The 54,454-nt window shown below is 47.9% G+C and carries 65 protein-coding genes, 1 tRNA gene and 1 pseudogene (1 of these 67 cut by a window edge); 46 read left to right on the plus strand and 21 right to left on the minus strand.

All coding sequences use genetic code 11. The annotated features are described in order from the left end of the window. From tuf to rplQ, 29 genes and pseudogenes are all read left to right on the plus strand, one after another. A pseudogene (gene tuf / locus ASG24_RS14500) lies at positions 1–171 on the plus strand (elongation factor Tu); the annotation flags it as partial. A gap of 57 nt (positions 172–228) precedes the next feature. Beyond that, positions 229–537: a 30S ribosomal protein S10 gene (rpsJ, locus tag ASG24_RS13445; RefSeq protein WP_011478646.1), complete on the plus strand. Its 309-nt coding sequence runs from the start codon at positions 229–231 to the stop codon at positions 535–537. Positions 538–675: 138 nt separating this feature from the next. Further along, on the plus strand, positions 676–1,326 hold the full coding sequence (rplC, locus tag ASG24_RS13450) for a 50S ribosomal protein L3 (protein WP_055827147.1): 651 nt from the start codon (positions 676–678) through the stop codon (positions 1,324–1,326). Then, entirely contained in the window at positions 1,326–1,952 is a 627-nt protein-coding gene (gene rplD / locus ASG24_RS13455) for a 50S ribosomal protein L4 (RefSeq protein ID WP_055827144.1), read from the plus strand. Before rplC ends, rplD begins: the two co-directional genes overlap by 1 nt. Continuing rightward, a complete protein-coding gene (gene rplW / locus ASG24_RS13460) occupies positions 1,949–2,263 on the plus strand; it encodes a 50S ribosomal protein L23 (protein WP_055827143.1) in 315 nt (104 codons plus the stop codon). The genes rplD and rplW overlap by 4 nt, the downstream gene beginning before the upstream one ends. An 11-nt stretch (positions 2,264–2,274) precedes the next feature. Further along, a complete protein-coding gene (gene rplB / locus ASG24_RS13465; protein WP_055827140.1) occupies positions 2,275–3,108 on the plus strand; it encodes a 50S ribosomal protein L2 in 834 nt (277 codons plus the stop codon). A gap of 5 nt (positions 3,109–3,113) precedes the next feature. Next, the gene (rpsS, locus tag ASG24_RS13470) at positions 3,114–3,389 is read left to right on the plus strand and encodes a 30S ribosomal protein S19 (RefSeq protein ID WP_055827137.1); all 276 of its coding nucleotides are present in this window, start codon (positions 3,114–3,116) and stop codon (positions 3,387–3,389) included. A gap of 9 nt (positions 3,390–3,398) precedes the next feature. After that, positions 3,399–3,737, plus strand: coding sequence for a 50S ribosomal protein L22 (rplV, locus tag ASG24_RS13475; protein ID WP_055827133.1), 339 nt, complete (start codon positions 3,399–3,401; stop codon positions 3,735–3,737). A gap of 1 nt (position 3,738) precedes the next feature. Continuing rightward, entirely contained in the window at positions 3,739–4,452 is a 714-nt protein-coding gene (gene rpsC, locus ASG24_RS13480; RefSeq protein ID WP_055827131.1) for a 30S ribosomal protein S3, read from the plus strand. Then, on the plus strand, positions 4,436–4,852 hold the full coding sequence (rplP, locus tag ASG24_RS13485) for a 50S ribosomal protein L16 (RefSeq protein ID WP_055827127.1): 417 nt from the start codon (positions 4,436–4,438) through the stop codon (positions 4,850–4,852). Before rpsC ends, rplP begins: the two co-directional genes overlap by 17 nt. Before the next feature lie 11 nt (positions 4,853–4,863). Further along, on the plus strand, positions 4,864–5,058 hold the full coding sequence (gene rpmC, locus ASG24_RS13490; RefSeq protein WP_055827124.1) for a 50S ribosomal protein L29: 195 nt from the start codon (positions 4,864–4,866) through the stop codon (positions 5,056–5,058). Further along, on the plus strand, positions 5,055–5,312 hold the full coding sequence (rpsQ, locus tag ASG24_RS13495; RefSeq protein ID WP_082488120.1) for a 30S ribosomal protein S17: 258 nt from the start codon (positions 5,055–5,057) through the stop codon (positions 5,310–5,312). The genes rpmC and rpsQ overlap by 4 nt, the downstream gene beginning before the upstream one ends. Before the next feature lie 204 nt (positions 5,313–5,516). After that, positions 5,517–5,885 carry a 50S ribosomal protein L14 gene (rplN, locus tag ASG24_RS13500; protein WP_019881229.1) on the plus strand — a complete coding sequence of 123 codons (369 nt, stop codon included), beginning with the start codon at positions 5,517–5,519 and terminating at the stop codon, positions 5,883–5,885. Positions 5,886–5,902: 17 nt separating this feature from the next. Beyond that, positions 5,903–6,220 (plus strand): 50S ribosomal protein L24, encoded by a 318-nt coding sequence (gene rplX / locus ASG24_RS13505; protein ID WP_055827121.1) that lies wholly within the window; start codon positions 5,903–5,905, stop codon positions 6,218–6,220. Positions 6,221–6,228: 8 nt separating this feature from the next. Beyond that, positions 6,229–6,768, plus strand: a complete 540-nt coding sequence (rplE, locus tag ASG24_RS13510; protein WP_055827118.1) for a 50S ribosomal protein L5 — start codon at positions 6,229–6,231, stop codon at positions 6,766–6,768. A 3-nt stretch (positions 6,769–6,771) separates the two neighbouring features. After that, positions 6,772–7,077: a 30S ribosomal protein S14 gene (gene rpsN, locus ASG24_RS13515; protein ID WP_055827115.1), complete on the plus strand. Its 306-nt coding sequence runs from the start codon at positions 6,772–6,774 to the stop codon at positions 7,075–7,077. 14 nt (positions 7,078–7,091) lie between these two features. Next, on the plus strand, positions 7,092–7,487 hold the full coding sequence (gene rpsH, locus ASG24_RS13520) for a 30S ribosomal protein S8 (protein ID WP_055827112.1): 396 nt from the start codon (positions 7,092–7,094) through the stop codon (positions 7,485–7,487). Positions 7,488–7,499: 12 nt separating this feature from the next. Then, positions 7,500–8,033, plus strand: coding sequence for a 50S ribosomal protein L6 (rplF, locus tag ASG24_RS13525; RefSeq protein ID WP_055827109.1), 534 nt, complete (start codon positions 7,500–7,502; stop codon positions 8,031–8,033). A gap of 61 nt (positions 8,034–8,094) precedes the next feature. Next, positions 8,095–8,448: a 50S ribosomal protein L18 gene (gene rplR, locus ASG24_RS13530; protein ID WP_055827104.1), complete on the plus strand. Its 354-nt coding sequence runs from the start codon at positions 8,095–8,097 to the stop codon at positions 8,446–8,448. A 14-nt stretch (positions 8,449–8,462) separates the two neighbouring features. Next, positions 8,463–8,969 carry a 30S ribosomal protein S5 gene (rpsE, locus tag ASG24_RS13535; RefSeq protein ID WP_055827101.1) on the plus strand — a complete coding sequence of 169 codons (507 nt, stop codon included), beginning with the start codon at positions 8,463–8,465 and terminating at the stop codon, positions 8,967–8,969. Positions 8,970–8,971: 2 nt separating this feature from the next. Beyond that, entirely contained in the window at positions 8,972–9,169 is a 198-nt protein-coding gene (gene rpmD, locus ASG24_RS13540) for a 50S ribosomal protein L30 (protein ID WP_055827098.1), read from the plus strand. Continuing rightward, positions 9,169–9,606: a 50S ribosomal protein L15 gene (gene rplO / locus ASG24_RS13545; RefSeq protein WP_055827096.1), complete on the plus strand. Its 438-nt coding sequence runs from the start codon at positions 9,169–9,171 to the stop codon at positions 9,604–9,606. Before rpmD ends, rplO begins: the two co-directional genes overlap by 1 nt. 24 nt (positions 9,607–9,630) lie before the next feature. Further along, complete coding sequence (gene secY, locus ASG24_RS13550) at positions 9,631–10,944, plus strand: preprotein translocase subunit SecY (RefSeq protein WP_055827094.1); 1,314 nt, start codon at positions 9,631–9,633, stop codon at positions 10,942–10,944. 107 nt (positions 10,945–11,051) lie between these two features. Continuing rightward, on the plus strand, positions 11,052–11,165 hold the full coding sequence (gene rpmJ, locus ASG24_RS14505; RefSeq protein ID WP_081620790.1) for a 50S ribosomal protein L36: 114 nt from the start codon (positions 11,052–11,054) through the stop codon (positions 11,163–11,165). Between the two features lie 110 nt (positions 11,166–11,275). Next, positions 11,276–11,638 (plus strand): 30S ribosomal protein S13, encoded by a 363-nt coding sequence (rpsM, locus tag ASG24_RS13555; RefSeq protein WP_055872193.1) that lies wholly within the window; start codon positions 11,276–11,278, stop codon positions 11,636–11,638. 39 nt (positions 11,639–11,677) lie between these two features. Next, a complete protein-coding gene (rpsK, locus tag ASG24_RS13560; protein WP_018986256.1) occupies positions 11,678–12,067 on the plus strand; it encodes a 30S ribosomal protein S11 in 390 nt (129 codons plus the stop codon). A gap of 48 nt (positions 12,068–12,115) precedes the next feature. Further along, positions 12,116–12,745 (plus strand): 30S ribosomal protein S4, encoded by a 630-nt coding sequence (gene rpsD, locus ASG24_RS13565; protein ID WP_055827088.1) that lies wholly within the window; start codon positions 12,116–12,118, stop codon positions 12,743–12,745. A gap of 56 nt (positions 12,746–12,801) precedes the next feature. After that, the gene (gene rpoA, locus ASG24_RS13570) at positions 12,802–13,788 is read left to right on the plus strand and encodes a DNA-directed RNA polymerase subunit alpha (RefSeq protein WP_055827085.1); all 987 of its coding nucleotides are present in this window, start codon (positions 12,802–12,804) and stop codon (positions 13,786–13,788) included. A gap of 32 nt (positions 13,789–13,820) precedes the next feature. Beyond that, entirely contained in the window at positions 13,821–14,210 is a 390-nt protein-coding gene (gene rplQ, locus ASG24_RS13575) for a 50S ribosomal protein L17 (protein ID WP_055872194.1), read from the plus strand. A gap of 118 nt (positions 14,211–14,328) precedes the next feature. Here rplQ and ASG24_RS13580 read toward each other — a convergent pair whose 3' ends face one another. Further along, positions 14,329–14,556, minus strand: a complete 228-nt coding sequence (locus ASG24_RS13580; RefSeq protein WP_055872195.1) for a glutaredoxin family protein — start codon at positions 14,554–14,556, stop codon at positions 14,329–14,331. 78 nt (positions 14,557–14,634) lie between these two features. On the opposite strand from ASG24_RS13580, the gene mgtE reads away from it, so the two are divergent. Both mgtE and ASG24_RS13590 read left to right on the plus strand, forming a co-directional pair. Continuing rightward, on the plus strand, positions 14,635–16,092 hold the full coding sequence (gene mgtE / locus ASG24_RS13585; RefSeq protein WP_055872196.1) for a magnesium transporter: 1,458 nt from the start codon (positions 14,635–14,637) through the stop codon (positions 16,090–16,092). 10 nt (positions 16,093–16,102) lie between these two features. Further along, on the plus strand, positions 16,103–17,404 hold the full coding sequence (locus tag ASG24_RS13590) for a mechanosensitive ion channel family protein (protein ID WP_055827068.1): 1,302 nt from the start codon (positions 16,103–16,105) through the stop codon (positions 17,402–17,404). An 80-nt stretch (positions 17,405–17,484) separates the two neighbouring features. On the opposite strand, the gene rpmG is transcribed toward ASG24_RS13590, so the two are convergent. From rpmG to coaBC, 5 genes are all read right to left on the minus strand, one after another. Continuing rightward, on the minus strand, positions 17,485–17,640 hold the full coding sequence (gene rpmG, locus ASG24_RS13595; RefSeq protein WP_011478679.1) for a 50S ribosomal protein L33: 156 nt from the start codon (positions 17,638–17,640) through the stop codon (positions 17,485–17,487). 32 nt (positions 17,641–17,672) lie between these two features. Beyond that, positions 17,673–17,909: a 50S ribosomal protein L28 gene (gene rpmB / locus ASG24_RS13600; protein WP_055827066.1), complete on the minus strand. Its 237-nt coding sequence runs from the start codon at positions 17,907–17,909 to the stop codon at positions 17,673–17,675. A gap of 95 nt (positions 17,910–18,004) precedes the next feature. Next, positions 18,005–18,457, minus strand: coding sequence for a dUTP diphosphatase (gene dut / locus ASG24_RS13605; RefSeq protein WP_055872197.1), 453 nt, complete (start codon positions 18,455–18,457; stop codon positions 18,005–18,007). Between the two features lie 118 nt (positions 18,458–18,575). Next, the gene (locus ASG24_RS13610; protein WP_055872198.1) at positions 18,576–20,723 is read right to left on the minus strand and encodes a TonB-dependent receptor; all 2,148 of its coding nucleotides are present in this window, start codon (positions 20,721–20,723) and stop codon (positions 18,576–18,578) included. Positions 20,724–20,831: 108 nt separating this feature from the next. Then, positions 20,832–22,037 (minus strand): bifunctional phosphopantothenoylcysteine decarboxylase/phosphopantothenate--cysteine ligase CoaBC, encoded by a 1,206-nt coding sequence (gene coaBC / locus ASG24_RS13615; protein ID WP_055872199.1) that lies wholly within the window; start codon positions 22,035–22,037, stop codon positions 20,832–20,834. Positions 22,038–22,134: 97 nt separating this feature from the next. On the opposite strand from coaBC, the gene ASG24_RS13620 reads away from it, so the two are divergent. Next, positions 22,135–22,902: a hypothetical protein gene (locus tag ASG24_RS13620; RefSeq protein WP_055827052.1), complete on the plus strand. Its 768-nt coding sequence runs from the start codon at positions 22,135–22,137 to the stop codon at positions 22,900–22,902. A 19-nt stretch (positions 22,903–22,921) separates the two neighbouring features. Then, positions 22,922–23,596: a DNA repair protein RadC gene (gene radC, locus ASG24_RS13625; protein ID WP_055827049.1), complete on the plus strand. Its 675-nt coding sequence runs from the start codon at positions 22,922–22,924 to the stop codon at positions 23,594–23,596. 27 nt (positions 23,597–23,623) lie between these two features. Here radC and ASG24_RS13630 read toward each other — a convergent pair. Together ASG24_RS13630 and ASG24_RS13635 are read right to left on the minus strand one after the other, a co-directional pair. Next, a tRNA-Val gene (locus ASG24_RS13630) sits at positions 23,624–23,699 on the minus strand. Between the two features lie 163 nt (positions 23,700–23,862). Continuing rightward, positions 23,863–24,096 carry an ANTAR domain-containing protein gene (locus ASG24_RS13635; RefSeq protein WP_055827046.1) on the minus strand — a complete coding sequence of 78 codons (234 nt, stop codon included), beginning with the start codon at positions 24,094–24,096 and terminating at the stop codon, positions 23,863–23,865. Between the two features lie 252 nt (positions 24,097–24,348). On the opposite strand from ASG24_RS13635, the gene ASG24_RS13640 reads away from it, so the two are divergent. The 5 genes from ASG24_RS13640 to ASG24_RS13660 all read left to right on the plus strand — a co-directional run bounded on the left by ASG24_RS13640 (position 24,349) and on the right by ASG24_RS13660 (position 30,201). Next, complete coding sequence (locus ASG24_RS13640; protein ID WP_055872200.1) at positions 24,349–26,412, plus strand: carbon starvation CstA family protein; 2,064 nt, start codon at positions 24,349–24,351, stop codon at positions 26,410–26,412. 27 nt (positions 26,413–26,439) lie between these two features. Then, on the plus strand, positions 26,440–26,619 hold the full coding sequence (locus ASG24_RS13645) for a YbdD/YjiX family protein (RefSeq protein WP_055872201.1): 180 nt from the start codon (positions 26,440–26,442) through the stop codon (positions 26,617–26,619). Positions 26,620–26,879: 260 nt separating this feature from the next. After that, complete coding sequence (gene ilvD / locus ASG24_RS13650; RefSeq protein ID WP_055872202.1) at positions 26,880–28,739, plus strand: dihydroxy-acid dehydratase; 1,860 nt, start codon at positions 26,880–26,882, stop codon at positions 28,737–28,739. Then, positions 28,736–29,671 carry a D-hexose-6-phosphate mutarotase gene (locus ASG24_RS13655; protein WP_055827035.1) on the plus strand — a complete coding sequence of 312 codons (936 nt, stop codon included), beginning with the start codon at positions 28,736–28,738 and terminating at the stop codon, positions 29,669–29,671. Before ilvD ends, ASG24_RS13655 begins: the two co-directional genes overlap by 4 nt. A gap of 206 nt (positions 29,672–29,877) precedes the next feature. Beyond that, positions 29,878–30,201 carry a c-type cytochrome gene (locus ASG24_RS13660; RefSeq protein WP_055827416.1) on the plus strand — a complete coding sequence of 108 codons (324 nt, stop codon included), beginning with the start codon at positions 29,878–29,880 and terminating at the stop codon, positions 30,199–30,201. 78 nt (positions 30,202–30,279) lie between these two features. On the opposite strand, the gene ASG24_RS13665 is transcribed toward ASG24_RS13660, so the two are convergent. From ASG24_RS13665 to ASG24_RS13700, 8 genes are all read right to left on the minus strand, one after another. Next, complete coding sequence (locus tag ASG24_RS13665) at positions 30,280–31,677, minus strand: amino acid permease (protein WP_055872203.1); 1,398 nt, start codon at positions 31,675–31,677, stop codon at positions 30,280–30,282. Positions 31,678–31,839: 162 nt separating this feature from the next. Further along, entirely contained in the window at positions 31,840–33,144 is a 1,305-nt protein-coding gene (locus ASG24_RS13670) for a M18 family aminopeptidase (RefSeq protein ID WP_055872204.1), read from the minus strand. A 2-nt stretch (positions 33,145–33,146) separates the two neighbouring features. After that, positions 33,147–34,061, minus strand: a complete 915-nt coding sequence (gene hemF, locus ASG24_RS13675) for an oxygen-dependent coproporphyrinogen oxidase (RefSeq protein WP_055872205.1) — start codon at positions 34,059–34,061, stop codon at positions 33,147–33,149. Between the two features lie 3 nt (positions 34,062–34,064). Further along, positions 34,065–35,336, minus strand: coding sequence for a phosphoribosylamine--glycine ligase (gene purD, locus ASG24_RS13680; RefSeq protein ID WP_055872206.1), 1,272 nt, complete (start codon positions 35,334–35,336; stop codon positions 34,065–34,067). A 117-nt stretch (positions 35,337–35,453) separates the two neighbouring features. Next, positions 35,454–37,058, minus strand: coding sequence for a bifunctional phosphoribosylaminoimidazolecarboxamide formyltransferase/IMP cyclohydrolase (purH, locus tag ASG24_RS13685; protein WP_055872207.1), 1,605 nt, complete (start codon positions 37,056–37,058; stop codon positions 35,454–35,456). Between the two features lie 71 nt (positions 37,059–37,129). Next, positions 37,130–37,366 carry a helix-turn-helix domain-containing protein gene (locus ASG24_RS13690; protein ID WP_055827018.1) on the minus strand — a complete coding sequence of 79 codons (237 nt, stop codon included), beginning with the start codon at positions 37,364–37,366 and terminating at the stop codon, positions 37,130–37,132. Beyond that, a complete protein-coding gene (dusB, locus tag ASG24_RS13695) occupies positions 37,366–38,397 on the minus strand; it encodes a tRNA dihydrouridine synthase DusB (RefSeq protein ID WP_055872208.1) in 1,032 nt (343 codons plus the stop codon). The genes ASG24_RS13690 and dusB overlap by 1 nt, the downstream gene beginning before the upstream one ends. 90 nt (positions 38,398–38,487) lie before the next feature. Next, positions 38,488–39,114, minus strand: a complete 627-nt coding sequence (locus tag ASG24_RS13700; protein ID WP_055827013.1) for a TetR family transcriptional regulator — start codon at positions 39,112–39,114, stop codon at positions 38,488–38,490. A 187-nt stretch (positions 39,115–39,301) separates the two neighbouring features. Here ASG24_RS13700 and ASG24_RS13705 point away from each other — a divergent pair, with 187 nt between their 5' ends. The 5 genes from ASG24_RS13705 to lgt all read left to right on the plus strand — a co-directional run bounded on the left by ASG24_RS13705 (position 39,302) and on the right by lgt (position 47,421). Beyond that, the gene (locus ASG24_RS13705; RefSeq protein WP_055872209.1) at positions 39,302–40,489 is read left to right on the plus strand and encodes an efflux RND transporter periplasmic adaptor subunit; all 1,188 of its coding nucleotides are present in this window, start codon (positions 39,302–39,304) and stop codon (positions 40,487–40,489) included. Between the two features lie 93 nt (positions 40,490–40,582). Then, the gene (locus ASG24_RS13710) at positions 40,583–43,717 is read left to right on the plus strand and encodes an efflux RND transporter permease subunit (RefSeq protein ID WP_055827008.1); all 3,135 of its coding nucleotides are present in this window, start codon (positions 40,583–40,585) and stop codon (positions 43,715–43,717) included. Positions 43,718–43,725: 8 nt separating this feature from the next. After that, positions 43,726–45,177 (plus strand): efflux transporter outer membrane subunit, encoded by a 1,452-nt coding sequence (locus ASG24_RS13715; RefSeq protein ID WP_055872210.1) that lies wholly within the window; start codon positions 43,726–43,728, stop codon positions 45,175–45,177. 103 nt (positions 45,178–45,280) lie between these two features. Further along, complete coding sequence (locus ASG24_RS13720) at positions 45,281–46,579, plus strand: MFS transporter (RefSeq protein ID WP_055872211.1); 1,299 nt, start codon at positions 45,281–45,283, stop codon at positions 46,577–46,579. Between the two features lie 50 nt (positions 46,580–46,629). Next, entirely contained in the window at positions 46,630–47,421 is a 792-nt protein-coding gene (gene lgt, locus ASG24_RS13725; protein ID WP_055827001.1) for a prolipoprotein diacylglyceryl transferase, read from the plus strand. On the opposite strand, the gene ASG24_RS13730 is transcribed toward lgt, so the two are convergent. The 5 genes from ASG24_RS13730 to polA all read right to left on the minus strand — a co-directional run bounded on the left by ASG24_RS13730 (position 47,406) and on the right by polA (position 52,067). Continuing rightward, a complete protein-coding gene (locus ASG24_RS13730; RefSeq protein WP_082488124.1) occupies positions 47,406–47,693 on the minus strand; it encodes a YkgJ family cysteine cluster protein in 288 nt (95 codons plus the stop codon). The genes lgt and ASG24_RS13730 overlap by 16 nt on opposite strands. A gap of 4 nt (positions 47,694–47,697) precedes the next feature. Next, positions 47,698–48,438 (minus strand): molybdopterin-binding protein, encoded by a 741-nt coding sequence (locus ASG24_RS13735; protein WP_082488122.1) that lies wholly within the window; start codon positions 48,436–48,438, stop codon positions 47,698–47,700. A 165-nt stretch (positions 48,439–48,603) separates the two neighbouring features. Further along, positions 48,604–48,843, minus strand: coding sequence for a GlsB/YeaQ/YmgE family stress response membrane protein (locus ASG24_RS13740; RefSeq protein WP_055826995.1), 240 nt, complete (start codon positions 48,841–48,843; stop codon positions 48,604–48,606). Positions 48,844–49,032: 189 nt separating this feature from the next. After that, complete coding sequence (locus ASG24_RS13745) at positions 49,033–49,251, minus strand: hypothetical protein (RefSeq protein WP_055872214.1); 219 nt, start codon at positions 49,249–49,251, stop codon at positions 49,033–49,035. A 56-nt stretch (positions 49,252–49,307) separates the two neighbouring features. Further along, positions 49,308–52,067, minus strand: coding sequence for a DNA polymerase I (polA, locus tag ASG24_RS13750; RefSeq protein ID WP_055872215.1), 2,760 nt, complete (start codon positions 52,065–52,067; stop codon positions 49,308–49,310). Positions 52,068–52,343: 276 nt separating this feature from the next. Here polA and ASG24_RS13755 point away from each other — a divergent pair, with 276 nt between their 5' ends. From ASG24_RS13755 to ASG24_RS13765, 3 genes are all read left to right on the plus strand, one after another. After that, a complete protein-coding gene (locus tag ASG24_RS13755) occupies positions 52,344–53,069 on the plus strand; it encodes a TIGR00730 family Rossman fold protein (RefSeq protein ID WP_055826985.1) in 726 nt (241 codons plus the stop codon). Between the two features lie 157 nt (positions 53,070–53,226). After that, positions 53,227–53,568 (plus strand): DUF2782 domain-containing protein, encoded by a 342-nt coding sequence (locus ASG24_RS13760; protein WP_055826982.1) that lies wholly within the window; start codon positions 53,227–53,229, stop codon positions 53,566–53,568. 46 nt (positions 53,569–53,614) lie between these two features. After that, positions 53,615–54,454, plus strand: partial view of a homoserine kinase gene (locus ASG24_RS13765; protein ID WP_055872216.1) — the 5' portion only. The gene runs 87 nt beyond the window's last position; only the first 840 of its 927 coding nucleotides appear in the window; its start codon is at positions 53,615–53,617; its stop codon lies beyond the right edge, outside the window.

Raw genomic sequence — 54,454 nt, forward strand, 5'->3', positions numbered from 1 at the left:
ACTGGTGCAGTTGAATTGCCAGCAGGTACCGAAATGGTGATGCCAGGTGATAACGTTTCTATCTCGGTAGCGCTGATTGCGCCAATCGCGATGGAAGATGGCTTACGCTTCGCTATCCGTGAAGGTGGCCGTACCGTTGGTGCTGGCGTCGTCGCTAAAATCATCGAGTAATTAATTTATACAGGCGGCAGGAATTTCCTGCCGCTTTTGCTCTTTAAAGGAAAAAACATGGCAGCTCAAAAAATTCGTATCCGTCTTAAAGCTTTTGATTATCGTCTGATCGATCAATCTGCTCTGGAAATCGTTGAAACTGCGAAACGTACGGGTGCTGTAGTAAAAGGTCCGGTACCATTGCCGACGCGTATTGAGCGCTTTGATATTCTGCGTTCCCCACACGTGAACAAAACTTCACGTGACCAATTCGAAATCCGTACCCATCAACGTTTGATGGACATCGTTGACCCTACTGATAAAACAGTGGATGCATTGATGAAGCTGGATCTGCCAGCTGGTGTGGATGTAGAAATCAAGCTTTAATTCTAAAGTTGTTATTCTGGGAATGGCCTTTTAAAACAAAAGGCTGTTGTCAAACCAAGAATAGTTCGGTATAATCCGCGCTCTTCGGTGGACGGTCAATTGTAATCGTCCGCTTTAAACTATTATAAGGAACTGATCATGAGCTTAGGGCTTATTGGTCGCAAGGTGGGCATGACCCGCATTTTTACAGATGAAGGCGCAAGCGTTCCTGTAACAGTGCTGGAAGTGATCCCTAACCGCGTGACACAAGTAAAGACAGTTGCAACTGATGGCTATACAGGCCTGCAAGTTGCATACGGCGAGCGTCGTGCTAGTCGTATCAACAAGGCGTTGACTGGGCACTTTGCCAAAGCTGGCGTAACTGCCGGTGCTGGTATCAAAGAATTCAATGTGGCTGAAGATGTTCTGGCCAATTTCCAAGTAGGCGGAAATGTCACTGTTGATATTTTCTCTGTTGGTCAATTGGTAGACGTGACAGGTACATCCATCGGTAAAGGTTTTGCCGGTGCGATTAAACGTCATAACTTCTCCTCTAACCGTGCTTCTCACGGTAACTCACGTTCACATAACGTACCTGGTTCTATCGGTATGGCGCAGGATCCGGGTCGAGTATTCCCTGGTAAGCGCATGCCTGGTCATTTGGGTGACATTAAAGTTACTACCCAAAACCTGGAAATCGTTCGTGTAGACGTTGAGCGTAATCTGTTATTGATTAAAGGTTCCGTACCTGGCTCCAAAGGTGGCAATGTTGTTGTACGTCCAGCCATCAAAGCGAAAGGGGCTGCATAATGGAATTAAAACTGATTGATCTGAACGGCAAGGTTGCTAAAAAAGGCGTTGATGCGTCTGACGTAACTTTTGGTCGTGAGTTTAACGAGTCGCTGGTGCACGAAGTTGTCGTTGCTTACATGGCGAATGCCCGTACAGCAACCCGTGCACAAAAAACACGTGCTACCGTTGCCCATACTACCCACAAGCCATATGCGCAAAAGGGTACTGGTAACGCTCGTGCTGGTATGACTTCCAGCCCGATCTGGCGCGGAGGTGGTCGTGCATTCCCTAATAGCCCTAACGAAAACTACAGCCACAAAGTAAACCGCAAGGCTTACCGTGCTGGTATGCAGACTATTTTGTCTGAGTTGGTGCGTCAGGACCGTTTGAAGGTTGTAGACACATTTACTGTTGATACGCCAAAAACAAAACAACTGGTACAAAAAATCAATGCTCTGGGCGTTGACGGCGGTGTATTGCTGTTGATTGACGGTTTTGATGAGAACTTGTACTTGTCTTCCCGTAACCTGCCAAATGTATTGGTAGTTGAAGCGCAGTTTGCTGATCCAGTTAGCCTAGTGCGTTTCCCTAACGTTTTAGTAACTGCTGGCGCAGTGAAGAAACTAGAGGAGATCTTGGCATGATTACCGCAGCAACCAAAACTCAAGATCGTTTATTGCAAGTGATTTTGGCACCACAAATTACCGAGAAGGCGACTTTCATTGCTGACAAACATCAGCAAATCGCTTTTAAAGTACGTACTGATGCAACCAAGCCAGAAATCAAGGCGGCAGTTGAATTGGTGTTCAAGGTTGAAGTGGCTTCTGTATCTGTGATTAACGTCGCAGGTAAAGTAAAGCGTGCTGGCCGTCGTACAGGTAAGCGTAGTGACTGGAAAAAGGCTTATGTTAGCCTGAAGCCAGGTCAAGAAATTAATTTTGCAGCTGGCGAATAAGGAGAGAAGACATGGCATTAGTTAAAGTCAAACCAACTTCCCCCGGTCGTCGTGGTGTATTGAAGGTCGTTACACCTGATTTGCACAAAGGCAAGCCTTACGCGCCGCTGTTGGAAAGTCAAAGTAAAAATGCTGGTCGTAATAACAACGGCCGCATCACAACCCGTCACCAAGGTGGCGGTCATAAGCAGCATTACCGTGTGATCGACTTCCGTCGTAACAAAGATGGTATTCCTGCGACTGTAGAGCGTATCGAATACGATCCAAACCGTACAGCTAACATTGCGTTGCTGTGCTATGCGGATGGTGAGCGTCGTTACATCATTGCCCCACGAGGCATTGCTGCCGGTGCACAACTGGTGAGCGGTTCTGAAGCGCCTATCCGTGCTGGTAATGCATTGCCATTGCGTAATATTCCTGTCGGTAGCACGATTCATTGTATCGAAATCCAGCCAGGCAAAGGCGCGCAGATTGCACGTTCAGCTGGTACTTCTGTCCAGTTGCTGGCACGTGAAGGTGCTTACGCTCAGTTGCGTTTGCGTTCCGGTGAAGTTCGCCGTGTGCACGTTGACTGCAAAGCAACTTTGGGTGAAGTGGGTAACGAAGAGCATTCACTGCGTTCTATCGGTAAAGCTGGTGCTATGCGCTGGCGTGGTATTCGCCCGACCGTTCGCGGTGTGGTGATGAACCCGGTTGATCACCCGCACGGTGGTGGTGAAGGCCGTACTGCTGCAGGTATGAACCCGGTTTCACCATGGGGTCAGAAAACTAAGGGTTATCGTACACGTAAGAATAAGCGTACTGATAACATGCGCGTAAGTCGTCGTCCGAGAAATGTAAGGTAATCGCTATGGCACGTTCTGTTAAAAAAGGTCCATTTGTGGACGCTCACTTGGCTAAGAAAGTCGAAACTGCGTCAGCGAACCGCGATAGAAAGCCAATCAAAACTTGGTCTCGTCGTTCGACTGTATTGCCTGACTTTATTGGTTTAACCATCGCAGTGCACAACGGTAGACAACATGTGCCTGTGCTGATTTCTGAAAACATGGTTGGTCACAAGCTTGGCGAATTTGCGTTAACCCGCACATTCAAAGGGCACGCGGCTGATAAAAAAGCGAAGAAGTAAGGGGCTGATATGCAAGTTACTGCAGTTTTAAAAGGCGTACACCTTTCTCCGCAAAAAGCGCGTCTGGTGGCCGACTTGGTACGTGGCAAAAAAGTAGATCACGCTTTGAATATTCTTGAATTCACGCCTAAGCGTGGTGCCGAGATCATCAAAAAAGTGGTTCTGTCTGCGATTGCCAATGCCGAGCATAACAATGGGGCTGATATTGACGCATTGAAGGTGACTTCAATTTACGTTGATAAAGGCATTGTCATGAAACGTATCCGTGCACGTGCAAAAGGTCGCGCTGGTCGTATTACGAAACCAACATGTCATATTCATGTGACAGTCGGTGACTCAAAGGAATAATATGGGACAGAAAATTCATCCAATTGGGTTCCGTTTGAGCGTCCAGAAAAACTGGGCGTCACGTTGGTACTCAAATAGCCAGAACTTCCCTGCGATGTTGCAAGGCGACATCAAAGTGCGCGAGTTCCTGAACAAGAAACTGGCGAGCGCTGCTGTAAGCAAAATCATCATCGAGCGCCCAGCTAAAAATGCAAAAATTACTATTCACAGCGCCCGTCCAGGTGTGGTGATTGGTAAAAAAGGTGAAGACATTGAGTCTTTGCGTTCTTCTCTGCAAGGTTTGATGGGCGTTCCAGTTCATCTGAACATTGAAGAAGTGCGTAAGCCTGAGCTGGACGCCACGTTGATTGCGCAATCCATTGCTCAGCAATTGGAAAAGCGTGTGATGTTCCGTCGTGCCATGAAACGCGCAATGCAAAATGCAATGCGTTTGGGTGCACAAGGCATCAAGATTATGAGTTCCGGTCGTTTGAATGGTATCGAAATTGCACGTACCGAGTGGTATCGCGAAGGCCGTGTGCCTCTCCATACACTGCGTGCTGATATCGACTATGGTGTGGCAGAGGCTTCTACCACCTACGGTATTATCGGGATTAAAGTTTGGGTATTCAAAGGTGAGATTTTCGGTGATAACGCGGCTAATGCTGCTGTTGCTGATGCTGAGCCAGAGAAAAAAGTAAGAAAGCCGAGGGCTAAAGATGCTGCAACCAGCTAGACAGAAATACCGCAAGATGCAAAAGGGTCGCAATAAAGGTATTGCGACTACTGGTAACAAGGTAAGCTTTGGTGAATTTGGTTTAAAAGCGATTGGTCGTGGTCGTTTGACCGCACGTCAGATCGAAGCTGCACGTCGTGTGATGACTCGTCACATTAAGCGTGGTGGCCGCGTCTGGATCCGTGTATTCCCTGATCAGCCAATTTCTAAAAAACCTGCTGAAGTGCGTATGGGTAATGGTAAAGGTAGTGTTGATTACTACATCGCTCAAATTCAGCCAGGCAAAATGTTGTACGAGATGGATGGCGTGAGCGAAGAATTGGCTCGCGAAGCTTTCAAACTGGCTGCTGCTAAGTTGCCAATTGAAACTACATTCATGACCCGTCAAATCGGTAGTTAAGGAGTAGTGAAATGAAAGCTTCAGAATTTCGAGCAAAATCAGCTGAAGAGCTGAATACCGAGTTGGTTGAATTGCGTCGCGCACAGTTTTCACTGCGCATGCAACTGGCGACTCAACAATTGAACAAAGCAGATCAGCTGGGTAAAGTGCGTAAAGATGTAGCTCGCGTTAAAACCGTGCTGGCTGAGAAGGCGAAACAAGCATGATGACTGAAAAGGCGAAAGTTGTACGCAGTTTGACTGGTCGCGTGGTAAGCAACAAGATGGATAAAACCGTGACTGTGCTTGTCGAGCGTAAAGTAAAACACCCTCTGATTGGTAAAGTGGTTTCTAAATCGAACAAATTTCATGCACATGACGAAAGTAATGCATGTCAAGAAGGCGATTTAGTCACAATTACTGAATCACGCCCATACTCCAAGACTAAGTCTTGGGTAGTGAGCAAAATCGAAGCTAAGTAAGGCTTCAAATATAACTGGAAAAGCGCTTGTCACAAGCGTTTTTTTAGTTGTATAATGTTGGACTTTTCGGTGCCCGCCTTAGATGGCATGTAGCTGGCACCCCAATACTGACCGTGGTCTATTGGCCGTAACGTGTTTTTGAATGCGAATTCAAAACAGGCGGCTGGTAGTGGTTATAACGGATTAAGTTGGAGATTATTTCTCATGATTCAAATGCAATCTCGGCTTGAAGTGGCCGATAACACTGGTGCGCGTTCCGTGCAGTGTATCAAGGTCTTGGGTGGTTCCAAGCGTCGTTATGCCAGCATTGGCGACATCATCAAAGTTAGCATTAAAGATGCTGCTCCGCGTGGTCGCGTCAAAAAAGGTGAAATCTACAACGCTGTGGTTGTACGCACTGCTAAAGGTGTACGTCGCCCGGATGGTTCCTTAGTTAAATTCGATGCCAATGCTGCAGTCTTGTTGAACAACAAGCTTGAGCCAATTGGTACACGTATTTTTGGCCCGGTGACACGTGAGTTGCGCAGTGAGCGCTTCATGAAGATCGTTTCATTAGCGCCTGAAGTGCTGTAATAGGCTGGAGACGATAAATGAGCAAAATTCGCAAAGGTGACCAAGTCATTTTGAATACAGGTAAAGACGCAGGTAAAACAGGTGCTGTTTTGAACGTCTTGCCAACCGGCCATGTAGTGGTGGAAGGTCTGAATGTGGTAAAAAAACACACTCGTCCTAACCCTATGCGTGGTGTTACTGGTGGCATCATCAGCAAAGAAATGCCTTTGGACATTTCTAATGTGGCGATTTATAACGCTGCAACTAAAAAAGCTGATCGTGTTGGTTTTAAGGTACTCGAAGATGGTCGCAAGATTCGTGTTTACAAATCTAGCGGCGAGTCTATCGACGCATAGGAATACATATGGCACGTTTAAAACAGTTCTATAACGATACAGTGGTTCCCAAATTGACTGAACAGTTTGGTTACACCTCTTCAATGCAGGTGCCACGTATCGAAAAAATTACCCTGAATATGGGCGTAGGCGAAGCTGTAGCTGATAAAAAAGTTATGGAGCACGCAGTTGCCGATATGGAAAAAATTGCTGGTCAAAAAGCGATCGTAACTAAGGCTAAAAAGTCTGTTGCGGCTTTTAAAATCCGTGATGACTATCCTGTTGGTTGTAAAGTCACATTGCGTCGTGAGCGTATGTATGAATTCCTGGATCGTCTGATTACCGTGGCTATCCCACGTATTCGTGACTTTCGTGGTATTTCTGCAAAATCTTTTGATGGCCGTGGTAACTACAACATGGGTGTTAAAGAGCAAATTATTTTCCCGGAAATTGAATACGACAAAATCGATGTATTGCGCGGGATGAATATCACCATTACAACGACAGCACAAACAGACGAAGAAGCAAAAGCACTGTTGGCTGCATTTAGTTTCCCATTTAGAGGTTAAGTCATGGCAAAAGTATGTATGACAGAGCGCGAGCAAAAGCGTCGCGAAACCGTAAAAAAATATGCAGCCAAACGCGCTGAATTGGTTGAAATTATCAACAACCAAAATGCAAGCGTTGAAGATCGTTTTGCTGCACGTTCAAAATTGCAAAGTTTGCCACGTAATTCCAGCCCAGTGCGTACACGTAATCGTTGTGCATTGACTGGCCGTCCACGTGGTGTGTTCAGTAAATTTGGTATCGCACGTAATGAGTTGCGTAAGTTGATGATGGCTGGTCACGTACCAGGTGTCACCAAGGCCAGCTGGTAACGGAGGAATAGAACATGAGTATGAGTGATCCGATTGCCGATATGTTGACCCGTATTCGTAACGCGCAACGTACGAATAAGCCTACAGTATCAATGCCTGCGTCTAAAGTTAAAGGCGCCATTGCAAATGTATTAAAAGACGAAGGCTACATTGAAGATTTCAATGTTCAAGCCAACGAAGGTAAACCTGTTTTGAACATCAGCCTCAAATACTACGCTGGTCGTCCAGTGATTGAGAAAATTGAGCGTGTATCCAAGCCAGGTCTGCGTATTTATAAAGGTAGTCAAAACATCCCACGCGTGATGAACGGTTTAGGCGTAACTATCGTCTCTACTTCACGTGGCGTAATGACTGATCGTAAAGCACAAGCTGCCGGTATCGGTGGTGAAGTTCTGTGCATCGTGGCTTAAGAGGAGTTTGATATGTCACGTGTTGCTAAAAATCCGGTTACGATTCCTGCCAAGGTAGAAGTCGTCATCTCTCCTGCTGAGATCGCAGTAAGCGGTCCTCTGGGTAAATTAAACCAAGCGTTGTCAGCAGATATTACTGTGACTCGTGATGGTGAACAGTTGCTGGTTAAAGCCAACAATGAAACACAGCATTCGCGAGCAATGTCTGGTACTGTGCGCGCTTTATTGGCGAACATGGTGCAAGGTGTTTCAGCTGGTTTTACCCGTAAATTGACACTGATTGGTGTGGGTTACAAAGCTAATGCTCAAGGCTCAACTTTGAATCTTGAATTAGGTTACTCACATCCTATCAACCACAAAATGCCTGAAGGTGTGACTGTGCAAACGCCTACGCCAACAGAGGTTGTGTTGACCGGGGCTAACAAGCAAGTGCTTGGCCAAGTTGCAGCGCAGATCCGTGGCTATCGTGCTCCAGAGCCATATAAAGGCAAGGGTGTTCGTTATGCGGATGAAGTGGTCGTCATTAAAGAGACCAAGAAAAAATAAGTAAAGCACTTATAGGTTAGACAATAGCCTGAACAGTGAATCAATATTAAAGGTAAATTCAATGAAAAACGTAAATAACCGCTTGCGCAGAGCACGTAAAACCCGTGCCAAAATCGCCGAGTTAAAAGTTACACGTTTGAGTGTACATCGCACCAATACCAATATTTATGCTCAGATCATTACTGAAACTGGTGATCGCGTATTGGCGAGTGCATCTACCGTTGAGGCTGAAGTGCGTCAACAACTGAAAAATGGTGGCAACATCGAAGCTGCAACCTTGATTGGCAAACGTATTGCTGAAAAAGCTGTAAAAGCCGGCATCACTGACGTTGCTTTTGATCGTTCAGGTTACAAGTATCACGGTCGCATTAAAGCTTTGGCTGATGCGGCTCGTGAACATGGTCTCAAATTCTAATAGGTGAGATAAGAATGGCAAAAGATTTTGAACAGCAGCAAACTGACGGTTTGCGTGAAAAAATGATTACTGTTAACCGTGTAAGCAAGACGGTTAAGGGTGGTCGTATCATGAGCTTCGCTGCATTGACCGTAGTTGGTGATGGCGATGGCACTGTTGGTATGGGTAAAGGTAAGGCACGTGAAGTGCCAGTGGCTGTACAAAAAGCCATGGATGAAGCCCGTCGCAGCATGGTAAAAGTGAATTTGAAAAATGGTACTTTGTATCACGCTGTTACCGGTGTGCACGGTGCAGCTAAAGTACTGATCCAGCCTGCCTCTGAAGGTACCGGTATCATTGCTGGTGGTACGATGCGCGCTATTTTTGAAGTGATGGGTATCACTAACGTGATTGCTAAGAGTCTTGGTTCTACCAACCCTTACAATCTGGTACGTGCAACCTTGAACGGTCTGGCTTCCATGAACACACCAGCTGAAATTGCTGCTAAACGTGGCAAGACCTTAGAAGAAATCAGAGGTTAATCATGGCTAAAGCGAAAAAAGAGAACGTGACTTTAAAAGTGACGTTGGTAAGAAGTTTAATTGGTCGTATTGAAGCGCATAAAGCAACAGTACGTGGCTTAGGTCTGCGTCGCATGCACCATACAGTTGAAGTGCAAGATACGCCTGAAATCCGCGGCATGATCAATGCTGTAAGCTATCTTTTAAAGGTTGAAGCATAATGCAATTGAACACGATTAAGCCTGCAGAAGGCGCTAAGAAAGAACGTCGTCGTTTAGGTCGTGGCATTGGTTCCGGTTTAGGTAAAACTGGTGGCCGTGGTCACAAAGGTCAAAAGTCACGTGCCGGTGGTTTCCATAAGGTAGGTTTCGAAGGCGGTCAAATGCCTTTGCAACGCCGTTTGCCTAAACGTGGTTTTAACTCTTTAACCCGTGATGACACAGCTCGTATCCGTACGAGCGAATTGTCTCTGGCTGAAGGTGAAGTCATTGACATCTTGTCTTTGAAAGCAGCTAAGTTGGTGCCAGCTTCAGCCAAGGCAGTGAAGGTGTACCTGTCAGGTGAAGTGACTGCTAAAGTACAAGTACAAGGTTTGTTGTTGACCAAAGGTGCTAAAGCAGCCATCGAATCCGCTGGCGGCAAAGTACTCGAAGTTTAATTGTTGTCATAAGAGAGTATCAGCTTGGCACAGGATAATATTTTAAGTTCCGTTAGCAAACTTGGTGAATTAAAAAGCCGTTTGTGGTTCTTGTTGGGGGCGTTGATTGTTTATCGACTAGGCGCTCATATTCCGGTGCCAGGCATTGATCCAACAGTGTTGAAGCAGCTGTTTGACACACAAAAAGATGGCATTCTTGGGATGTTCAACATGTTCTCCGGTGGTGCATTGTCACGGTTTACCGTGTTTGCACTCGGGATCATGCCTTACATTTCAGCTTCTATTATCATGCAGTTGCTGACCGTGGTTTCACCGCAGTTGGAGCAGTTGAAAAAAGAAGGTGAAGCCGGACGTCGTCAAATTACCAAATACACGCGCTATGGCACTGTATTGTTGGCGACATTCCAGGCACTAGGTATTGCCATTGCACTTGAAGGTCAGGCTGGCCTGGTGCTTGATCCAGGTTTAGGTTTCCGTATCACTGCGGTGACAACCCTGGTAGCGGGCACGATGTTTTTGATGTGGTTAGGTGAGCAGATTACTGAACGCGGCATTGGTAATGGTATTTCAATTATCATTTTTGCCGGTATCGTGGCTGGTTTGCCGCATGCGATTGGCAGTACCCTGGATTTGGCGAAGACCGGTGCATTCTCTATACCATTGGTGATGTTCCTGTTTGTTGCTGTGATTTTAGTGACCGCTTTAGTAGTGTTTGTTGAGCGTGGACAACGCAAGATTACAGTGAATTACGCCAAACGTCAGGTCGGTAACCGTATTTATGGTGGTCAATCTACCCATCTGCCTTTGAAGCTGAATATGGCTGGTGTGATTCCACCAATCTTCGCTTCAAGTATTATTTTGTTCCCGGCAACCTTGGCTGGTTGGTTCGGAAGTAGTGAGCATATGTATTGGTTGAAAGATGTCAGTGCCAAACTGTCACCTGGTCAGCCACTGTATATTCTATTATTTGCAGCAGCGATTTTGTTCTTTGCGTTTTTCTATACCGCTTTAGTGTTTAATCCTAAAGAAACGGCAGATAACTTGAAGAAGAGTGGTGCATTTGTACCTGGTATTCGCCCTGGTGATCAAACAGCTAAATATATTGATCGCATCATGGGTCGTTTAACCTTGATCGGTGCTCTGTACATTACGCTGGTTTGTTTGTTGCCAGAATTCCTGGTGCTGAAATTTAATACACCATTCTATTTTGGTGGCACATCTTTGCTGATTATTGTAGTGGTCACTATGGACTTTATGACACAGGTGCAATCACATTTGATGTCTCAGCAATATGAAGGCTTGCTCAAAAAAGCAAACTTTAAAGGATCTGGTCGCTAAATACACTTTGCCGGTTGGCGGGGTTGCAGCAAGATCAGGCTAAATGATTTAACCCGTGTGTGAATGACATTCCGCACAAAGTAAGTGAATTAACTAAAGGAAATAAGATGAGAGTTCGCGCATCAGTTAAAACATTGTGCCGTAACTGTAAAGTCGTTAGACGTCGCGGTGTTGTTCGTATTATTTGTACCGACCCGCGTCATAAACAACGTCAAGGTTAATTGGTATAACAATTCCTTGTGAGGGTCTGGATTGGCTGATATAATATGCGGCTTTTCTTTTCTACGCACAAGTTTAATCGTGATGAACGATTGATTATTGGAGTTTAAGTATGGCTCGTATTGCCGGGGTGAATATCCCAAACCACAAACATGCAGAAATCGCTTTGACCTCTATTTACGGTATTGGCCGTAACACTGCGCAAAAAATCTGTGCAGCAGCAGGTGTACAAACGACATCTAAAGTTAAAGATCTGAGCGATTCAGAAGTGGAAAAGCTGCGTGACGAAGTTGCCAAGTTCACTGTTGAAGGTGACTTGCGCCGTGAAGTGACTATGAACATCAAGCGTTTGATGGATCTGGGTTGCTACCGCGGTATCCGTCATCGTCGTGGTCTACCTGTCCGTGGACAGCGTACCAAGACCAATGCACGTACGCGTAAAGGCCCTGTTAAGGCTATTAAACAAGCTAAATAATCTTTTTGAACATTAGTTAGATATTAAGGACAGTACAACATGGCAAAAGCTAATGTACGCGTTAGAAAAAAAGTTAAAAAGAACATTGCCGAGGGTATTGCCCACGTACACGCTTCTTTTAACAATACGATTATTACGATTACTGATCGTCAAGGTAATGCCTTGTCATGGGCAACATCAGGCGGCCAAGGCTTTAAAGGCTCACGTAAAAGTACTCCTTTTGCAGCTCAAGTAGCTTCAGAAGTGGCTGGTAAAGCGGCACAAGAGTCTGGTGTCAAAAATCTAGAAGTGCGCATCAAGGGTCCAGGCCCAGGTCGCGAATCTGCTGTACGTGCATTGAATGCTGCTGGTTTCAAAATCACCAGCATTACTGATGTAACACCAGTGCCGCACAACGGTTGCCGCCCACCAAAGAAACGCAGAATTTAATTCAATTCACTGATTTCATTATCAGCGAATTAATTAACGGAGAATATTTTGGCTAGAAATCTAGACCCTAAATGCCGCCAATGCCGTCGAGAAGGTGAGAAGTTGTTTCTGAAAGCTGAAAAATGCTTTACAGATAAATGCGCAATTGAAAAGCGTAACTTCGCACCAGGTCAGCATGGCCAGCGTCGCGTCGCACGTATGTCAGACTATGGTGTGCAGTTGCGTGAGAAACAAAAAGTGCGTCGTATCTACGGAGTATTGGAAGGCCAATTCCGTGCTTATTACGCAAAAGCAGATGGTCAAAAAGGCATTACCGGCGAGAGCTTATTGCAATTGCTGGAATCACGTTTAGACAATGTCGCTTATCGTATGGGGCTGGCAGGTTCTCGTTCTGAAGCTCGTCAGGTTGTACGTCATAACAGCATTCTGGTAAATGGCAAACGTGTGAACATCCCTTCTTACCAGGTCAAAGCAGGTGATTTGATCAGTGTTTCAGAAAAGGCTAAATCGCAATTGCGTATTAAAGCTGCAGTTGAAGCGGCTGAGCAACGCGGCTTTCCTGAGTGGTTGGACGTCAACATCAAGGCATTGAGTGGTATGTACAAGGCTAAGCCTCAGCGTGATGAGTTGCCAGTTACTATCAATGAGTCATTGATCGTTGAGTTGTATTCTAAGTAATCACTTAGTTCAGACTAAGGTTTATTTGTTTATACCCAATTACTCCAAGGAAATATATGCAAAATAGCCCTACAGAATATTTGAAGCCACGTGTAGTTGATGTTGAGGTCATTAATCCTCTGCGCGCCCGTGTGACTTTAGAACCAATGGAGCGAGGTTTCGGCTATACATTGGGTAACGCTTTAAGAAGAGTTCTTTTATCTTCTATCCCAGGTTTTGCCATTACAGAAGTAAAAATCGATGGTGTAGTACATGAGTACTCTACGATTGAAGGTGTTCAGGAAGACGTGGTTGATATCTTGTTGAACCTTAAAGGTGTTGCATTAAAACTGCACAACAAGACTGAAACCATCTTGGTATTAAGCAAGTCTGGTGAAGGAATTGTCACTGCTGGTGACTTCGAAGTTGGACATGACGCTGAAATTGTCAATCCGAATCACGTGATTGCACATATCACCAAAGGTGGTAAGTTGAATCTGGAAGTGAAGATTGAAATGGGTCGTGGTTATCAACCAGTGCCAGCTCGCCAGAAAGCTAACGATGAAGACCGTGTATTAGGTTTCATGATGGTGGATGCTTCTTTCAGCCCGATCAACAAGGTGAGCTACCATGTTGAGAGCGCACGTGTTGAGCAACGTACCGACCTGGACAAATTGATTATGGACGTTGAAACCAACGGCATTATCGAGCCAGAGCAGGCCATTCGCGATGCAGCACGTATTCTGATCGGCCAGTTGTCAGTATTTGCGAATCTGGAAGGCGCTTCTGCAGATGTAGAAGTAAAAGCTGCACCGCAGGTTGATCCTATCCTGTTGCGTCCAGTGGATGATCTGGAATTGACAGTACGTTCTGCAAACTGCCTCAAAGCAGAAAACATTTTTTACATTGGTGATTTGATTCAACGTACAGAAAACGAGCTGTTGAAAGCTCCAAACCTGGGCAGAAAATCATTAAATGAAATTAAAGATGTGTTGGCCTCCAAAGGCTTAACACTGGGAATGAAGCTTGAAAACTGGCCACCTGTTGGCTTGGAAAAAGCTTAATTTCTAATAAGATAAATACTTAAGGAATTACTATGCGTCACGGTAATAGCAATCGTAAATTGAACAGAACAAGTAGCCACCGCGCTGCTATGTTCCGCAACATGGTGACCTCTTTGCTGCGTCACGAAGTCATCAAGACTACTTTGCCAAAAGCAAAAGAACTGCGTAAATATGCAGAGCCTTTGATCACTTTAGGCAAAACACCGACATTGGCAAATCGTCGCCTGGCATTCAGCCGTTTGCGTGACCGTGATATCGTTGGCAAATTGTTCGGTGAACTCGGCCCACGTTACAACGCACGCAATGGTGGTTACTTGCGTATTCTGAAATGTGGTTTCCGTAACGGTGACAATGCGCCAATGGCGTTTGTTGAGTTGGTTGATCGCCCAGAAATCGCAGAAGCGCCAGCAGCTTCAGAATAATCTCTGTTGAGTGATTCAAAAAAAAGCCAGCAATGCTGGCTTTTTTGCTTTTTGTCATTAATAACATTACTGATTCTCACAGGAAAAGTTTCTGACTTATATTTCTTAAAAGCCATCTTTACTGTTTTAGCCAGAAGGTAACTTGAGTCTCGTTGAATGGCCAATATAAATATGTTTCGCCATCGCCTTCTAATACCGGAATGCTAGTCGCAAACTTCTCCAGCAGCCGATTGTCATCAATAATGTCGATTGTTTTGTAAGTAAGTGCCAGTGCCTGCAAAACACGTTCTGCGTCTTCACATAAATGGCAGCCTAGTGTGCCGTATAAAATCAATTGCTTCTGCATAAATCGCTAGGTAGTGTCATCAACGCTTTGTACAATATTACCTGTAAAAAATAAACCCTGCTCAACATTGGAAGAAGCATGACTGATATTCGCGAACATGATGAGAAGGTGATTGAAAGCAAGGAGAGCCTGGGCGAGACATTGCAGCAGGTGATTACTCTGTTGGGCAAGCACAAACTGGTAGAGCATGTGGTGCACAAGCAGGATATGCCCAAACATGATCTGGTTGAATCCCTGGTCCACAAGCAAAACCTGAATATCCTGCAACACAAGCTGGATCAGTTACACCCGGCTGACGTCGCCTATATTCTGGAGTCATTGCCGCTAGATGACCGTCTCATGGTATGGGACCTGGTCAAAGCCGAACGTGATGGTGAAATTCTGCTTGAAGCTTCAGATGCGGTTCGTCAGACGCTGATTGCAGATATGGACAGCGAAGAGCTCCTCGCTGCTGCAGAACAACTGAATACCGATGAGTTGGCGGATTTGGCGCCTGACTTACCAAAAGACGTATTGCAGGACTTGATGTACAGCCTGGATACGCAGAACCGCGAACGTTTGCAATCTGCACTTTCCTATCCTGAAGACACGGTGGGTGCGATTATGGATTTTGATATTGTCACCATTCGTGACGATATCACTTTGGAGGTGGTGTTACGTTACCTGCGTCGCCTGCCAAAATTTCCCGACCATACCGATAAATTGTTCGTGATCAATCGTGACGATATTCTGCAAGGCGTGCTGCCACTAAAACGTATTATCCTGAATGATCCTGAAACTGAGGTTGGTGACATTATGTCTACCGACGCTGTAGTTTTTCACCCGGAAGATATGTCTGACCAGGCAGCGATGGCATTTGAGCGTTATGACCTGGTGACGGCGCCGGTAGTGGATAACAATCGCAAGCTGGTAGGGCGTATCACGGTCGACACGGTGATGGATATTATCAGGGAAGAAGCGGAAGCCGACATGTTGTCCTGGGCCGGTTTGCGCGAAGAGGAAGACTTCTTTGCCTCAATCTGGAAATCCGTGCAAAACCGTTGGGCTTGGCTGGCGATTAATCTGGTGACGGCATTAGTTGCTTCCAGGGTGATTGGCTTATTCGAGGGCAGTATTGAGAAAATCGTCGCGCTGGCGGCACTGATGCCGATTGTTGCCGGTATTGGCGGTAATTCCGGCAATCAAACCACTACCATGATTGTACGAGGCCTGGCACTTGGACAGATTTCCGGCTATCACATGCGTTCGTTGCTGAAAAAGGAAGTGGGTGTCGCATTGCTGAATGGACTTGTATGGGGGAGTGTTCTCGGTCTGATTGCATATTGGTTGTACAAGAGTCCGGCATTGGGGCTGGTGATGATGTCAGCGATGACATTGAATCTACTGCTTGCAGCCGTTATAGGCGTAGTGATTCCTTTGGTGATGAATAAGCTGGACCGGGATCCTGCAGTGGGTTCCAGCGTGCTGATTACGGCCATCACGGACAGTGGCGGCTTTATGATCTTCCTGGGGCTGGCAACCATCTTTTTGCTGTAAGTGGATAACAATGGATAACGATATTAATATTCTCTGGAAAGAAATTGTTCAGGATTTAAGTACTGTTTCGGCTCTCTGGCAATTGCTGGTCATCGGCGTCATTCTGACCGTGAGCGGTTTGCTGAATCTGCATCTAAGCAAGCAGATCCAGGCAGGAAGGGTCAATGTAGTCTACAAAATGCTGCTAGGCGGCATAGAGCGATTATTTTTTCCTTTCGTTGCCTTCCTGTTAATGTTGACCTCACGCCTCGTATTGCAGCAATGGATGCATGTCGGCCTGCTGAAGTTGGGTGCGCGAATGCTGCTTGCAATGGTGATTATTCGCAGTGTGGTGTACATACTTCGCTATGTGTTCTCTCCCAGTGCATGGTTGCATTCGTTTGAGCGCGTCATCACCTGGACTGTATGGGTAATCGTTGCATTGCACATTAGCGGCTTTCTGGCGCCAGCATTACAAGTGCTGGAAGATGTGCAGTTCAGTGCCGGCAAACAAAAGCTTAACTTGCTGTTATTGATCCAAGGCGCATTGACCATTGTAGTCACCATGCTGGTGGCTTTGTGGCTCAGCCGCATGATTGAGCTGCGCCTGATGGCCTCAACAGATATTAACAGCAACTGGCGCGTGATCATGGTCAAGCTGGTGCGTATGGTGGCCGTGGTGATTGCATTGCTGATGTCCATGGCAGCCGTGGGTATAGATATCACCATGCTATCGGTATTTGGTGGGGCCTTGGGTGTTGGCCTTGGTTTTGGCTTGCAGAAAATTGCCAGCAATTACGTCAGCGGCTTTATCATCCTGATGGACAAGTCACTTCATCTCGGGGATATCATCACCATCAGCAGTCATTACGGTATCGTAAAGGAGTTACGCTCGCGCTATATGGTCTTGCGCAAGCAGGATGGCACTGAAATCATTGTCCCGAACGAAATGATGATTACTGATGTGGTCATCAACCACACGACTGCTGCACATAAGGCAAAAGTGCCTGTTCAAGTCCAGATATCCTATGGAAGTGATCTGGACCTGGCCATGCAATTATTAAAAGAAGTTGGTAAGACGCATGAGAGGACAATCCTGGATGACAATGCAGTAGATGTGACTATCAAATCATTCGGACAGTACGGCATAGATTTATTGCTGGCTGTATGGGTGCTCAATCCTGAAGAGGCAACTGCAAGACTGCAAAGCGATATTTACTATGAGATCTGGCAGCGTTTTAAAGAGAATAATATCCACATCCCATACCCTCAGCAGGAGGTGCGCATTATTTCAGGCCAGGCTGCGTTAAATACGCCTCAAGCTGATGCGTAAAATGATAATTAAATAGTTAGTTCAACCAATAAAAAAGCCTGCTAATGCAGGCTTTTTTATTTAAGACGGTAAAAAATAAATTATTTCAATTTAGTTTCTTTGTACAGTACATGCTTGCGAGCAACTGGATCAAATTTTTTGATTTCCATTTTCTCAGGCATAGTACGTTTGTTTTTAGTAGTGGTATAGAAATGACCTGTACCAGCACTTGATTCCAATTTGATTTTTTCACGCATGATAATATCCTTTGCAGACTAAATGTCGCGAGTTAGATTTTTTCGCCAGCTGCACGTAAATCAGCCAACACAGCGTCGATACCATTTTTGTCGATAGTACGCAAAGCAGCGTTAGTAATGCGCATTTTTACCCAACGATTTTCGCTCTCAACCCAAAACTTACGGTTTTGCAAGTTAGGCAAGAAGCGGCGTTTTGTTTTGTTTTGTGCGTGAGAAACATTGTTACCCACCATAGGCTTTTTGCCTGTTACCTGACATACACGTGCCATGGTTATCTCCAAATACTTTATCTTTTTCAGAAAGAGCGAGATTATAGAATGAAAAGCAATCCTAAATCAAGCAATTGTTATGCTTTAATTAGCGATTAATGTTTTCCGGTACTGCCAAAGCCGCCTTCACCGCGTTCACTCGATGTAAATTCATCCACAGTATGAAAATCTGCCTGCACTACCGGCACAATCACCATCTGCGCAATACGTTCTAAAGGATTCAAAATAAACGCTTCTTTACCACGGTTCCAACAAGAAACCAGCAACTGTCCCTGATAATCTGAATCAATCAATCCTACCAAGTTGCCGAGTACGATGCCGTGTTTATGGCCTAAGCCGGAGCGTGGCAAAATCAGTGCCGCATAGTACGCATTGTCAATATGAATCGCCATGCCAGTAGGAATCATAATAGTTTCACCGGGCTGTATGGTTTGTGTATGCTCGATACAGGCACGCAAATCCAGCCCTGCCGAGCCAGGCGTAGCATAGGTCGGCATCATGTGATGCAAGCGAGGGTCAAGAATTTTGAGGTCTACGGTAATCGACATAATGCCTGCTCCAAAAAGATTGCGCTATTAAACACCAAATAACGATGAAAATCACTAAGCGCGATAGCTAGCTCACACTAAAAAAGCCAGCGAGTGCTGGCTTTTTTAGTATTGCTGGCTAGAATTTATATTGAGCGCTTAATCCTAACAAGTAATTACGGCCTGCTGCGGGTTCAAAGAATAAACTATTACCATCATTCACTCGTACTGAGCCTATATAGTCTTTATCCGTGATGTTTTCCAAACGGATAAACTCTTTGAATCTCCAATTGGTTAAATTCTGCTCGAGACCTGCCCTGATATTGTAAATAGTATATGACGGAGCTTTGTCTATATTAATATCATTCACATAAACCTCACTATTATGTCTAGCTTCTAAAGCAGAGAAGAAACCAAGCGCTGGATATCTCCAAGCGACTTCACCATAAACTTGTGATTTGTAAGTGCCAGGAATTCTGTTGCCTGAGTTAACTATTCCAGTAGCTCCGGCTGCATTTATGACAGTAACAAAGGGATCTTCAAATTTTGCATTCAGCAAAGTATACGATGCGAAAACAGTAAAATTATTATCAAGGTTTGCGTCTACCGAAGCTTCTACACCTGTACGTTTTGTTTGACCTGCATTTTGATAGCTGGAGCGGCCGGAAACGGTCTGGCGGGTAACGATTTCGTTATCAGTATCAACTTTGAACAGGGTTAGGTTTGCTCTGATATTGTCCGTAATAAAAGCTTTTGCTCCCAGCTCAAAGTTGCGGCTCTCAGCAGCTTTAAGCGCAAGATTGGGTCTGCTAGCAACGCCTCCGGTAACATTGTCGAAGGCAGCTTCAATAAAGGTGGGTGTTTCAAAGCCTTTGCCGAAGTTTGCGTAAAGATTTAATGTTTCAGTAGCTTTCCAAATTAGGCCGATAACCGGAGTAGTTTTTTGATATTCAGCAGAGCCACTGTTGTTACCATTTGATCCAGCACCAGTAGTGAAGTCATCCTGTACTTCGAGTTTAACTTTCGTGTGTCGCGCACCCGCATGCAAATCAATAGTTGGGGTGATGCTAAGTTTCCCCTGAATATATTGATCAAAGTTGGATGATATATTTTGTTCGAGTCTATTTTGAACGTTGGCCGGTGCCCCTGAAGCCAAAACATTTGTATCTCTACGGTCATCGGTAGATTTTCCGTAAGTGAGTCCCAAGGTGATTTGGTAAGGTAAAGATCCCAGATTCCCAAAGTTATCCCATCTCAAATCCGCGCCATAAAATTCACGTTCTATTTCACTCAATCGGGCGTTAGTTGCCCCTAAAGTTGTGGCAGTTGCTGTAGTCGTTAATATTTGAGCATTTCGACGTGTGCCGACATAAGGAATAAAACTGATTTTATTATTTTCATTCAGCGCATGCTCAATGTTAAAACCAACTTGTGTATGGTCACGTTTTACACTGGTATTAGCAAATAATGCTGCTGGTACTACTTTGTCTCTTGTTGCACTGGCGAAAGCTCTTGCTCTATTTAATCCCAGCGGATCCTGTGCTTCCTGGTCAAACCAGTTGATCAGTGTTGTGACTCTTGTATCTTCATTTAGTTTAAATCGGAATTTAGCAGTCGCCATTTGCTTGTTGCTACTACTATTCGTGCGATATCCATCGGATTCAAAATTTGATACATTCAATGAGTACTCTAAGCTCTCTAACTGGCCTGCTGCTTCAAGTATATTGCGTTTCGTATCGTAACTACCAAACATGGTAGTGGCTCCAATTGTCGGAGTGGCTGGTGCGTCGGCTGTAAACATTTGAATGACACCGCCAGAGGAGTTGCCATAAAGTGATGAAAATGGTCCGCGCATGACTTCTATGCTTTTGATTGCTGAAAGATCAATCACGCCGGGCTGACCCTGACCATCAGGCATGGTGAGTGGGATGCCATCAACGTAAACACGTACACCACGTACTCCAAATGATGAGCGTGAGCCAAAACCTCGGCTGGAGATTTGTGGATCCTGTGATTGCTGTGTCCGGTTTTGCGCAGTAATGCCGGGCACGCGAATCAAACTTTCGGATAATTGCATTTGCAATTGCCCGTCTTTAATGTCTTTCTCACTTACGACATCAATAGCTACTGGTAGATCAAAGCTATTTTGCGCCTGACGGGTGGCAGTCACTACAACAGGTGAAAGCGTCAAAGTTTTTTCTTCTTCAGCCTCCGCTACAGATAAGCCACCAAAGGCGGATGAGATTGCCAGGCAAGCCGGCGTCAAACGAAATACAAAAGCACGCATAATTACTCAATACAAAGGGGATTAAATGGCGCGATTGTAAGCTGTTTGTCAGGTTGAACCTCTCAGTATTTTCATGAAAATACTGAGAGGTAATGCTTTTAAAGCAGATTATTTTAGTTGATGCTTAAGGTGAGTGAGAATGTTGGCTGCAATGGTAGTTTTGTCGGATATATTCAGGGGGTACTCACCAGTCTCATCGATGATGGTAACGCTGTTATGGTCACTACCTAAAGCCTGACGGGCCTGGTTTGCTACGATCATTGGTATCTTTTTCGCCAGCCGTTTCTGTTTGGCATGCTCAAGTACATGCTCGGTTTCGGCGGCAAAGCCAACACAGTAAGGTGGGTTTGGTAGTGATGCGACGTCGGCGAGAATATCCTTGTTCTTCTTAAGTTGAATTGTGAGTGTATCCTCACTTTTTTTAATTTTCTGGTCTGCTGGAGTCAGTGGGCTGTAATCAGCCACGGCAGCGACCGCGATAAAAACATCCTGATTTACGATCTGTCTCATGACGCTTTGATACATCTCGCTGGCGGTGCCGGCATAACTTGCATGGCTGACTTGCGGTCTGGCAGCAGTTGCATGCCCATAGACTAATGTCACTTCAGCGCCCATTTGCGTGGCAACTTTCGCCAAAGCATAACCCATTTTTCCGCTACTGATATTGGTAATGCCACGTACCGGATCCAGCATTTCCATGGTGGCGCCGGCTGTAATGAGTATTTTCTTGCCTGCCAGAAGCTTAGGCGTGAAATGTGTTTGCAAGCCTTCGAGTAAAATTTCAGGCTCCAGCATCCTGCCTTGACCGACTTCACCACATGCTTGTTCGCCACTATCTGGCCCCAATACTGTTACCTGATCTTTGAGTAACTGCGCAATATTGCGTTGAGTGCTAGCATTTTCCCACATTTGCCTATTCATGGCCGGTGCAACCAGGAGTGGGCACTCACGTGCCAGGCATAATGTTGACAGCAAATCATTAGCGAATCCATGCGCAAGCTTGGCAATAAAATCAGCACTGGCTGGTGCAACCAGAATGGCATCTGCTTGTCGACTCAGTTCAATATGCGGCATTGCATTTGCAATGCTGGAATCCCAGCTATCAATAAATACCGGATTGCCGGACAGCGCCTGCAAGGTGGTTGGCGTGATGAAGTGAGTAGCAGCTTCTGTCATCACCACTTGCACAGTATGACCTTGCTTGATTAGCAGGCGGATGAGTTCAGCTGTTTTGTAAGCGGCAATGCCTCCGGTGACGCCCAGCAGTATATGACGTGACTGTAAATAATCGTGCTGTAGGTGAGCGCTATTCATGGCAGTATTTTAACTGTAAAGCGTGTACATTTGAAATCAGGCCAGATAAACGCATCTTTAAACATGTTAAGATATGGCAATCACAGAGGTTAAGTAGATGCTGAAAAAGATACGGATTTTTTTCTGGGTTTTAGTGGTGTTGATTGCACTTATGCAGGTTTGGAATGAATATCAGGCATTACAGTGGCATAAGCCTCTGCATGTGGCCTTATATCCGGTCAACGCAGACGCATCTTCGGAAGTTGAGACCTACATAGCGGCTTTGCAGGAAAAAGATTTTGAGGTTTTAGAGCAGTATTTTTCTCGCGAAGCACGCCGGTATCAGTTGCCATTACCGCGGCCTATTGTTTTTCATCTCGGCCCCAGCATCACGGAAATACCGCCAGCGCCACCAGCCCTCAATGCAAATCGGCTGGAGATTATTCTCTGGAGTCTTAAATTTCGCTGGTTTGCCTGGCAACATAAGCCTGGCGTAGGGGTGCCCATTGATATCAAGTTATACCTGCTGTACCACGATGCGAAAAATCACACGCGTCTATTACACTCAACCGCGCTACAAAAAGGTCAGATTGGTCGCGTCAATTTGTTCGCGGCCCGTGATCAGCATGCGGGAAATACGGTGGTGATCGCCCATGAGTTGCTGCACACCTTAAGTGCAACAGATAAATATGACTTGAACACCAATGCACCTTTGTTACCGCAAGGTTATGCCGAGCCTTATATGCAACCGCTTTATCCACAAAAGATAGCCGAAATAATGGCGGGGAAAATCCCGCTTTCACCAGACCGGGCGCGTATGGCGAGGAATCTGGACGAGACAATAATTGGTCGGCCAACCTCGCGAGAGATAGGCTGGGCAAAATAAGCTTATACGAGGATGAGCGATGGCAATCACAGACTGGCCTGAACAAGAGCGACCACGCGAAAAATTATTGCGGGCAGGTGCAGTCGCACTTTCAGACGCCGAGCTATTAGCAATCTTTTTACGGGTAGGCGTGGTCGGTAAAACCGCCGTCGATTTGGCGCGTGATCTGTTGCAGCATTTCAAAAGTCTGAATGGGATTTTCTCCGCCAGTATGGATGAAGTGCAGCAAGTGCATGGTATGGGTGAAAGCAAATATTGCCAGTTACAGGCAGTGCTGGAAATGAGTAAGCGTGCGCTCGGTGAAACACTGCAGCAAGTGGATAGCTTCAGTTCTCCCGCACAAGTAAAAGCCTATTTGCAATTACAGTTATCCCATCTGTTGCGCGAAGTATTCGGCATCCTGTTTCTGGATGCGCAAAACCGTTTGATCGCTTACGAAACATTGTTTGAAGGTAGTCTCATGCAAACCAGTGTGTATCCGCGAGAGGTTGTCAAACGTGCGCTGGAGCTCAATGCGGCTGCTGTTATTCTCAGTCATAATCATCCCGGTGGGTCAGCTTCGCCCAGTCGCGCGGATCAGCAGCTTACCCAGACTTTAAAAGAGTCGCTTAACCTGGTGGATGTGAAGGTGCTGGATCATGTCATTGTGGCCGGTCAGGACACATTTTCGTTCAGCGAGCGGGGATTGATTTGAATCTAAACTATTGTAAAGGCAGGGGATTGGTGGGTGCTAACGGGGTCGAACCGCTGACATTCGCCTTGTAAGGGCGACGCTCTACCAACTGAGCTAAGCACCCGTGCCTTGTAACGAAGGCCGCATTATACCTAACCCTTTTGTTCTTGCAAGAGGGGCCAGCGAGTTTTTAATGGTCGGAATAGATTAGCTGGTGGGTATCAAACAGAAAGTCGGAATTTCAGTAAAAGTAATGGGTAAGCTTGAAGCTTTTTGTACGCAGAAGTTTAAACGGTTAATCGTTTGGTGATATTAATTAATTGCAATGAAATATCCGCCATTCCTGTTTTTCGCTTGTCAGCCATTTCAGACAGCAAAGAATAAGCTTCTTCTTCGTTCAAGGCGCGCTGTCGCATCAGGATATCGCGCGCAGAATCCACTACCTTTTGGTCTTCCTGGCTCAGCAAAGAATGTTGCGCTGCGGCAGCTACAGTCGAAGGGTTAGGTGTATTAGGTCTCATTTTTTAAAAAGTAAAATAAATTTAATTCCCAAAGGAATTAGCAATCTGTATGCCAGTTAAACGATTATTTGTAAGTGCATGATTGTTAAGGTATATTGCCCGGATGCTGGTAATCAGATATAAAAGCCTTGTAGATGAAGTTCGCACTATTGCAGTGCGACTGCACCAGGCTGCGGATTGTGACTATTTCTATCGTGACTAAAAGGTTTAGTTCCAATAAAAACTATTAAAAATAGAAAGAAAGTAAACACTATGAAGGGTTTGTTAGGGCGCGCTGGCTGGGCAGTGCTGACGTTGCTGGGAGTATTTGCCGTCGCGCAAGTGGCCTTGTCGAGAGGAGAGGCGCTGAATGTATTGTGGCTAATCACTGCGGCTGTCTGCGTGTATGCCATTGCCTATCGTTTTTATGCTGCCTGGATCGCCGCAAGTATTCTGAGCCTGGATGCGACCCGCGCGACTCCGGCTGAGCTCCTGAATAATGGCCGCGATTTTGTGCCGACCAATCGCTGGGTAGTATTCGGACATCACTTTGCCGCGATTGCCGGCCCTGGCCCTTTGGTAGGGCCTACACTGGCGGCGCAATTTGGCTACCTGCCCGGCACGTTATGGATACTGATTGGTGCAGTACTAGGCGGCGCGGTGCAGGATATGGTGACACTGTTTCTTTCTACCCGCCGCAATGGTCGCAGCCTTGGGCAGATGGCTAGGGACGAAATCGGTGCCATTGGTGGCGTGGCAGCAATGTTTGGCACTTTTATGATCATGATTATTTTGATCGCGGTGTTAGGCCTGGTGGTGGTCAATGCCATGAAACACAGTCCATGGGGAACCTCCACCGTGGCGGCAACGATTCCTATTGCCATGATTGTTGGTATCTACATGCGATACCTGCGGCCAGGGCGTGTGTTGGAAGCTTCGCTGCTTGGTGTGGTTTTGTTGTTGGGTTCAGTAGTATTGGGCGGTTGGGTAGACCATCATCCTGTACTTGCTGCCCTGTTTGACCATGAAGGATTGCCGCTGGCTTTCAGTGTGATCGCTTATGGTTTTGCCGCCGCAGTGTTGCCGGTGTGGTTACTGCTGGCGCCGCGTGATTATTTATCCACCTTTATGAAGCTGGGTACCGTGCTGATGCTGGCAATTGCGATTTTATGGTTGCGCCCGGATATCCGCATGCCTGCCATTACGCCTTTTATTGATGGCACAGGCCCTATCTTTGGCGGCAAGCTGTTCCCGTTTGTGTTTATTACGATTGCTTGCGGGGCGATTTCCGGTTTTCACGCCTTAATTGCCAGTGGCACTACACCCAAGCTGATCACTAGTGAATGCGATATCCGCATGATAGGTTACGGTGCCATGTTGCTGGAAAGTTTTGTGGCGATGATGGCGATGATCGCCGCAACTATTCTGGAACCGGGTGTATTTTTTGCCATTAACAGCCCTGCTGGCGTGGTTGGTAAAGAAGCGCTCGACGCTGTAAATACCATCAGCAGCTGGGGTTATCAGGTTTCGGTGGAACAGATGCAACACCTGGCCAGTGCCATGGGTGAAAGCACATTGTTTGCGCGTACAGGCGGTGCGCCTAGCCTCGCTGTGGGTATGGCCAGTATTTTAGGCACGGTGTTTGGTGAAAACTTACTGGCGCTGTGGTATCACTTCGCCATTATGTTTGAAGCCATTTTTATCCTGACTACACTGGATGCAGGTACCCGCGTCGGCCGTTTCATGTTGCAGGACATGCTGGGCAATCTGCACCCCAAACTGGGTGAAACTTCTTATACGCCTTCGGTGATTTTCACCAGTGCGCTGGTGGTGGCCGGCTGGGGTTATTTCCTCTATATCGGGGTGATTGATCCGAATGGCGGAGTAAATATCCTGTGGCCGTTGTTTGGTATTGCCAATCAGATGCTGGCCGCGATTGCATTGTCAGTGGGGACGGGTATTCTGATCAAGTCGGGCAAAGCCGGCAAAGCCTGGATCACCGGCTTGCCTTTAGTCTGGTTGCTTACAATTACCACAACCGCAGCTTATGAGAAGATATTCAGCAGTGATACGCGGGTAGGTTTTTTTGCCGCAGCCAATGATTTGGCAGCCAAATTGGCTGCTGGGTTATTGCCGCCTGATAAAGCAGCAGTCGCGCCGCAATTAATCTTCAATCAACAACTAGATGCCTGGCTGACTCTGTTTTTTGTAGCGGTGTTGTGGGTGGTGTTTATTGATGTAGTGGTGATGAGCTTGCGTTATTTTACTGGCAAGCCGGTGTTGCCATCAACGGAAACGCCTTATGTGCCAACCAAGTATGTAGCGGGCAAGTTCTAGGCTAACGGAGATAATCCCTTGAAGCATATGAAACATATTTGGCAGCGCATCCGTCAATTGTCAGGGGATGACGTTTACGAACGTTATCTTGCGCATTATGCCGAGCATCATGTTGAGGAGGCTGATAGTACTCCGCCATTATCACGTGCTGAATTTTTCAGGCAATGGCAGGATCAGAAGTGGCAAGGCATTAAAAGGTGTTGTTAAAGATAGTCATTCTTTTAATCTTTAAATACTTTTTCAAGTTATCAAAATTAACGTAATCAGGATACTCAAGGTCGAGCCTTGCAGTTCACGCTACATTGATATTTCGTAACTAAATCTCCTTAAGCCCTTTGTATCCCAACATGATTTGTAAGTTTGTCTACTGAAGTTATTTGGACGCGAATGTAACAAACCTGTTTCAGGCGCGCATCGCAGTACGTATTCAGTTAAAATAAGACTTTACTGATTATTCCAGATTTCAAATGCCTAAATACCGCTCACACACGACTACGCAAGGTCGGAACATGGCTGGTGCTCGCGCACTTTGGCGTGCCACCGGCATGAAAGATGACGACTTCTCCAAGCCGATTATCGCTATCTCAAACTCGTTTACCCAGTTTGTGCCCGGGCATGTCCATCTTAAAGATTTAGGCCAGTTAGTCGCCCGTGAAATTGAAAAAGCGGGTGGCGTAGCCAAAGAGTTCAACACCATTGCCGTGGATGACGGTATTGCCATGGGTCACAGCGGCATGCTTTACAGTTTGCCTAGCCGCGATTTGATTGCAGATAGCGTTGAATATATGGTGAATGCACATTGCGCAGATGCGCTGGTGTGTATCTCAAACTGCGACAAGATTACGCCTGGCATGTTGATGGCGGCATTGCGCCTGAATATTCCGGTGGTATTTGTCTCCGGCGGCCCGATGGAAGCCGGCAAAGTTAACTGGCAAGGTAACGTACGTAAACTGGATCTGGTCGATGCGATGGTGGAAGCGGCAGATAGCCGCGTCAGTGATGAAGAGGTGGCTGAAGTTGAACGTTCAGCCTGCCCGACTTGTGGCTCCTGTTCCGGCATGTTTACCGCGAACTCTATGAATTGCCTGACTGAGGCATTGGGGCTGAGTTTACCTGGTAATGGATCAACGCTGGCAACGCATGGCGCGCGTAAACAATTATTCTTGCAGGCAGGGCGCCTGATTGTGGATCTGGCCAAGCGTCACTACGAGCAGGATGACTATTCAGTCTTGCCACGCAATATTGCCAACATGCAGGCATTTGAGAATGCCATGAGCCTGGATGTGGCGATGGGTGGCTCTACCAATACCGTGCTGCATCTGCTGGCAGCAGCGCACGAGGCAGGGATTGATTTCACCATGCGTGATATTGACCGCATTTCGCGTCAGGTACCTTGTGTGTCTAAAGTGGCACCGGCGACCAGTAAATATCATATGGAAGATGTGCATAGAGCCGGTGGCGTGATGGGCATCCTGGGCGAACTTAATCGTGCCGGTGTCATCCATACGGATGTACCCACCGTTCATAGTGCAAGTATGGGTGAAGCGTTAGCCAAATGGGATATTGTCACCACGCAAGATGAAGAGGTGAAAAAGTTTTACCGCGCAGCCCCTGGCGGTATATCGACCACCATTGCCTTCAGTCAAAGCATGTTGTGGCCAGATTTGGATGATGACCGTGAAAACGGCTGTATCCGCAGTAAGGAACACGCTTATTCGCAAGATGGTGGTTTGGCCGTGCTGTATGGCAATATCGCTCTGGATGGTTGCATTGTGAAAACCGCCGGTGTCGATGACAGTATCCTGAAATTTACCGGCCGTGCGCGCGTGTATGAAAGTCAGGACGATGCGGTTGAAAGCATTCTGGCTGACCAGGTAGTGGCTGGTGATGTAGTTGTGATTCGTTATGAAGGCCCGCGTGGCGGACCGGGCATGCAGGAGATGTTATACCCGACGTCTTACCTGAAATCCAAAGGCCTGGGTAAAGCATGTGCCTTGCTGACCGATGGCCGTTTTTCAGGCGGTACCTCAGGTTTAAGTATTGGCCATGCTTCGCCAGAAGCCGCTGAAGGTGGCGCAATTGGTCTGGTGGAGGAAGGCGATACCATTGAGATCGACATCCCTAACCGCACCATCCATTTGGTCATCAGTGATGAAGACATGGCGCACCGCCGTGCCACGATGGAAGCCAAAGGGCATCAAGCCTGGAAACCAGTCAGCCGCGAGCGAGTGGTGTCGCCGGCATTGCGTGCATATGCCGCGATGAGTACCAGCGCCGCTAAAGGTGCTGTAAGAGATGTGTCACAAATAGAAAGGGGCAGTAGATGACCGCACACGCAACATTGGAGCATGGTCAACCCGATATGACAAAGCGCTTGAAACTGCATGCGCACGTCAACCAGCTGCAAGACGAAAATGGTTTGCAATACCTTGAAATTGATAACCCGTTAGCGACCGGCAAAATTGCCTTGCAGGGCGCCCATGTCATGCAGTGGCAACCTAAGTTTTTAGCTGACCCGGTGTTGTGGCTTTCAAGTAATGCGCGCTATGTGAAAGGCCGTTCTATCCGTGGTGGCACCCCTATTTGCTGGCCATGGTTTGGTGCACATCCGACTGACAGCACCTTATGCCCGCATGGCTTTGCGCGCGTGATTCCATGGCGCGTGATGGATATTGATGCGACGCCAACCGGCGCCACACGCATCATCCTTGAAATGCAGCAAACGCCAGAAGCGCAGCGCCAATTATCTTATCCATATGAATTGACACTGACGATCACAATTGGCCGCCGCTTACGTATTGATTTGGCGACTACCAATCTGGCTAAGCATCCATTTGTCATCAGTGAAGCTTTCCATACCTATTTCAATGTCAGCGATATATCAAATATCAAAATCACCGGCATGCAGGATTGCGTCTATCTGGATAAGCTGCTGGATTACGAACGTAACGTTGAGCACAATGCATTAGCCTTTGATGGTAGTGAGTATGATCGCGTGTATGTGCATCACAGTTCTGATTGCGCGATCCATGACAGTGGCTTCAACCGCATTGTACATATCGCAAAATCCGGCAGTGATGCCACTGTGGTATGGAACCCGGGTGCTGAAAAAGCAGGCTCCATGGGCGATATGGGCGTGGGTGACGAATGGCGCAAAACCATTTGTGTAGAAACCACCAATGCCTTGGATAATATGGTCGTCATCAATCCTGGCCGCAAACATATTTTAAGCGCTGAATACTCCATCGAAACGTTGTAAATCTCCTCGTATACGCGCGTGTCAACGCAATCACGGCACGTGCGTTTTACCCCTGTTGGCAAAATACCAATCCAATTGAAAATATTTGATTAGCCTGAAAATTTCCACAGCTTCATACTTGTGGAATTTTGATGGTCAGGTAAGATGCCACATGCATGAAAATTGCATTGGGGATTTATTATTTTAAAGATATTCAAGGAGTGCGCATGAAAGTTTTATTTTCTGCAATCACAGCAGCCATCTTACTCATGGCTGGTCAGGTTCAAGCGGCGGATGCAGCTGCCGCAAAAGCATTGGCACAAAAAAGCGGCTGTTTAGCTTGCCACAGTGTGGATGCAAAAGTATTGGGTCCAGCATATAAAGATGTTGCGGCAAAATACAAAGGCGACAAAACAGCTGAAGCTAAGCTGATTGAAAAAGTGAAAAAAGGCGGTAGCGGTGTTTGGGGAAATATTCCTATGCCTGCCAACAGCCCGCAGGTTAAAGACGAAGATATCAAGACGATTGTTCAATGGGTTCTGTCTCTTTAAGATTGCTTGTGTAGTTAAAAAAGCCGACTTTGCAGTCGGCTTTTTTATTTCGCCAATTTCTTTTGCCTCACTGTTTATCTAGCGGGCCAGTTTGCTATGACGGATAGAGTAAACAAAGTAGAAAACAGCGCCTACTACCGCCCAGGTGATAAAACGATGCCAGGTTTCCGCAGGCAGGAATGACATTAAGGCACCACACGCCACCACCCCGGCAACCGGGATTAAAGGATTAAAAGGATTCTTAAAGGGTCGTGCCAAGTCAGGGTGAGTCATACGCAAACGAATCACCCCGATACACACCATAATGAAACTGGCTAATGTGCCAATATTGACGGTTTCAGCCAGTTCACCCAACGGAATAAATCCGGCCACGATAGAGACCACAAAGCCGCACATCAGGATAATTTTGCTCGGCGTCTGGCGATCAGGATTCACTTCTGAAAAGATCGGCGAAATCAGGCCATCGCGGCTCATGGCAAACAGAATCCGCGTCAGGCCATAGAGCAGCACTAGCAGTACCGTAATTAATCCTGCAATGACGCCAGTGGCGACTAAGGTTGAAGACCAGTGATATCCCAGCTTGGTCAGCGCATAAGCCACCGGGGATGAGGTATTTAATTCTGCATAAGGAACAACGCCGGTGAGGGTACCCGAAACTATGATATAGATAATGGTGCAAAACAATAGAGAAGCAATCAGGCCGATGGGCAAGTCCCGTTGCGGATTTTTACATTCTTCTGCGGCAGTAGACACGGCATCAAACCCAAAATAGGCAAAAAACACCAGCGATGCACCTGCAAAAACGCCTATGTTTTTGCCATTATCCAGCGTTTCGAACCAGCCATATGGCATAAAAGGTTGCCAGTTATCGGTATTAATATGGCCCACGGAGAGCACAATAAACGTCACGATGGTGGAAAGCTTGATAATCACCATGATGTTGTTGGCGCGCGCACTTTCTTTTACGCCTGTCATTAACAGCAAGGTTAATATCCAGATAATGGCGAATGCCGGAAGATTGATCGTGCCGCCAAGCACGGGCGCTTTAGTCAGGTGTTCAGGAATTTGAAAACCAAGATTGGTGGCGGTGTTGACGAAATAGCCAGCCCAGCCATTGGCGACGGCTGCTGCACCGACACCATATTCCAGTAATAGCATCCAGCCCATCATCCAGGCGGCAAACTCACCGAAGGCGACATAACTATAACCATAAGCACTGCCTGAGCCACCAATTGAGGAAGACAGTTCAGCATAAGCCAGTGCAGCAAAGCCTGCGGCCACGCCGGCAATAATAAAAGACAGAACGACCGCCGGGCCGGATTGTGTCGCTGCTGCGATGCCGGTCAGCACAAAAATGCCGGTGCCTATGGCGCCGCCGATACCGAGTAATGCCAGGTCAAATGCGGTCAGACATTTTCTGAGGCCGGTATGCGCATGTGGTTGAATTGGTTTTTTACGTAATAGTTGTCTGAACATTGCTGATCCCCTTGTACTACAAGGGTAAAGCAATCGTTATACCAGCGTCAATGCTGATGAGAAAGGCATGGTGAATTATTCGAAGACTGCAGCCGAAGTGGTTGTTAATGTCACGTGGCCGCCGCTTGAAAACTGTTTTGCGGATGATGAGTTAACGGATTGCTAGCTGGCGAAATGCTGTTTTAATGTCGCGATCATATATTCATGATCCAGCACCCCGGCGCTCTCGCGTATGCTGTGCATGGCCCACATCGGGTTGCCGACATCTACCGTGGCAATGCCGAGTTGTGCGGCCATGATCGGGCCAATGGTGCTGCCACAACCCAAATCGGTGCGGTGCGCATATTGCTGGTAAGGTACGCCAGCCCTTTCACACAGCTGGATAAAGCGTGCTGCGGTAGCCGCGTTGGTGCTGTAACGCTGGTTGGCATTGGTTTTAATCACCGGCCCCTGGTTTACCTGTACATGATGGCAAGGTTCATAACTGCCTGCATGGTTAGGATGAAAGGCATGTGCCATATCCGCACTGATAAAAAAGCTTTGTGAATAACTACGCAGCTTGTCTTCGTGGCTCAGGTCGTGCGAGTGACAGATTCGCTCCATCACATCCAGTAAAAAACTGCCACCTGCACCGGTTGCACTTTCAGAGCCGACCTCTTCATGGTCAAATAATGCACAAATACTGGTCGCCTGCGGTTTTTCGGTGCCAATCATTGCTTCCATTGCCGCATGGCAGGAAGCCAGGTTATCCAGCTGGCTGTTGGCGATAAATTCTTGCTCTATACCCCAGAAACTGCCGCGTTGGGTGTCATAAAACGCCAGATCCCAGCTCAAGATACCCGCGGCGTTTACTTGCAAGCTACTCGCTAAAGTGTCAGACAGTAATTGTTTGGCGGCTTCGCTGTTGGCGGCATGGCCGAAAATCAAGGGTATGCCGGTTTGCTTATTGAGCGCCAGGCCTTTTTCATTGACCTCGCGGTTCATATGGATTGCCAGGTTGGGCAGGCGGGCAATGGGCTGGTCCAATTTGATCAGGTGCGAGCTAAGGCCTGACACTGTTTTAACAATCACTCGCCCGGCCAGGCTCAGGTCGCGGTCAGTAAACGTAGCTAAAATGGGCCCGCCATAAACTTCTACGCCAAGCTGTGCGATGCCTTCAGTACTATAGGCAGCTTTGGGTTTTAAGCGCAGGCCAGGAGAGTCAGTGTGCGCCCCCACGATGCGGAACCCATGTTCTGCGATGGCTGCTTGGCCAAGTACAAACGCAATAATAGACCCGCCATCACGCACGACATAATATTTGCCGCCTTGAGTAAACTGCCAGGCATCACTTTCACTCAGCTGGGTAAACCCCCGTGCAGCTAGAACCTGTTCTACCTGGGTTACTGCATGCCAAGGACTTGGGCTGTCATCAATAAAATTCAGCAGAGCCTGTGCGCGTTGTCTGGCTTCTATTGATACTTGCATGCTTAAACCCAGTCTTTCTCAATCAAAAAATCGGTATAAAGTTTGGCTTCCGGACTGCCGTTTTCGGGCTTCCAGTCGTAGCGCCATTTCACCACAGGCGGCATCGAGAGCAGGATGGATTCAGTACGGCCATTGGACTGTAAACCGAATATGGTACCACGGTCGAAAATCAGGTTGAATTCAACATAACGGCCACGGCGGTAGGCCTGGAAATCACGCTCTCGCTCACCATAAGGCTGATTTTTTCGCCGTTGAACGATAGGCAGGTAAGCCTGTAAAAATGCGTCTCCAATCGCGCGTTGCAAGGCAAAACTCTGCTCAAAGCCCAGCTCGCTGAAATCATCAAAGAATACACCACCTACACCGCGTGGCTCTTTGCGATGCTTGAGGAAAAAGTATTCATCGCAGGCTTGTTTGAAACGGGTGTAATAATCAGCACCGAATGGAGCCAGCGCTTCTTTGTTCACACGGTGAAAATGGATACAGTCTTCTTCTTCGCCGTAATAAGGCGTGAGGTCCATGCCACCACCAAACCACCAGATATCCTGCTCGCCTTCCTGTTGCGCTCTGGCAACAAAAAAACGCACATTCATATGCACGGTCGGGATGTAAGGGTTATGCGGGTGGAATACCAGCGATACACCCATGGCTTCCCATGGCCTGCCCGCTGCTTCCGGATGGGCAACACTGGCCGCTGGTGGTAGTTTGTTGCCAAGTACATGGGAGAAACCCACACCGGCACGCTCAAACACATTGCCATTTTCCAGCAGGCAGGAATTACCGCCGCCGCCTTCAGGACGCTGCCAGCTATCCTGCAAAAAGTTTTTGCCATCGACCAACTCAACCGCTTCGACAATACGTGCCTGTAATCCCTGCAGGAAGGCGTAAACGGCTTGTGGTTGGATATGTTCTGTCATGGTTTAGCTGGCTTTAATGGCGCGGTAGCCAATATCTTTACGGTGTTGCGCGCCTTCAAATTTGATGGATTCAAGGATTTTGTAAGCTGATTCCTGCGCTGATTTAACCGACGCACCCAATGCGGTGACACACAATACGCGGCCACCGCTGGTAAGCACTTTGCTGTCTTTTAAAGTAGTGCCGGCATGGAATACGTGCCCGTCCTCTACATTGGCCGGCAAGCCGGTGATTTCATCACCCAGTTTTGGTGTTTCCGGATAGTTAGCACTTGCCATCACTACACCCAGCGCAAAACGGCTATCCCATTCTGCGCTGGCCTGGTCAAGCGTACCCTCTGCAGCATGCGTAGCCAATGCCACCAAATCAGATTTTAAACGCATCATAATCGGCTGCGTTTCCGGATCGCCCATGCGGCAGTTGAATTCCAGTGTTTTTACTTCACCTTTGGGTGAAATCATCAGCCCTGCATATAAAAAGCCGGTGTAAGGAATACCATCTTTTGCCATGCCTTCTACGGTTGGGATAATAATTTCGCGCATGGCCTTTGCATGGACTTCAGCAGTGACTACAGGTGCAGGAGAATAAGCTCCCATGCCACCTGTATTCGGGCCTTGATCAGCGTCCAGCAGGCGTTTGTGATCCTGGCTGGTGGCTAGTGGCAGGATGTTTTTACCATCAACCATCACCATGAAGCTGGCTTCTTCGCCTTCCAGGAATTCTTCAATGACGACGCGGGCACCGGCATCACCCAGTTTATTATCAGACAGCATGGCATCTACGGCAGCATGAGCTTCTTCCAGTGTCATTGCCACAACCACGCCTTTGCCTGCAGCCAGCCCATCGGCTTTAATCACGATAGGTGCGCCGTTAGCATCAATATATTCATGCGCTTTAGTGACATCGCTAAAGGTTTGGTATTTTGCGGTCGGGATGTTGTGGCGATACATAAAGGATTTGGCAAAGTCCTTCGAGCTTTCCAGTTGCGCAGCGGCTTTGGTCGGGCCAAATATTTTCAGGTTTGCGGCACGGAAAGCATCGACCACCCCTTGTGACAGTGGCGCTTCCGGGCCAACAATAGTCAGAGCAATCTGTTCATCTTGCGCAAATTTCACCAGTTCATCAATCTTGGTAATCGGCACATTGGTCATGGCTGGATTGGTAGCTGTACCGGCATTGCCAGGCGCGACAAACACGCGGCTGACTTCTTTATTGTGTGATACTTTCCAGGCCAGGGCATGCTCACGGCCGCCAGAACCAATCACTAAAATTTTCATAATTCACTACCTACAAAGTTATGACCGCGGAGGGCGAAGAGCACACTGAGAATTTCAAGCTTACAAAGCATTTTCTGCTTTTCTCAGTGATGCCTGTGTCCTCTGTGGCGAATTGATTTAATGTCTAAAATGACGAATGCCGGTGACGACCATGGCCAGGCCACGTTCATCCGCTGCAGCAATCACTTCTTCATCGCGCATGCTGCCACCCGGGTGAATCACGCAGCTGGCACCTGCATCAGCCAGTACGTCTACGCCATCTCTAAACGGGAAGAAGGCATCTGAAGCTACCACCGAATTTTGCAGGCTTAAACCGGCATTTTGCGCCTTGATTGCTGCAATTTTGGTGCTATCTACGCGGCTCATCTGGCCCGCGCCTACGCCCAAGGTCATGCCATTGCCGCAGAACACGATGGCATTGGATTTCACGTATTTCGCCACATTCCAGGCGAACAGCAGATCCTGCAATTGCTCAGGGCTTGGTTGCAACTTGGTGACGACTTTAATATCCGGAAGTTGCAGCTCATGGTTATCTGCCGACTGCAACAGAATGCCTGAACCTACGCGCTTAGAATCTACGGCATTACGCCCTTGCTCCCAAGCGTTGTTACCACCTTTTGGCAATGCTATTTTCAGCACTCGCACATTGGCTTTGGCGCTGAAAATAGCCAGTGCTTCTGGCGTGTATTCAGGTGCAATCAGTACTTCAACAAACTGCTTGCTCACCACCTCGGCAGCTGCACCATCCAATACGGTATTGAAAGCAATAATGCCGCCAAATGCTGAAGTCGGATCAGTTTTAAACGCTTTGCCGTATGCTTCAAATGCATTGGCACCTAGTGCCACGCCACATGGGTTCGCATGTTTCACAATCACGCAGGCTGGAGTACTGAATGATTTCACGGCTTCCCAGGCGGCATCTGCATCAGCGATGTTGTTATAACTTAATTCTTTGCCCTGTAATTGCTGGGCGGTGGCTAGGCTGCCAGGAGCAGGGTAGAGGTCTCTGTAAAACGCGGCTTGCTGATGGCTGTTTTCACCATAGCGCAAGTCCTGCACTTTGATGAAGTTGCTATTCATCTGGCCTGGGAACTGGCTTAACACTGGTTTGCCGGCAGATTCTGTTTCAGCAAAATCAATCGCAGACAGATAGTTGCTGATTGCAGCATCGTATTGGGCAATACGGTTAAAAGCAGAGACGGATAATTTAAAGCGAGTCGCTTTTGAAACTGAACCGTTGTTAGCTCTGAGTTCGGCTGTGACTTCCGCATATTGTGCAGCATCAGTCAGCACTGCTACGTCGTTCCAGTTTTTGGCTGCTGAGCGCACCATGGCCGGACCGCCAATATCGATATTCTCAATCGCATCTTCCAGCGTACAGTTTGGCTTGGCAACCGTGGCTTCAAAAGGATACAGGTTAACCACCAGCAGATCGATGTTCTCGATGCCATATTCTTGCATGGCGGCCACATGTTCCGGCAAATCGCGACGTCCCAGCAAACCGCCATGCACTTTCGGATGCAACGTTTTCACACGGCCATCCAGCATTTCCGGAAAGCCGGTGAAGTCGCTGACCTCTTTGACCGGAATCTGGTTGTCACGGAAAAGTTTGGCGGTGCCGCCGGTTGAAAGTAGTTCTACACCCAGTTGGTGCAGTGATTGTGCCAGTTCGAGCACACCGGTTTTATCGGAGACACTGATAAGCGCGCGTTTAATTGTCATGGTATTTAATGTGAGAGGTTGCTTGATTATAAAATTTGGTTGGCTTAACAGTTAAGCCGGGAAGGGAGTTTTCACTCAAGGCCGTAGGCAGCCATTTTTTTTCTTAGGGTGTTGCGGTTGATGTCCAGCATATCAGCGGCTTTGCTTTGATTGCCGCCTACCTTGTTCAACACATATTCCAGCATGGGTTTTTCGACACAGCCCAATACCATGTTGTAAATGGCATGAGGCGGTTGGCCATCAAGGTGGGTGAAATATTCATCGAGGGACTCGCGTACGGCGAGGCTTAATTTACTATCGGTTTGCATTATGCTGCCAGCTCCTGGTCGCTTTCTTGTTCGTTGTCTTCTGCATATACCAGCCTGTCATTTTTGGCTCTAAGTTCAGCGAAAAAGTCATTGATGGCGTTAAGTTGCAAATCAATGGTTTGCAGGGTATTCATGTTATGGCGAAAAGCGGCGGAACCTGCCAGGCCTTTGGTGTACCAGGAGATATGCTTGCGGGCGACCCGCATGCCGGTTAACTCACCATAAAAAACATATAAATCATTCAGGTGTTCTAGCATGACGCTGTGGATTTCATCCACGGTAGGCGGCAGCATATGTTCACCGGTATTCAGGAAATGCTCTGTCTCTCGGAAAATCCATGGGCGGCCCTGGGCAGCACGGCCAATCATCACGGCATCGGCTTTGGTGTAATCCAAAACAAATTTGGCTTTTTCAGGCGTGGTGATATCGCCATTGGCGATCAGCGGAATATTGATGGCCTGTTTGACGGCGGCAATGGTGTCGTACTCAGCATCACCATGGTAAAGGTCGTTGCGGGTGCGGCCATGAATTGTCAGGGCCTGCACGCCAATATCTTCTGCCATTCTGGCAATCATGATGGCGTTTTTATTTTGCCTGTCCCAGCCGGTACGGATTTTAAGCGTCACTGGTACATCGACGGCATTGACTACCGCTTTGAGGATTTGCGATACCAGCGGTTCGTCTCTGAGCAGGGCAGAGCCCGCCATCACGTTACAGATTTTCTTGGCCGGGCAGCCCATGTTGATATCAATAATCTGTGCACCATTATCGACGTTGTGTTTGGCAGCTTCTGCCATCATCGCTGGTTCGGCACCGGCAATTTGCACCGAGATCGGGCTGACTTCGCCTTCATGATTGGCCCGGCGTTTGGTTTTTTCACTGCCGTATAGTAAAGAATTGGAAGTGACCATTTCAGACACGGCCAATCCTGCGCCCATTTTTTTGCATAACATGCGGAATGGACGGTCGGTGACGCCAGCCATAGGCGCGACAACCAGGTTATTCTTTAAGAGGTGGGATCCGATTTGCATGAGAATCAGTAGGCTCTGATAAGTCAGTGAAAAGACTGACTATTTTAACTGCAAATCGGAAGCGATGGAATTGTTTAAGGCTATTTTTGCTTATTTTTTACGCAGTTTGATATGTGTTTCTATCAGTTTCATGGCTGTATCGCGAAATAAAGTGCCTTCGGTATCTTTCACCCACATATGTAATAAGCCTGAGAAAAATAGATGGGTATCCAAAGCCAGTTCAGCTGCTGTCAGTTGCGTGCTGACTTGGCCGAGCTCTTGGGCTTTGGCATAAGCTTGCTCCATTTTGTGGATAAGGCCGCTACAATTGCTTAGAATGGACTTGAGAACATCGGCGAATTCGTCGACATATTCGCACTTGGCCATCATGACTTCATAGGTTTCGCGCATGGTCTGGTCTTCTTCAAGCATTTGAACGGTGTTTTCAAGATGTTTGCGAATACGGCCAAGTGGGTCGGGATTGCGTTCATCAGCATTCCCTAATAAGGTATCGTCCATGCGGTCAATCAAGGGCAGATAGACGGCTTCTCGCATGGCGTAAAATAATTCTGCCTTGTTTTGAAAGTGCCAGTAGACAGCACCACGGGTGACGCCAGCATGGGAGGCAATATGCTCAAGGCTGGTGCGGCTGACGCCTTTAAGCAAAAACGTTTCGCGCGCAGCATCAATAATCCGTTGACGGGTAATCGCGGCGTCTTCCTTGGTTTTACGTACCATAAGTTTTTATCGCTCTTTCACTTTAATCATTAAAGTTTCTTAAATGTACTGTATTTTACCGACTAGGGGTCGGCTGACTTTTAGCAAAATTTTTACAAAAGCCATTTACATACATTCGTGTTTGTATATAATATACATCCAAGAATGTATGTAATCAAGTTTATTTTGAAAATTATTAAGGGATAACATGTTGATTTCACAGAGTATCCAACCTCATCGTGCGTTTGTTTTACTGGCTTTGGGCGTTGTATTAAGTGCTTGCGGAAAATCTTCCAACCAACAGGCACCAGCTGCCGGCGCCATGCAAGCCATGCCGGTGACAGTGCAATCGGTGACTACAGAAACGGTTCCGATCCAGACTGAAGTAGTGGCACAAACCGAAGGCGCCAAGGAAATTGAGGTGCGTCCTCGCGTGGGCGGCATTATATTGAAGCGTCTGTACCAGGAAGGTCAGTCAGTCAAGGCTGGCCAGGATATGTTCCTGATCGACCCGATGCCGTTCCAGTTACAAGTCGACCAGGCTAAAGCCATGATTGCCCAGCAAAAAGCCAGGATTGAACAAACGGCACGTGAAGCGCAACGCCTGAAAGGCTTGCTGGAGACAAAATCCATCAGCCAGCGTGAGTTCGATAATGCCACTTCAGATAATTCAGTCGCCACTGCCACCATGATGCAGTATCAGGCACAACTGCGTGAAGCTGAACTGAATCTGTCTTATACCCATGTGAAAGCACCGGAAAACGGTATCGCTGGTCGCTTTGTACTTTCTGAAGGTGCGCTGGCAAGTGCTAATACCACTTTGTTAAGCACTATCGTGCAAGTGTCGCCAATCTGGGTGCGCTTCAGTTTGTCAGAATCTGATCTGCTGAGCCTGGGCGGGCATTTGCGTCCGGGTAAGGTGCAAGATGTGCGCTTGATCCTTGGTGACAACACGGAATATCCACTATCAGGAAAAATTAACTTCTCAGCCAGCCAGATTGACCCGGCGCTTGGCACCCAGCAATTGCGTGCAGAATTCCAGAACCCTGACAGCACTTTATTGCCAGGCCAGTTTGTGCGTGTACGTTTGACCACGGGTAAACGTGATGGCGTATTCCTGATTCCGCAGACTGCTGTATTAACTGGTCAGCAAGGCAAGTTTGTGTTTGTGGTTGAAAAAGATAAAGAAGGCAAAACCGCCGCTGCAGTGCGACCAATTACGGTGGGTGGCTGGTTCGGTGAGCGCTGGAGTGTATTGAGCGGCTTGAAGGCTGGCGATCAGGTGATTCTCGATAACCTGATTAAAGTGCGCCCAGGTGCACCAGTGGCACCGCATGCGCCAGAAGCTGCGCCTGCACCAGGCCAGGAAAAACCGGCAGCGCCAGAGAAACACTAAGTATTTAAGTTTTTACTTACGTTTTTTGTACCAAATATCATGTTATTTACGACCTGAGTACAAAGTATTCAGGTCGATTTCAGGAAAAACGATATGACCCGATTTTTTATCACACGCCCGATCTTTGCCAGCGTGCTGTCTATCATCATCGTGTTGGCAGGGTTGGCAGCGGCGTTTAAATTGCCGATTGCGCAATACCCGCAAATTGCGCCGCCAACCGTGCTGATTACCGCCAGCTATCCTGGCGCAAGTGCCGAGACACTGTCTAAAACAGTGGCGGCACCGATAGAGGAGCAGCTGAGCGGCGTAGAAAACCTGCTTTACTTCAACTCAAGCTCTGACAGTAGCGGTACTTTGACCATTACTGCCACATTTGATATCGGTACCGATGTAGACCAGGCAACCTTCAACGTCAGTAACCGCGTGAACATTGCCTTGCCTCGCCTGCCTGAAGATGTGCGTCGTACCGGTGTGGTTGTGCAAAAACGGTCTAACGACATTTTGCTGGTGGTGATGCTGATCTCCAGTAAAAAAGAGCATGACCGTTTGTTCCTGAGTAACTACGCCACGCTGAATGTGCTGGATGAGTTCAAACGTATTAAAGGTGTGGGTGACGTTACCATTTTTGGTGGCCAGGATTACTCAATGCGTATCTGGTTGCGTCCTGACCGCATGGCGCAGCTAGGCGTTTCTACCAGTGATATTCAAGCCGCGATTAACGCACAAAATGCACAGTATGCTGCGGGTAAGATTGGTGCTGAACCAGCAATCTCCAGCCAGCAATTGTCATTTACAGTGACCGCCAAAGGGCGTTTAATCGAGCCGGAAGAATTCGGTAACATTATTATCCGCGCGCAAGGCCCGAATGGTGTGTTGCGTCTGAAAGATGTCGCACGTATTGAGTTAGGTGCGCAAACCTATAACGTGGCTTCTGCATTGAACGGTCAGCCTGGTGTGGCATTACCCATCTTCTTGCAAAGTGGCGCCAATGCGCTGGAAACTGCCGAAGCGATCAAGGCCAAAGTCAATGAGTTGAAGGCCAAGTTCCCTGAGGGCATGGATTACAACATTCCTTACGATACCAGTGACTTCGTAAAAGCGACCATTGAAGAGGTGTTCCACACTTTTGGTGAAGCGCTTATTTTGGTAGTGCTGGTGGTATTCCTGTTCCTGCAAAGCTGGCGCGCGACGTTGATCCCGATGATTGCGGTGCCGATTTCGATTGTCGGTACGTTTGCCGGGTTATACCTGTTCGGGTTCTCCATCAATCTGCTCACCATGTTTGCCATGATTCTGGCGATCGGTATTGTGGTGGATGACGCGATTGTGGTGCTGGAAAACACCGAACGGTTGATGAAAGAGGAAAACCTCAATCCGTTGCAGGCAGCGATAAAGTCGATTGCCCAGGTGCAGGCTGCGGTGGTGGCGATTGTGCTGGTGCTGTGTGCTGTGTTCGTGCCGGTGGCTTTCCAGGGCGGTATCGCCGGTGAGCTGTATCGCCAGTTTGCGGTGACGGTGGCGATTTCTGTGGTGATTTCGGGGGTGGTGGCGTTGACGCTGACCCCAGCCCTTTGCGCCATGATCCTGAAAAACAGCCATCATGAGAACGGTTTCTTCAGGACGTTTAACAGAGGTTTTGGCCGTTTAACCAGTTGGTATACCGGCACAGTGAACCTTACCCTGCATCACAAGGTAATCGGTGCTATCGTGTTTGGTGGGATGGTGATCGTCATGATATTCCTGTTCCGTGCAGTACCGGGCGGCTTTGTGCCACCTGAGGATCAGGGTTATGTGATCAGTATCGTGGTGATGCCGGATGGTGCGACTTTAAAACGTACTTCGCAGACCACGGAAAATATCCGTGCTGCCGTAGCCAAAGATCCTGCGACTGCGCATGAGTTTGCTGTGAACGGTTTTGAGCTCCTGACCGGTGCGAATAAAACCAATGCGGCAACCATGTTTGTGCGTATGACAGACTGGGATGCGCGTACTACCAATGCTGACCAGATGGTAGGCAAGCTGATTGGCATAGGCATGAGCCAGCCGGACGGCATGGGCTTTGCGGTGAACCCGCCAGCAATTCGTGGCCTGGGTTCTGCAGGTGGTTTTGAAGTATATGTACAAGCCCATGGCGATACTGATGCCATCAAGCTTTCGCAAGTCATGAATAACTTTATGGATGCGATGCGAGCTAATCCACAATTGACCGGTATTAACAGTTTCTTCCGGCCGACTGTTCCTCAATTGTTTATTGAGGTGGATGAAGCCAAGGCGCTCTCACAAAATGTGAAAATTGCGGATATTTACGCTACCTTGCAAAGTACCATGGGTTCGCTATATGTTAACGACTTTAACCGTAGTGGCCGTACTTACCGTGTGCAGTTGCAAGCTGAAGCTGAATACCGCATGAAGCCTGAGGATTTGGGCAAGGTGTATGTACGTAGCCAGCCAACGGAAGACAGCCCAAACGGCAATATGGTCCCTATGTCTGCGTTGGCTAAAGTCAGCAATATCGTCGGTGCTGAACAACTTGAGCGTTATAACGGACTGCTGTCTGCCAAAGTATTCGGTAGCGGTGCTCCTGGTGTGAGCTCGGGCGATGCGATTAAACTGGTAGAAAAAATTGCCAGGGAAAACTTGCCGGATGGTTACCAAATTGCCTGGACTGGCCAAGCTTACCAGGAGAACCGTACCGGTTCTGCGGCGCTGGTTGCGTTCGGCTTTGCGACCATTATGGTGTTCCTGATCCTGGCGGCACAGTTTGAAACGTGGGCCTTGCCATTAGCTGTGATCATGGCGATTCCGTTTGCGATGACAGGTGCGCTGATTGCAGTGCTGACACGCGGCATGAATAACGACATCTACTTCCAGATCGGCTTGATTACCCTGATCGGGCTGGCGGCAAAAAATGCGATCCTGATTGTGGAATTCGCCTCGCAGAAAATGGAAGAAGGCATGCCGTTGGCTGAAGCCGCACTGGAAGCTGCCCGTTTACGTTTCAGACCGATTGTGATGACTTCCATGGCATTTATGTTAGGTATCCTGCCACTGGTGTTCGCGACCGGTGCGGGTGCGGCAGCGCGTCAGTCTATGGGTACCGGCGTGTTTGGCGGTATGTTGCTGGCGACCTTTATTGCCACCATCTTTATCCCGTTGTTCTTTACCTGGTTGACCAATGAGAAAAAAGTGCGTCACCACGGTCATATTGAAGAAGAGGAATCGGTATGAAACCGACAATGAAATTGAGTTTAAAACCATTGCAACAGTCTCTGCTGTTAGGGTTGGTCACCATGTCAATGGCTGGTTGCCAGGTGATTGGACCATTTTATTCACGGCCAGAGCCAGTAGTGCCTGCGCAATATACCAGCGGTGAAGCTGGCCAATTGACTCAGGAGCAGCAACTGGCCTTGCAACAATGGTGGACATTGTTTAATGACAGCAAGCTGAACCAGTTGGTGGATACCGCGCTGGCAAAAAACAATAACCTGCAATCCGCTGTTGCGCGTATTGAAGAAGCCGATGCGTTTGCGCGTGAAAGTGGCGCCAGCTTGTTGCCTACCGTGACTGCGACAGGTTCAGGGATACGTAACCGGGTGACCGAATCGGGTATTTTCCCGGTGTTTGGCGATAATCCGCGTAAAACCTACAAAGTAGGTTTGAACGGTAGTTATGAGCTGGATTTCTGGGGCAAGCTACGCCGCGCCAATGAAGCTGCACGCGCGCAATTACTGGCAACCCGCTACGCAAAAGAGGCGGTTACCTGGTCTCTTTCCAGCCTGGTGACCAATAACTACCTGATGATACGCAGCATAGACGCGCAGTTACGCGTGAATGAGCAGAACCTGAAAACGGCGCAAGACAGTTTTGATCTGGCAAACCGCCGCGTTGAAGGTGGCGTGGCTACCATTCTGGATGCCCATCAGGCAGAGCTGGTAGTGACCACGTTACGGACGCAGGCATTGGAACTGAAAAGGCAGCGGGCTTTAAGCGAGCATCAGCTAGGCTTATTAACCACTGATCTAGGGTTGAAGATTCCGGCAGGTGACTTGATGGCCATGCCACAACCACTCACGCCGCCAACCGGCCTGCCTTCCGCATTGATGGAAGCCCGTCCGGATGTACGCCAGGCGGAGCAAGCCATGATTGCCGCGAATGCGAATATTGGGGTTGCACGCGCAGCGTTCTACCCAAGTATCTCGCTGACGGGTACGTACGGCGCGGAAAGTATTGCGCTGAACAACCTGCTGAAATCCCCGGCCCGTGTCTGGTCATTGGGCCTGGATATCAATCTGCCTATCTTCAATGGCGGGCGTCTGAAAGCCCGTGAAGAGCAGGCCACAGCGCAGCAAAAACAAACCCTGGCAAGTTACCAGAATACCTTGCAGACTGCATTTACCGAAGTAAGCGATGCGCTGTCGAACACCAGCCAGTATCGTGAGCAGGAGGCGCTTGCGCAATCCAAGGAAAAAACCACAGCTAATATCCTGACAGTGGCGCAAAACCGTTATCAAGCTGGTTACACCAGTTATCTGGAAGTGCTGGATGCACAACGTAACCATAATGAAGCCACGCAAGCCATGGTGCAAAGTCGTCAAAATACGTTGATTGCCACAGTCGATTTATTCAAGGCATTAGGTGGTGGCTGGAAACCAGAAAGCGTAAAGCAGGAAGAGTATTACAAAAAGTAATTGATCACTTTTGTTTGCCTGTAAAACCGGGATAGCGGGAAATCGCTACCCGGTTTTTTGTTTGCTGCTTTGCAAAAGCGTGTAGCCCACTTAAGATGGCGCCATGCATTCGCCATCCACCACTTTACCATCCGTCAACTCACCATCAATGGCACGCATTGCCTTTGCCAGTTTTATTGGCACGGCCATAGAGTTTTATGATTTTTATATCTATGCGATGGCGGCAGCCCTAGTGATCGGGGAAGTGTTTTTTCCTGCCAGTGCTCCGGCCATACAATCTTTAAATGCTTTGCTAACTTTCGGCCTGGCATTTATCGCGCGTCCCTTGGGCGCATTATTGTTCGGGCATTTTGGCGACAGAATCGGGCGTAAATCTACACTGGCAGCGTCGTTGCTGGTGATGGGCGCTTCCACTTTTTTAATAGGTTTATTACCCGGTTACGACACATTGGGCGTATGGGCGCCGGTGTTACTTTGCTTGTTGCGTTTTGGCCAGGGGCTAGGCTTGGGCGGCGAATGGGCCGGTGCTGCATTGCTGGCAACGGAATATGCACCGGAAGGTAAGCGTGGCTGGTATGGCATGTTTCCACAGTTAGGGCCTTCAATCGGATTTTTACTGGCAACACTGACGTTTCTGGGTTTAAGTCTGGGCCTGACAGAAGCCCAGTTTGTAGTTTGGGGTTGGCGGGTGCCATTTATCATTAGTGCAGCGCTGGTGATGGTAGGGTTGTATGTCAGATTCAAATTGGCAGAAACACCAGCCTTTGCACAAGCCAAGTCAGAACAGCATATTCATCGCTGGCCACTTAAAACATTGATCTTGCAACACGGCAAGGCGATTGTGCTGGGAGCTCTGGCAATGGGAGTGTTCTATCACCTGTTTTACACGGCCACTGTTTTTTGTTTGAGCTATGGCACGCAGGCATTGCATATTGCACGCCCCGTATTCCTTGGCATGTTATGCATCGCAGTGATTGGCATGGCAGTGGCGACACCCCTTGCCGCTTGGTGGGCCGATCGTGTCGGCAGGCGCCCGGTATTGATGAGTGGCCAGTTGATGGCGCTAGGATTAGGCTTCACGCTAGCGCCCACTTTCGCAAGTGGCAATCTGGTATTGATCGTGTTGTTTCTTTTTTTAGCACTATTTTTAATGGGCGTGACATTCGCCCCTATGGGCGCATTCCTGCCCGAGCAATTTCCCGTGGCCGTTCGCTACAGCGGCGCCGGTTTGGCTTACCAGCTGGGCGGTATTCTTGGCGCTTCATTTGCGCCAGCAGTGGCCCAGTTTTTAGTACAGCAGGGTGGATTACCGTGGGTAGGGTTTTATATGTCCGTTATGGCAGCCATCAGCATACTGGCTGTATGGCAAATGAAACCCATACGATTTACCCGGCATGACTGAACGTATTCAGCAGGTATAATGCACTTTTTAAATCACAGCCCTATTTGAGTATGTTCATCCACCCCGGATTTAACCCTATCGCGTTGCAAATCGGCAGTTTTGGTATCCATTGGTATGGTCTCATGTACCTGGTGGGCTTTTTTGGTGGACTTTGGCTGGGGCAATACCAGGTTAAACGCCTGAAAAAGATTGACCCTAATTCTCCCTGGCAGCACAAAGATCCTGACGATATGTTGTTTTATATCGCGCTGGGTGTCGTGCTAGGTGGCCGCTTAGGCTATGTGCTGTTTTATCAGCCACTGTATTTCCTGCAACACCCACTTGAGATATTCGCCCTGTGGCAAGGCGGCATGTCTTTCCATGGTGGTTTTATTGGCGTGATGGTGGCAATGGCATTATTCGCGCGCAAGCGTGGTGTGATCTGGCTGCAATTAATGGATTTTGTCGCACCACTGGTACCGATTGGCTTAGGTGCTGGCCGTTTGGGTAACTTTATCAATGGTGAGCTTTGGGGAAGACCCACACAATCAGATTGGGGTATGGTGTTCCCGCAAGTGGATACACTTGCGCGTCATCCTTCACAACTTTATGAGTTTGCACTGGAGGGCGTAGCGATGTTCTTGATCCTGTGGGTGTTTGCCGGCAAAAAACGTCCCATAGGTGCGGTATCAGCGGTGTTTTTGCTAAGCTATGGCTGCTTCCGCTTCCTTGTCGAATTCACGCGTGAGCCGGATAGCTTCTTGGGTTTGTTGTCACTAGGATTAAGCATGGGTCAATGGCTATGCATCCCCATGATTCTGGTTGGCCTGGCCATGTTGCGCTGGGCTTATCGCAAGCCTTGATGTTTTGAGTCTGGCCTCGTCGCCAGCTCAAGCGCACTCAACCAGTTGATGGCATACGTACGCGCTTGCTGCGCATCGCCACACATTTCAACATCAGGTTGTAGACCTCCACAAAAAGCCGGGCGTTCCGGCTTGCCAAATAATTTGCAGCGGAAATCTTCATCCAGTTGAATGCAGGGGGTGCCGGCTGGTTTGCCATTCGGCATGCCAGGAATCGGGCTGTGGATAGAAGGTGCTATGCAACATGCGCCACATTGAGGACGGCAGTTCATTTTGCTACACATCCACCCAAGGGTATCCCAGCGCGGAAACACCCGCCTTGAGGTCAAGCATGGCCTGTTTAACTAGCAAGCTTTCACCTTTCATGCCTACTTCGGTAGTCCTTCGTTGATTGGTGCGTGGCAAGCTGAATAGCTTGAGCGCGGGATACTGCGCCAGCATGTGATTCATCAAATCGATCAAATCACTTTCACCAGCCTCAGTCACAACAATTGCCTGTTCCAGATGATCCAGCGTATGGAATAAATGTCTGTAGTAAGTCTCGAGCACCCACTCAACCATCGGGTGGGCCATTTCAGGAAAGCCCGGCACAAAATAATGCTGGTTGATGCTGAATCCGGCCACTTGATTAATTGGGTTGGGAATGAGTTCGCACCCTTGAGGGAAGTCAGCCATTAAGACCCGTTTAGGATAAGCACTTGCACCATAACGCTCCTCAATGTTGGCAACAGCGCCTGGGTGCCGCTCAATCATCACGCCGGCTGCTTCCGCGGCACATTGCCGGGTATGGTCATCCGGCGTAGCGCCTATGCCGCCAAAACTGAATACGATATCGCCGCGCGCCATGCTGGCTTTTAAATGACTGGTAATTTGCTCGGGAATATCCGCGATAAAGTAAGCCCAGCTTAATGGCAACCCGCGTGCTGAAAGTAGTGCAATGACCTTACTGAGATGCGCGTCCTGCCGCTTACCTGACAATATTTCATCGCCAATAATATAGATTCCAAAGGACGGCATAATCGGCAAAGTTGTGAGTTTGAAAGTGATTATTATACCGTTGACTGTGTTTGGACATCACTGATGATTATGGTGATAGGTAATATCCAGGATATTGTGAAGGAATAGAAAATGGCGATGACTTTTCAGTCACCGCCATTTTGGTGTAAAGCTAAAAGTTAAATGCTAGGCTTTTCGCAATGCACGTGATAGGAAGATCAGGAATACCGCACCGATAGTAGCTACGATAATACTGCCAATCAAGCCGCCGCTAGCACTCAAACCCAATAAACCAAATAGCCAGCTACCCACAACTGCACCGGCAATACCCAGGATCAAATCCCAGATCAAACCATAGCCGTCACCTTTCATGATTAAACCAGCCAACCAACCTGCAATAATGCCAACCACGATAGTCCAAATCATAACCGCTCCCTAATTGTTGTTATCAAACGTTGTCAAGAAATGCCATAGTAATCTGTGTAGGCTTTGCAATCTGTCAGAATTTGTAGGAAAAACCTGTCAGAAAAGACTGATAGCGTTTTTACCTTCTTCCAGATTACCTTTTAATGCTTGTTCTAAAACGGCTGTTGTTATGAACATGTACTGAACAGATTATTTTTTCAGGCCCACCACTACAATCGCGGCACCGGCAACAATCAGAATAATGCTCAGCACTTGTGGAATTTCTACATCTTTAGTGACATCAGCGCTGGCTTCCAGGGAACCAATTTTGGCGACAGTCTCTTTGCTTTCATAGCTAAAACCTTTGTAAAACAAGCCTGCTGCGCCCAGCGCAATCAAGATAATGCCGATAACAAGAGATGATTTCATGTGATATGCCCCTATTTTTAGTTAAATGAAGCATTACCTTAACATATGCATAATGCCTAATGTGCACTTTCCCAATTGCAACCGATGCCAACCTCTGCCAGCAGTGGAACATCCAGCGTGGCGACACTTTGCATGAGTAACGGTAATTGCTGTTTGACCAGCTCGAGTTCGGTATCCGGTACTTCCAGCACCAGCTCATCGTGTACCTGCATAATCAGTTTGGTTTGCAGTTTTTCTTCGAACAGCCATTTATCCACCGCAATCATCGCCAGTTTGATCAGGTCAGCGGCCGTGCCTTGCATAGGCGCGTTAATCGCCGCGCGTTCAGCACCGGCACGACGGTTACCATTGGCACTGTTGATTTCAGGTACCCATAATCTGCGGCCAAAAATAGTTTCAACATAACCTTGCTGTTTGGCCAGTTCACGTGTTTCGCTCATGTACTGACGCACGCCCGGATAACGGGCAAAGTAGCGCTCAATATAGCTTTGTGCCGCGCTACGCTCGATATTAAGGTTTTGCGCGAGTCCGAATGCGCTCATGCCATAAATCAGGCCGAAATTAATCACTTTGGCATAACGGCGTTGTTCGTTATCCACTGCTTCTTTGGCTACGCCAAAAATTTCTGCTGCAGTTGCACGATGAATATCTTCGTTGTTGGCAAAGGCGCTCAACATACCGGCATCCCGTGAAAGGTGGGCCATGATACGCAGCTCAATTTGCGAATAGTCAGCCGACACGATATGGCTGCCGGTTGATGCGATAAACGCTTCACGGATGCGGCGGCCTTCGGCAGTGCGTACCGGAATGTTCTGCAAATTAGGATCACTACTTGCCAGGCGGCCGGTGATTGCTACTGCCTGGTTGTAGTTGGTGTGCACGCGCCCGGTTTGAGGATTGATCATTTTGGGCAATTTGTCGGTATAGGTGGACTTAAGTTTTGCCAGGCCGCGGTATTCCAGAAGCACTTTAGGCAAGGGGTAATCCAGCGCCAGTTCCTGCAATACATCCTCATCGGTGGAAGGCACGCCGGAAGGTGTTTTTTTCAAGGGCTTGATGCCTAATTTGCCAAACAGGATTTCCTGTAACTGTTTGGGGCTGCCCAGGTTGAACGGTTGTCCTGCCAGTTCGTAAGCTTGTTTTTCCAGTTCCATCAATCGCAGGCCGATTTCATTGCTTTGGCGGTTCAGCATATGGCTGTCGATCAATACGCCGTGGCGCTCCATGCGTTGCAAGGCCAGCATGCTCGGCATTTCTATCTGTGTATAGATAAAGTCCAGTTTTGTGGACTCTGCCACTTGCGGGTAAAGCGCACGGTGCAGTTGCAGCGTGATATCAGCATCTTCTGCTGAATACTCGGTGGCTTGTTCAACCGTCACCTGGTTAAAGCTCACTTGCTTGGCACCTTTGCCGGCTACCGCCTCAAACGGGATAGGTGTGATGCCCAGATGACGCTCACTCAGTTCATCCATGCCGTGGCCTTTATGGCTCTCGAATACATAGGATTGCAACAGCGTATCGTGAGCAACGCCTTGCAGCTGTATGTCGTGATTCGCCAGTACATGCATGTCGTATTTAAGATTCTGCCCGACTTTTTTAATCGCCGAACTTTCCAGAATCGGCTTCAATTTATCCAAAGTGATATTTAACGGCAGTTGGGCAGGCGCATCAAAGTAATCATGCGTTAGTGGCACATAGGCCGCTTCGCCGGGTGTGACACTGAATGACACACCGACAATTTTTGCCTGTAGCGGATCTAGCGATGTGGTTTCGGTATCAAAACATACCAGCTCTGCCTGTTGTAAACGCGCTATCCAGCTATCCAGCTCAGCCTCTGTTAAAACCACCTGGTACTGCCGGCGGGTGTCGGGCACATAATCATTTTTTGCTGCAATTGGTGCTGATGTCGGTGGCAATGTGGCAGGAGCAGCGCTGGAGGTCGAACCGTCAGCTAATTTGTCCAGCTCGCGCTTCCAGGTGCGGAATTCAAAATGGTCAAACAGGCTATGAAGTTTTTCTATATCAGGTGCCTGTTGAATCAGGTCATCAAAATGTTCGCACACGCCCACGTCACAGCGGATAGTGATTAATTCACGCGCTGTTGGTAGCCAGGGCAGGGCTTTACGCAGGTTATCGCCGACCACGCCCTTGATGTTGTCTGCATTGGCGACGATGTTGTCAAGTGAGCCATACTCTGTCAGCCATTTTACAGCGGTTTTGGGGCCTACTTTTTCAACGCCAGGCACGTTATCCGAGGTGTCCCCCACCAGAATCAGGTAATCAATAATCTTGCTTGGCGGGATGCCAAACTTGTTTTCCACGCCTGCTACATCCAGCACGTCATCCGTTTTGCGGAAGGCGTCGCGCATGGTGTTGACCACGGTAATGTGCTCATTCACCAGCTGGGTGATATCTTTATCGCCGGTAGAGATAATAGTTTTAATGCCTTCTTTTTCTGCCTGCTTTGCCAGTGCTCCGATCACGTCATCCGCTTCTACGCCATCTTCAATAATCAGCGGCCAGCCCATGGCGCGTATGGTTTCATATAAAGGCTCAATCTGCACCCGCAAATCATCCGGCATGCTGACCCTGTTGGCTTTGTATTCAGGATACAAATCATCGCGGAAAGTTTTGCCTTTGGCATCGAACACGCAGGCGCTATATTCAGAAGGGTAATCTTTATGCAGGCGGCGCAGCATATTTAATACGCCCTGGATGGCGCCTACTGGTTCGTTAGCTGAATTGCGCAAATCGGGCATGGCGTGAAAGGCACGGTAAAGATAACTGGAGCCGTCTACCAAAAGCAGGGTTTTCATTGTTGTATTCTCATGTCTTGTTCAATCTGCATGCAGTGTCGTTGATTGAATAAAGCTTGTTAAAAGGTATCAAGTAAAGGATTCAGGATTCAAGGAGCAGGCCTCTGCGCGGTACCGGCAATCTCGCTTTATCACCATATCGGTTACAACGATCTATGCGTATGGCTTCCAGCTTAAAAATTGGTTACTTGAATCCTTAATTCAATGGCGTATTTTACGCAATTCAAAGCGACTTCATGTACACTAATTTTTGTTTGAGTTTTGAAGGACAGTAGTATGAATAACCAAAAGCTGCCGAGCATGGTAGAACCGGAATTGCTCAATGGCGCTGATGCTAGTCATGAATCCTGGCATGCCTTTGAGATTATGGCTGAATTTGTAGGGGCCACCGAAAATCTCAAGGCAATCATGCCTGCTGTTTCCATTTTCGGCAGTGCGCGGACTAAGCCGGATCATCCTTATTATCAACAGACTGAAGAAATCGCAAGATTACTGTCAGATTCCGGCTTTAGCGTGCTCTCAGGAGGCGGCCCGGGCATAATGGAAGCGGCTAATAAAGGCGCCTTCCCCGGACGTGGTGCCAGCGTGGGTTTGAACATCCGCTTACCGTTTGAGCAACATGGCAACCCTTACCAGGATATCGGCATCAGCTTCAAGTATTTCTTTATGCGCAAAGTGATGTTCGTGAAGTATGCCAGTGCTTTTGTAGTGATGCCGGGTGGCTTTGGCACGCTGGATGAGTTGATGGAAGCGATTACGCTGGTGCAAACCGGGAAGACCCGCAAGCTGCCCATTATTCTGGTGGGTAGCCAGTATTGGTCGGGACTGATCGATTGGCTACGCAACACATTGGTCGCTGAGGGTATGGCGTCTGAAGCGGATATGGATTTAATCCAGCTCATAGATGAACCACAGCAAATTGTGGATGCTATCTTCAAACATTATGAAACTACCGGTTTTGAACTGACCCCGGCTGAACGCAAAATGCAGCTTTATTTATAAGGTATTGAGTTTTAACCATGCAGTTGAATGCATGGTTATTGCTTGTTTGTCCCAACTATATATTTTTCTGGGATATTTATTTTTGTTATTGTGCTTGCAATGGTCGCTGACAAGCGGCTTTTTGCTAGAATAGCAACCAATAACTAAGGAGTTTTCCATGCGTGATTTTTCCCGTTTCTTGCTAGCAGTGGTTTGTGCTGCCGGTTTTGCGATGCCGGCCTGGGCAGCGCCTGCGAATGCAGAACTCCTGGATGAAGTACCGTCACCTCCTAAAATCATTGAAGGTCAGCCGATTGACCAACCGACTATAAACAAACGTAAAGATGGCGAAAATGAGATTGAGGAATATAGCATTAATGGCGATGTATATATGGTAAAAGTTACGCCGCCGAGTGGTAAGCCTTATTATTTGCACCGTGAAGACCGCAATGGTGACTGGGTGAATGATGGCCCGACCCGACCTCTATCAGTACCTAAGTGGACACTGTTCCGTTTCTAATCATAATCTTTGAGGTCTGCCCGAAATGGGCGGACCTGTAAATCACATGTCTGTTTTTACCACCCTGAGTTTGGAAGAAGTGCGCGAGTGGCTGGCGCCTTTTGATATTGGCGAATTGCAGACTTTGCGTGGCATCGCTGCTGGTATCACTAATACCAATTATTTTGTCGAGACCAGCGATGCGCGCTTTGTGCTGACAGTGTTCGAAAAAAATGATTTCGATGAGCTGCCGTATTTTGTGCATTTGCTTGCGCACCTGTCACGGCATGGTGTGTTATGCCCGAGGCCGATCACAGATAGCAATGGCGTAGCCTTACACCGTATTCACGGCAAACCTGCCTTAATGGTGAGTTGCCTCAAAGGCAGTGATGTCAGTAACCCTAATCTGGCGCAGATCGAGGCAGTGGCGCTCACCTTGGCGCGCATGCATTTTGCCGGACTGGATTTCAATGATCAATCACACAACCAGCGTGGGCAAGGCTGGCGCGTGATGACTGCACAGCAGGTCATGCCAAAACTGGCACCGGTACAGCAACATTTATTGCAGGAAGAGCTAGAGTTTCAGCATGGCCTGGATTTATCCGAGCTTCCGCATGGGGTCATCCATGGTGACCTGTTCCGCGATAACGTGCTATTTGATGGTGACAACCTGGGCGGCTTTATCGATTTTTACTATGCATGCCATGATGTGCTGGCGTATGACGTTGCGATTGCCGTGAATGAATGGTGTGTGGATGCGACAGGCGCATTTGTGGATGAAAAGCTAGCCGTGTTTATGAATGCCTACCAATCAGTGCGCGCATTTACACCTGCCGAAAAAACATATTGGCCTGCATTGCTACGACGTGCTGCCTTGCGTTTCTGGTTATCCCGCCTGTATGATTTT

This window comes from Methylophilus sp. Leaf414, assembly GCF_001425425.1.
Taxonomy (GTDB): domain Bacteria; phylum Pseudomonadota; class Gammaproteobacteria; order Burkholderiales; family Methylophilaceae; genus Methylophilus.

What these genes read in the sequence shown, in the direction of transcription:
- rpsH (WP_055827112.1), top strand. Translation starts at nt 7,092, where the DNA reads ATGAGTATGAGTGATCCGATTGCCGATATGTTGACCCGTATTCGTAAC.
- purD (WP_055872206.1), bottom strand. Translation starts at nt 35,336, where the DNA reads ATGAAAATTTTAGTGATTGGTTCTGGCGGCCGTGAGCATGCCCTGGCC.
- rpsJ (WP_011478646.1), top strand. Translation starts at nt 229, where the DNA reads ATGGCAGCTCAAAAAATTCGTATCCGTCTTAAAGCTTTTGATTATCGT.
- rplO (WP_055827096.1), top strand. Translation starts at nt 9,169, where the DNA reads ATGCAATTGAACACGATTAAGCCTGCAGAAGGCGCTAAGAAAGAACGT.
- rpmB (WP_055827066.1), bottom strand. Translation starts at nt 17,909, where the DNA reads ATGGCACGTGTATGTCAGGTAACAGGCAAAAAGCCTATGGTGGGTAAC.
- rpsC (WP_055827131.1), top strand. Translation starts at nt 3,739, where the DNA reads ATGGGACAGAAAATTCATCCAATTGGGTTCCGTTTGAGCGTCCAGAAA.
- coaBC (WP_055872199.1), bottom strand. Translation starts at nt 22,037, where the DNA reads ATGAATAGCGCTCACCTACAGCACGATTATTTACAGTCACGTCATATA.
- ASG24_RS13715 (WP_055872210.1), top strand. Translation starts at nt 43,726, where the DNA reads ATGAAATTGAGTTTAAAACCATTGCAACAGTCTCTGCTGTTAGGGTTG.
- rplC (WP_055827147.1), top strand. Translation starts at nt 676, where the DNA reads ATGAGCTTAGGGCTTATTGGTCGCAAGGTGGGCATGACCCGCATTTTT.
- polA (WP_055872215.1), bottom strand. Translation starts at nt 52,067, where the DNA reads ATGAAAACCCTGCTTTTGGTAGACGGCTCCAGTTATCTTTACCGTGCC.
- ASG24_RS13655 (WP_055827035.1), top strand. Translation starts at nt 28,736, where the DNA reads ATGACCGCACACGCAACATTGGAGCATGGTCAACCCGATATGACAAAG.
- dusB (WP_055872208.1), bottom strand. Translation starts at nt 38,397, where the DNA reads ATGCAAATCGGATCCCACCTCTTAAAGAATAACCTGGTTGTCGCGCCT.
- rpsS (WP_055827137.1), top strand. Translation starts at nt 3,114, where the DNA reads ATGGCACGTTCTGTTAAAAAAGGTCCATTTGTGGACGCTCACTTGGCT.
- rplV (WP_055827133.1), top strand. Translation starts at nt 3,399, where the DNA reads ATGCAAGTTACTGCAGTTTTAAAAGGCGTACACCTTTCTCCGCAAAAA.
- ASG24_RS13760 (WP_055826982.1), top strand. Translation starts at nt 53,227, where the DNA reads ATGCGTGATTTTTCCCGTTTCTTGCTAGCAGTGGTTTGTGCTGCCGGT.
- ASG24_RS13635 (WP_055827046.1), bottom strand. Translation starts at nt 24,096, where the DNA reads ATGAGACCTAATACACCTAACCCTTCGACTGTAGCTGCCGCAGCGCAA.
- ASG24_RS13740 (WP_055826995.1), bottom strand. Translation starts at nt 48,843, where the DNA reads ATGATTTGGACTATCGTGGTTGGCATTATTGCAGGTTGGTTGGCTGGT.
- ASG24_RS13660 (WP_055827416.1), top strand. Translation starts at nt 29,878, where the DNA reads ATGAAAGTTTTATTTTCTGCAATCACAGCAGCCATCTTACTCATGGCT.
- mgtE (WP_055872196.1), top strand. Translation starts at nt 14,635, where the DNA reads ATGACTGATATTCGCGAACATGATGAGAAGGTGATTGAAAGCAAGGAG.
- rplN (WP_019881229.1), top strand. Translation starts at nt 5,517, where the DNA reads ATGATTCAAATGCAATCTCGGCTTGAAGTGGCCGATAACACTGGTGCG.
- rpmC (WP_055827124.1), top strand. Translation starts at nt 4,864, where the DNA reads ATGAAAGCTTCAGAATTTCGAGCAAAATCAGCTGAAGAGCTGAATACC.
- rpmG (WP_011478679.1), bottom strand. Translation starts at nt 17,640, where the DNA reads ATGCGTGAAAAAATCAAATTGGAATCAAGTGCTGGTACAGGTCATTTC.
- ASG24_RS13705 (WP_055872209.1), top strand. Translation starts at nt 39,302, where the DNA reads ATGTTGATTTCACAGAGTATCCAACCTCATCGTGCGTTTGTTTTACTG.
- ASG24_RS13700 (WP_055827013.1), bottom strand. Translation starts at nt 39,114, where the DNA reads ATGGTACGTAAAACCAAGGAAGACGCCGCGATTACCCGTCAACGGATT.
- rplF (WP_055827109.1), top strand. Translation starts at nt 7,500, where the DNA reads ATGTCACGTGTTGCTAAAAATCCGGTTACGATTCCTGCCAAGGTAGAA.
- ASG24_RS13610 (WP_055872198.1), bottom strand. Translation starts at nt 20,723, where the DNA reads ATGCGTGCTTTTGTATTTCGTTTGACGCCGGCTTGCCTGGCAATCTCA.
- ASG24_RS13755 (WP_055826985.1), top strand. Translation starts at nt 52,344, where the DNA reads ATGAATAACCAAAAGCTGCCGAGCATGGTAGAACCGGAATTGCTCAAT.
- ASG24_RS13620 (WP_055827052.1), top strand. Translation starts at nt 22,135, where the DNA reads ATGCTGAAAAAGATACGGATTTTTTTCTGGGTTTTAGTGGTGTTGATT.
- ASG24_RS13640 (WP_055872200.1), top strand. Translation starts at nt 24,349, where the DNA reads ATGAAGGGTTTGTTAGGGCGCGCTGGCTGGGCAGTGCTGACGTTGCTG.
- rpmD (WP_055827098.1), top strand. Translation starts at nt 8,972, where the DNA reads ATGGCTAAAGCGAAAAAAGAGAACGTGACTTTAAAAGTGACGTTGGTA.
- lgt (WP_055827001.1), top strand. Translation starts at nt 46,630, where the DNA reads ATGTTCATCCACCCCGGATTTAACCCTATCGCGTTGCAAATCGGCAGT.
- purH (WP_055872207.1), bottom strand. Translation starts at nt 37,058, where the DNA reads ATGACAATTAAACGCGCGCTTATCAGTGTCTCCGATAAAACCGGTGTG.
- ASG24_RS13735 (WP_082488122.1), bottom strand. Translation starts at nt 48,438, where the DNA reads ATGCCGTCCTTTGGAATCTATATTATTGGCGATGAAATATTGTCAGGT.
- dut (WP_055872197.1), bottom strand. Translation starts at nt 18,457, where the DNA reads ATGTCGATTACCGTAGACCTCAAAATTCTTGACCCTCGCTTGCATCAC.
- rplX (WP_055827121.1), top strand. Translation starts at nt 5,903, where the DNA reads ATGAGCAAAATTCGCAAAGGTGACCAAGTCATTTTGAATACAGGTAAA.
- rplD (WP_055827144.1), top strand. Translation starts at nt 1,326, where the DNA reads ATGGAATTAAAACTGATTGATCTGAACGGCAAGGTTGCTAAAAAAGGC.
- ASG24_RS13670 (WP_055872204.1), bottom strand. Translation starts at nt 33,144, where the DNA reads ATGCAAGTATCAATAGAAGCCAGACAACGCGCACAGGCTCTGCTGAAT.
- rplE (WP_055827118.1), top strand. Translation starts at nt 6,229, where the DNA reads ATGGCACGTTTAAAACAGTTCTATAACGATACAGTGGTTCCCAAATTG.
- ASG24_RS13665 (WP_055872203.1), bottom strand. Translation starts at nt 31,677, where the DNA reads ATGTTCAGACAACTATTACGTAAAAAACCAATTCAACCACATGCGCAT.
- rpsN (WP_055827115.1), top strand. Translation starts at nt 6,772, where the DNA reads ATGGCAAAAGTATGTATGACAGAGCGCGAGCAAAAGCGTCGCGAAACC.
- ASG24_RS13720 (WP_055872211.1), top strand. Translation starts at nt 45,281, where the DNA reads ATGCATTCGCCATCCACCACTTTACCATCCGTCAACTCACCATCAATG.
- ASG24_RS13645 (WP_055872201.1), top strand. Translation starts at nt 26,440, where the DNA reads ATGAAACATATTTGGCAGCGCATCCGTCAATTGTCAGGGGATGACGTT.
- ASG24_RS13590 (WP_055827068.1), top strand. Translation starts at nt 16,103, where the DNA reads ATGGATAACGATATTAATATTCTCTGGAAAGAAATTGTTCAGGATTTA.
- ASG24_RS13690 (WP_055827018.1), bottom strand. Translation starts at nt 37,366, where the DNA reads ATGCAAACCGATAGTAAATTAAGCCTCGCCGTACGCGAGTCCCTCGAT.
- ilvD (WP_055872202.1), top strand. Translation starts at nt 26,880, where the DNA reads ATGCCTAAATACCGCTCACACACGACTACGCAAGGTCGGAACATGGCT.
- ASG24_RS13730 (WP_082488124.1), bottom strand. Translation starts at nt 47,693, where the DNA reads ATGAACTGCCGTCCTCAATGTGGCGCATGTTGCATAGCACCTTCTATC.
- rplW (WP_055827143.1), top strand. Translation starts at nt 1,949, where the DNA reads ATGATTACCGCAGCAACCAAAACTCAAGATCGTTTATTGCAAGTGATT.
- rpsQ (WP_082488120.1), top strand. Translation starts at nt 5,055, where the DNA reads ATGATGACTGAAAAGGCGAAAGTTGTACGCAGTTTGACTGGTCGCGTG.
- rpsK (WP_018986256.1), top strand. Translation starts at nt 11,678, where the DNA reads ATGGCAAAAGCTAATGTACGCGTTAGAAAAAAAGTTAAAAAGAACATT.
- rpmJ (WP_081620790.1), top strand. Translation starts at nt 11,052, where the DNA reads ATGAGAGTTCGCGCATCAGTTAAAACATTGTGCCGTAACTGTAAAGTC.
- rpsM (WP_055872193.1), top strand. Translation starts at nt 11,276, where the DNA reads ATGGCTCGTATTGCCGGGGTGAATATCCCAAACCACAAACATGCAGAA.
- rplQ (WP_055872194.1), top strand. Translation starts at nt 13,821, where the DNA reads ATGCGTCACGGTAATAGCAATCGTAAATTGAACAGAACAAGTAGCCAC.
- ASG24_RS13580 (WP_055872195.1), bottom strand. Translation starts at nt 14,556, where the DNA reads ATGCAGAAGCAATTGATTTTATACGGCACACTAGGCTGCCATTTATGT.
- rplR (WP_055827104.1), top strand. Translation starts at nt 8,095, where the DNA reads ATGAAAAACGTAAATAACCGCTTGCGCAGAGCACGTAAAACCCGTGCC.
- rplP (WP_055827127.1), top strand. Translation starts at nt 4,436, where the DNA reads ATGCTGCAACCAGCTAGACAGAAATACCGCAAGATGCAAAAGGGTCGC.
- rpoA (WP_055827085.1), top strand. Translation starts at nt 12,802, where the DNA reads ATGCAAAATAGCCCTACAGAATATTTGAAGCCACGTGTAGTTGATGTT.
- hemF (WP_055872205.1), bottom strand. Translation starts at nt 34,061, where the DNA reads ATGACAGAACATATCCAACCACAAGCCGTTTACGCCTTCCTGCAGGGA.
- rplB (WP_055827140.1), top strand. Translation starts at nt 2,275, where the DNA reads ATGGCATTAGTTAAAGTCAAACCAACTTCCCCCGGTCGTCGTGGTGTA.
- radC (WP_055827049.1), top strand. Translation starts at nt 22,922, where the DNA reads ATGGCAATCACAGACTGGCCTGAACAAGAGCGACCACGCGAAAAATTA.
- ASG24_RS13710 (WP_055827008.1), top strand. Translation starts at nt 40,583, where the DNA reads ATGACCCGATTTTTTATCACACGCCCGATCTTTGCCAGCGTGCTGTCT.
- rpsE (WP_055827101.1), top strand. Translation starts at nt 8,463, where the DNA reads ATGGCAAAAGATTTTGAACAGCAGCAAACTGACGGTTTGCGTGAAAAA.
- ASG24_RS13745 (WP_055872214.1), bottom strand. Translation starts at nt 49,251, where the DNA reads ATGAAATCATCTCTTGTTATCGGCATTATCTTGATTGCGCTGGGCGCA.